The 47231-nt window shown below is 62.5% G+C and carries 44 protein-coding genes and 1 pseudogene (1 of these 45 only partly in view); 32 read left to right on the top strand and 13 right to left on the bottom strand.

The window, feature by feature from the left end; all coding sequences use genetic code 11:
- Positions 1 to 342 carry the beginning of a CoA transferase gene (locus IVA87_RS33095; RefSeq protein ID WP_247302226.1) on the bottom strand. The gene continues 858 nt to the left of window position 1, outside the view, so only the first 342 of its 1200 coding nucleotides appear in the window; the start codon lies at positions 340 to 342; its stop codon lies beyond the left edge, outside the window.
- 73 nt (positions 343 to 415) lie between these two features.
- On the bottom strand, positions 416 to 1048 hold the full coding sequence (locus IVA87_RS33100; protein WP_247302227.1) for a 2-hydroxychromene-2-carboxylate isomerase: 633 nt from the start codon (positions 1046 to 1048) through the stop codon (positions 416 to 418).
- Positions 1049 to 1282: 234 nt separating this feature from the next.
- On the opposite strand from IVA87_RS33100, the gene IVA87_RS33105 reads away from it, so the two are divergent.
- Complete coding sequence (locus tag IVA87_RS33105) at positions 1283 to 1795, top strand: helix-turn-helix domain-containing protein (RefSeq protein ID WP_247302229.1); 513 nt, start codon at positions 1283 to 1285, stop codon at positions 1793 to 1795.
- A gap of 170 nt (positions 1796 to 1965) precedes the next feature.
- On the opposite strand, the gene IVA87_RS33110 is transcribed toward IVA87_RS33105, so the two are convergent.
- Together IVA87_RS33110 and IVA87_RS33115 are read right to left on the bottom strand one after the other, a co-directional pair.
- Complete coding sequence (locus tag IVA87_RS33110) at positions 1966 to 3804, bottom strand: AMP-binding protein (protein ID WP_247337290.1); 1839 nt, start codon at positions 3802 to 3804, stop codon at positions 1966 to 1968.
- A 98-nt stretch (positions 3805 to 3902) separates the two neighbouring features.
- Complete coding sequence (locus tag IVA87_RS33115; RefSeq protein WP_247302233.1) at positions 3903 to 5102, bottom strand: ABC transporter substrate-binding protein; 1200 nt, start codon at positions 5100 to 5102, stop codon at positions 3903 to 3905.
- A gap of 565 nt (positions 5103 to 5667) precedes the next feature.
- Between IVA87_RS33115 and IVA87_RS35215 the strand changes: the two genes are divergently transcribed.
- The 12 genes from IVA87_RS35215 (at position 5668) to IVA87_RS33170 (ending at position 17707) form a co-directional block, all read left to right on the top strand.
- The gene (locus IVA87_RS35215; RefSeq protein WP_256466521.1) at positions 5668 to 5790 is read left to right on the top strand and encodes a hypothetical protein; all 123 of its coding nucleotides are present in this window, start codon (positions 5668 to 5670) and stop codon (positions 5788 to 5790) included.
- Positions 5791 to 5890: 100 nt separating this feature from the next.
- Positions 5891 to 6889 (top strand): cytochrome c oxidase subunit II, encoded by a 999-nt coding sequence (gene coxB, locus IVA87_RS33120; protein WP_247337292.1) that lies wholly within the window; start codon positions 5891 to 5893, stop codon positions 6887 to 6889.
- Positions 6886 to 8799 carry a cytochrome c oxidase subunit I gene (ctaD, locus tag IVA87_RS33125; protein ID WP_247302236.1) on the top strand — a complete coding sequence of 638 codons (1914 nt, stop codon included), beginning with the start codon at positions 6886 to 6888 and terminating at the stop codon, positions 8797 to 8799. The genes coxB and ctaD overlap by 4 nt, the downstream gene beginning before the upstream one ends.
- Positions 8796 to 9395 carry a cytochrome c oxidase subunit 3 gene (locus IVA87_RS33130; protein ID WP_247280435.1) on the top strand — a complete coding sequence of 200 codons (600 nt, stop codon included), beginning with the start codon at positions 8796 to 8798 and terminating at the stop codon, positions 9393 to 9395. Before ctaD ends, IVA87_RS33130 begins: the two co-directional genes overlap by 4 nt.
- Entirely contained in the window at positions 9392 to 9745 is a 354-nt protein-coding gene (locus tag IVA87_RS33135; protein ID WP_247337294.1) for a hypothetical protein, read from the top strand. The genes IVA87_RS33130 and IVA87_RS33135 overlap by 4 nt, the downstream gene beginning before the upstream one ends.
- On the top strand, positions 9733 to 10656 hold the full coding sequence (locus IVA87_RS33140; RefSeq protein WP_247302240.1) for a cytochrome c oxidase assembly protein: 924 nt from the start codon (positions 9733 to 9735) through the stop codon (positions 10654 to 10656). The genes IVA87_RS33135 and IVA87_RS33140 overlap by 13 nt, the downstream gene beginning before the upstream one ends.
- A 58-nt stretch (positions 10657 to 10714) precedes the next feature.
- Positions 10715 to 11506 carry a heme-binding protein gene (locus IVA87_RS33145; protein ID WP_247302242.1) on the top strand — a complete coding sequence of 264 codons (792 nt, stop codon included), beginning with the start codon at positions 10715 to 10717 and terminating at the stop codon, positions 11504 to 11506.
- A gap of 104 nt (positions 11507 to 11610) precedes the next feature.
- Complete coding sequence (locus IVA87_RS33150; RefSeq protein WP_256466522.1) at positions 11611 to 13446, top strand: methanol/ethanol family PQQ-dependent dehydrogenase; 1836 nt, start codon at positions 11611 to 11613, stop codon at positions 13444 to 13446.
- On the top strand, positions 13430 to 14269 hold the full coding sequence (locus IVA87_RS33155) for a substrate-binding domain-containing protein (protein WP_247302244.1): 840 nt from the start codon (positions 13430 to 13432) through the stop codon (positions 14267 to 14269). The genes IVA87_RS33150 and IVA87_RS33155 overlap by 17 nt, the downstream gene beginning before the upstream one ends.
- The gene (locus tag IVA87_RS33160) at positions 14269 to 14904 is read left to right on the top strand and encodes a cytochrome c (RefSeq protein ID WP_247302246.1); all 636 of its coding nucleotides are present in this window, start codon (positions 14269 to 14271) and stop codon (positions 14902 to 14904) included. Before IVA87_RS33155 ends, IVA87_RS33160 begins: the two co-directional genes overlap by 1 nt.
- 20 nt (positions 14905 to 14924) lie before the next feature.
- Positions 14925 to 15302, top strand: a complete 378-nt coding sequence (locus tag IVA87_RS33165; RefSeq protein WP_247302248.1) for a c-type cytochrome — start codon at positions 14925 to 14927, stop codon at positions 15300 to 15302.
- A gap of 5 nt (positions 15303 to 15307) precedes the next feature.
- Positions 15308 to 17707, top strand: a complete 2400-nt coding sequence (locus IVA87_RS33170; protein ID WP_247337296.1) for a membrane-bound PQQ-dependent dehydrogenase, glucose/quinate/shikimate family — start codon at positions 15308 to 15310, stop codon at positions 17705 to 17707.
- Positions 17708 to 17717: 10 nt separating this feature from the next.
- Here IVA87_RS33170 and IVA87_RS33175 read toward each other — a convergent pair whose 3' ends face one another.
- Positions 17718 to 19517, bottom strand: a complete 1800-nt coding sequence (locus IVA87_RS33175; RefSeq protein WP_247337298.1) for an SDR family oxidoreductase — start codon at positions 19515 to 19517, stop codon at positions 17718 to 17720.
- Positions 19518 to 20023: 506 nt separating this feature from the next.
- Between IVA87_RS33175 and IVA87_RS33180 the strand changes: the two genes are divergently transcribed.
- Positions 20024 to 20809 (top strand): Crp/Fnr family transcriptional regulator, encoded by a 786-nt coding sequence (locus tag IVA87_RS33180; RefSeq protein WP_247302253.1) that lies wholly within the window; start codon positions 20024 to 20026, stop codon positions 20807 to 20809.
- Here the strand turns inward: IVA87_RS33180 and IVA87_RS33185 are convergent.
- Together IVA87_RS33185 and IVA87_RS33190 are read right to left on the bottom strand one after the other, a co-directional pair.
- The gene (locus tag IVA87_RS33185) at positions 20749 to 21702 is read right to left on the bottom strand and encodes a hypothetical protein (protein WP_247302255.1); all 954 of its coding nucleotides are present in this window, start codon (positions 21700 to 21702) and stop codon (positions 20749 to 20751) included. The two genes, IVA87_RS33180 and IVA87_RS33185, sit on opposite strands and share 61 nt — an antisense overlap.
- A 38-nt stretch (positions 21703 to 21740) precedes the next feature.
- Entirely contained in the window at positions 21741 to 22028 is a 288-nt protein-coding gene (locus tag IVA87_RS33190; RefSeq protein ID WP_247337300.1) for a hypothetical protein, read from the bottom strand.
- Between the two features lie 329 nt (positions 22029 to 22357).
- Between IVA87_RS33190 and IVA87_RS33195 the strand changes: the two genes are divergently transcribed.
- The 16 genes from IVA87_RS33195 (at position 22358) to IVA87_RS33270 (ending at position 39515) form a co-directional block, all read left to right on the top strand.
- Positions 22358 to 23458, top strand: a complete 1101-nt coding sequence (locus IVA87_RS33195) for an inositol-3-phosphate synthase (RefSeq protein ID WP_247302259.1) — start codon at positions 22358 to 22360, stop codon at positions 23456 to 23458.
- Positions 23458 to 24054, top strand: a complete 597-nt coding sequence (locus tag IVA87_RS33200; RefSeq protein ID WP_247302260.1) for a histidine phosphatase family protein — start codon at positions 23458 to 23460, stop codon at positions 24052 to 24054. Before IVA87_RS33195 ends, IVA87_RS33200 begins: the two co-directional genes overlap by 1 nt.
- Entirely contained in the window at positions 24051 to 25154 is a 1104-nt protein-coding gene (locus tag IVA87_RS33205; protein WP_247337302.1) for a glycosyltransferase, read from the top strand. The genes IVA87_RS33200 and IVA87_RS33205 overlap by 4 nt, the downstream gene beginning before the upstream one ends.
- 2 nt (positions 25155 to 25156) lie before the next feature.
- Positions 25157 to 25966, top strand: coding sequence for a sugar phosphate nucleotidyltransferase (locus IVA87_RS33210; protein ID WP_247302264.1), 810 nt, complete (start codon positions 25157 to 25159; stop codon positions 25964 to 25966).
- Complete coding sequence (locus tag IVA87_RS33215) at positions 25963 to 26730, top strand: TIGR04290 family methyltransferase (RefSeq protein WP_247302273.1); 768 nt, start codon at positions 25963 to 25965, stop codon at positions 26728 to 26730. The genes IVA87_RS33210 and IVA87_RS33215 overlap by 4 nt, the downstream gene beginning before the upstream one ends.
- Positions 26727 to 27680, top strand: coding sequence for a beta-xylosidase (locus IVA87_RS33220; protein ID WP_247302275.1), 954 nt, complete (start codon positions 26727 to 26729; stop codon positions 27678 to 27680). The genes IVA87_RS33215 and IVA87_RS33220 overlap by 4 nt, the downstream gene beginning before the upstream one ends.
- On the top strand, positions 27668 to 28873 hold the full coding sequence (locus tag IVA87_RS33225; RefSeq protein ID WP_247302277.1) for a phosphopentomutase: 1206 nt from the start codon (positions 27668 to 27670) through the stop codon (positions 28871 to 28873). Before IVA87_RS33220 ends, IVA87_RS33225 begins: the two co-directional genes overlap by 13 nt.
- Before the next feature lie 214 nt (positions 28874 to 29087).
- Complete coding sequence (locus tag IVA87_RS33230; protein WP_247302279.1) at positions 29088 to 30200, top strand: NAD-dependent epimerase/dehydratase family protein; 1113 nt, start codon at positions 29088 to 29090, stop codon at positions 30198 to 30200.
- On the top strand, positions 30200 to 31264 hold the full coding sequence (locus IVA87_RS33235; protein WP_247302281.1) for an NAD-dependent epimerase/dehydratase family protein: 1065 nt from the start codon (positions 30200 to 30202) through the stop codon (positions 31262 to 31264). The genes IVA87_RS33230 and IVA87_RS33235 overlap by 1 nt, the downstream gene beginning before the upstream one ends.
- Entirely contained in the window at positions 31261 to 32547 is a 1287-nt protein-coding gene (locus IVA87_RS33240; protein WP_247337304.1) for a TIGR04295 family B12-binding domain-containing radical SAM protein, read from the top strand. Before IVA87_RS33235 ends, IVA87_RS33240 begins: the two co-directional genes overlap by 4 nt.
- Positions 32548 to 32573: 26 nt before the next feature.
- Positions 32574 to 33656 (top strand): glycosyltransferase family 4 protein, encoded by a 1083-nt coding sequence (locus IVA87_RS33245; RefSeq protein ID WP_247302285.1) that lies wholly within the window; start codon positions 32574 to 32576, stop codon positions 33654 to 33656.
- Entirely contained in the window at positions 33653 to 34783 is a 1131-nt protein-coding gene (locus tag IVA87_RS33250) for a glycosyltransferase (RefSeq protein WP_247337306.1), read from the top strand. Before IVA87_RS33245 ends, IVA87_RS33250 begins: the two co-directional genes overlap by 4 nt.
- Positions 34780 to 35868, top strand: coding sequence for a glycosyltransferase (locus IVA87_RS33255; protein WP_247337308.1), 1089 nt, complete (start codon positions 34780 to 34782; stop codon positions 35866 to 35868). Before IVA87_RS33250 ends, IVA87_RS33255 begins: the two co-directional genes overlap by 4 nt.
- The gene (locus IVA87_RS33260; RefSeq protein WP_247337310.1) at positions 35865 to 36989 is read left to right on the top strand and encodes a glycosyltransferase; all 1125 of its coding nucleotides are present in this window, start codon (positions 35865 to 35867) and stop codon (positions 36987 to 36989) included. The genes IVA87_RS33255 and IVA87_RS33260 overlap by 4 nt, the downstream gene beginning before the upstream one ends.
- A gap of 11 nt (positions 36990 to 37000) precedes the next feature.
- Entirely contained in the window at positions 37001 to 38056 is a 1056-nt protein-coding gene (locus IVA87_RS33265; RefSeq protein WP_247337312.1) for a UDP-glucuronic acid decarboxylase family protein, read from the top strand.
- Positions 38057 to 38723: 667 nt separating this feature from the next.
- The gene (locus IVA87_RS33270; protein WP_247337313.1) at positions 38724 to 39515 is read left to right on the top strand and encodes a Crp/Fnr family transcriptional regulator; all 792 of its coding nucleotides are present in this window, start codon (positions 38724 to 38726) and stop codon (positions 39513 to 39515) included.
- A gap of 488 nt (positions 39516 to 40003) precedes the next feature.
- On the opposite strand, the pseudogene IVA87_RS33275 reads toward IVA87_RS33270, so the two are convergent.
- Positions 40004 to 40270, bottom strand: a pseudogene (locus IVA87_RS33275) (hypothetical protein); the annotation flags it as partial.
- A 257-nt stretch (positions 40271 to 40527) separates the two neighbouring features.
- Here IVA87_RS33275 and IVA87_RS33280 point away from each other — a divergent pair.
- Complete coding sequence (locus tag IVA87_RS33280; RefSeq protein ID WP_247280407.1) at positions 40528 to 40779, top strand: hypothetical protein; 252 nt, start codon at positions 40528 to 40530, stop codon at positions 40777 to 40779.
- A 35-nt stretch (positions 40780 to 40814) separates the two neighbouring features.
- On the opposite strand, the gene IVA87_RS33285 is transcribed toward IVA87_RS33280, so the two are convergent.
- Positions 40815 to 41507 carry a response regulator transcription factor gene (locus tag IVA87_RS33285; protein ID WP_247280406.1) on the bottom strand — a complete coding sequence of 231 codons (693 nt, stop codon included), beginning with the start codon at positions 41505 to 41507 and terminating at the stop codon, positions 40815 to 40817.
- Positions 41508 to 42458: 951 nt separating this feature from the next.
- On the opposite strand from IVA87_RS33285, the gene IVA87_RS33290 reads away from it, so the two are divergent.
- Entirely contained in the window at positions 42459 to 42803 is a 345-nt protein-coding gene (locus IVA87_RS33290; RefSeq protein WP_247280405.1) for an H-NS histone family protein, read from the top strand.
- Between the two features lie 201 nt (positions 42804 to 43004).
- Here the strand turns inward: IVA87_RS33290 and IVA87_RS33295 are convergent, their stop codons facing one another.
- The 4 genes from IVA87_RS33295 to istA form a co-directional block, all read right to left on the bottom strand.
- Complete coding sequence (locus IVA87_RS33295) at positions 43005 to 43340, bottom strand: hypothetical protein (RefSeq protein WP_247337316.1); 336 nt, start codon at positions 43338 to 43340, stop codon at positions 43005 to 43007.
- A gap of 851 nt (positions 43341 to 44191) precedes the next feature.
- Entirely contained in the window at positions 44192 to 44854 is a 663-nt protein-coding gene (locus IVA87_RS33300; protein ID WP_346275310.1) for a transglutaminase-like cysteine peptidase, read from the bottom strand.
- A gap of 770 nt (positions 44855 to 45624) precedes the next feature.
- Complete coding sequence (istB, locus tag IVA87_RS33305) at positions 45625 to 46422, bottom strand: IS21-like element helper ATPase IstB (protein ID WP_247302307.1); 798 nt, start codon at positions 46420 to 46422, stop codon at positions 45625 to 45627.
- On the bottom strand, positions 46422 to 47231 hold an 810-nt coding region (istA, locus tag IVA87_RS33310; protein WP_247337320.1), incomplete at its 5' end, for an IS21 family transposase. The genes istB and istA, both read right to left, overlap by 1 nt.

Here is a 47231-nt window from a genome sequence, read left to right on the forward strand (position 1 = left end):
GCGCAATTCCTCGACCCCCAGACCAAGGCGTTCCATGGTACCTGGTCGGAAATTCTGCACCAGGATATCGGACTGCGCGATCAGCTTGGCGAGCACCTCGCGCCCGGACGCGCTCTTGACGTCGATCGACAGCGAACGCTTGCCGCGGTTTGACGAGATGAACAGTGCGGAGAACTCGCCCTCCTTGTCGATGGTGGCACGGCTGCGGCGGGTGATGTCGCCGCCGATTGGCTCGATCTTCAGCACGTCGGCGCCCTGGTCCGCCAGAAACATGGTCGCGAACGGACCCGACACCACGCCGGTCAAATCGAGCACTCGAACGCCGTGAAGTGGGCCGGGCATGGGCATTCTCCCTGAATTTGCGTTTGCTTTGGGTCCGAGTGGCTTTCGCCACTCAACCTGGACAGTCGGCCCGTCAGGCCGTCTTGGAAACAGGTTGTCTGGTCTGCTCAAGGATCGACTCCTCGACATCGCGGATCTGGTCCTTGCCGAAGAACATCTCCTTGCCAACGAAGAATGTCGGTGAACCAAATGCACCGCGGCTGACGGCGTCATTGGTCAGATCGATCAGCCTCTTCTTGACGTCATCCTGCTGCGCGCGCGCAATCAGCCGGTCGATGTCGATCCCCGAGGACACGAACGCGCTCCGGAAGATTTCCGGATCATCCATCTTCTTGGGCTCTTCCCACATATGACGATAGGCGGCACGGAAGTAGGGCTCGAACATACCCTCGAGCTGGGCGGCGACGGCGCCACGCATCAGCATCAGCGTGTTGACCGGGAAGAATGGATTCTGACGAAACTTCGTGATGTTGTGGCGGCGGATGAACCGCTGGGTCTCCAACGCCTGGTATTCCGGCTTGTTTTTGATCCCGCGAAGCGAGTCGAACGGCGACATGTTGCCCGTCGCCTTGTAGATGCCGCCGAGCAGAACCGGGACATACGCGAACTTCACGCCGGTGCGCTGCTCGATGCCGGGAATGGCAACTTCCGCCAAATAGGCGTTCGGGCTGCCGAAATCGAACTGGAATTCAACCTTCAGGGTCATCTGGGCCTTCTCCCGGGAGCGAATGGCGGTCACCGGCGATCCGCTCGCCAGCTCGAGGTTCGGCCAAGCATATAGTTCTGAAATAGAACTGTCAAACATACCTGCAATCTGCTGGTTTCGCCTATTAAGGAGGGGTATTGTTTGGAATTCAGTACCTATCTAGAATGCGAGGGCCGGCGGCCGGCCTCCGTGACGATTCGAGACGGCCCATGCCGGGACGATTGGAGTGGCTGAATGAAGTGGAAAGAGCTCGAGGAAGAGCCCTGTTCGATGGCCCGAACCATCGGCGTGATCGGCGATCGCTGGACTCTTCTGATCCTGCGCGAATGCTTCCTGCGCACGCGCCGCTTCGAGGGATTTCAATCGGCGCTCGGGATCACGCGGCACTTGCTCGCCGAACGCCTGAAGAAGCTGGTTCGGCAGGGCATCCTGCGCCGCATTCCCTACCAGGACTCCCCCAAGCGCCACGAATATATCCTGACCCAGAAGGGCCTCGACCTCTATCCGATCATGATGGCGATCGTGCATTGGGGCGATACCCACATGGTCGACGAGCGCGGCCGGCCCTTGCTGCACCAGCACCGCAAGTGCGGAAAGGACTTTGATCCGGTCATGGTGTGCTCTGAATGCGGCGAGCCGCTCTCGGCCAAGGAGGTCCATACTCACCCTGGGCCGGGTGCGCGCAGCACTCCGGCGACGGCGGTGCCGGAGGTCCGAAAGACAAAGGCGCGCTCGCGCGCCGCTTGAGGCCTGCGCATCGAGGCCTCGTGCCAGAGATGCCAATACGAGGAGGAAAGCGGCGTCGGCGCCGATTGAACCTGCTGCCACACACTATGTCCTGATCTGGCGGCCCGCCGACGGCGGGCGTCTCGTTGAATGTCGCAGCGAAGCCGTCTTCCAAATGCGATTGCCCTGCCCTACACCCGCGCCACATCCCGGCATGGTTCGTTCATATAGAGACGTTCAACCTGCTCGGCGCGAGCTTTGAGCACCGCGCGCTGGTTGACATAGGCCTTGTCGGTGATTTCTCCTGCTGCCATTGACGGCGGATCCTTCAGCAGGGAGAAGGCGCAGACTCGTTCGCTGCTTCCGACCGCCTCGTTGTATTCCTGAAAGCGGTCCTTCAGAAACTGAACCACGACAGGATCGCAGGTCAAATCAACGGCTGCAGTCTTGGATATCCGGCCTGCCTCGGTCGGGTTCAGCCAGCACAGCAGCGCGCACGTCTCGCGATTTTCGCCGGCAACAACGATGTCCAGCAAGACGCCACGTGTGGCGGCCAGGATTGCCGCACGCATGTTTCCGATTGAGACCCAGGTGCCATTCGCAAGCTTGAAGTTCTCGGAAATTCTCCCGGTAAAGCGAAGGCCCCGCTCCGGCCTCTGCGGATCCAGAAACGAGACGGTATCGCCAATGCGATAAAATCCTTCCTCGTCGAAGGCCTTTGCCGTCAGATCGGGCCGTTCGAGATAGCCGGGCGTAACGTTGGGGCCCTTGACCCTGGCCTCGTAGGTATCGGAGACCGGAATGAGCTTGAGCTGCAGCCCCGGCGCGGGAAGACCGATCTCTCCGGGCTGATCCGTTGCCCAATGTGTCGAACTGATCGTCGGCGCGGTTTCGGTTGTGCCGTAACCCGACATGACCGGAATTCGCCGGCCGGTGGCGGCAAATGTCAGGCGATAGAGTTTCTCGAGAGTGTCCTGAGAAATTGCGGCGCCGGCATAGCTCAATCGGTCCATCCGCTTGAACACGCTGGCGCCAAGGTCGAGGTCGTTCTCGATTGCATCACACAGGAGGTTATACCCGGCAGGCACGTTGAACATGGCGGTTGGCGAGATCTCCCTGAGATTGGCGACCGTCTTGTGAAAGAGATGCGGCAGCGGCCGGCCATCATCGATATAGAGCGTCCCGCCATTTCTGAGGATGCCGTGAAGGATGACATTGCTACCCATCGTATGGTGCCAGGGCAGCCACTCCACCTGGACCGGCGCATCGGGCGGAGACACCAGCAGACTCCCCATTTGCAGGGAGCTTGCCATCATGCGGTGGGTGTTGAGCACGCCCTTGGGGAAGCCGGTCGAACCGGACGTGAAGAGAATTTTCGCGACGGCGTCACAAGGCACCTCGCGCGATGCGCGTTCGAATCCTTCGCGCCCGGTTCGCGCCGCCAGAGCCTGAAAAGGCACTGTGTCCGGCGCACCATCGACGCTGATCCAGGTCGCGGCTGCCAATTCGGGAATGGCGCGGCCGGCGGAAAAGTCGCGTCCGCTTTGAACGAACACGAAGCTCGGACGCAGCACTTCCGCGATGTCCTTGAGACGTGCGAGGCCCCCCGGCATCAAGGTGTAGTTCGGCGAGATCGGCGCCAGGATGACCCCGATCGACATCGCCGCAAACGAGATCACCGCGTTCTCGATGGAGTTTCCGGAAAGCACCGCCAGCTTGTCGGCCGGCCTTGCGCCCATATCGATCAGGCCTTGGCCGACCGCCTGAACCTGCGACCATGCCTCACCATAGGTGATCTCGTCCCATCCTCCCTTCGTATTGCGTTGCGCAAGGAAAACCCGATCCGGAACGGCATTGGCCCAGCGCGGCAGAAAATCGGTGATGCGCCAGTCGCACGGCGTCCATTCAAGAGGCGAGCTCAAGATGAGCGTGCCGTCGGGGCGACGCTCGATCGAAACCTCGCGCGGGGCAAACGTCAGTGCCGTCCTCGACATCGAAAATGATCTCCCGAATTGCTGAAAGGCGACCACATGCCGTGCATTCCCGTAACGCCCAGCGGCGGCCTACCGGCGCATTGCAAGCTTGGGACGCAGCTCATGCGGCATCCGTCACTCTGGCTGGGGCGAGTTCATTCGGACCTGGCGTCGAGCACCTCGCCGAAGGCTTCCCAGGTTGATCCGGTCCATCGTTGCAAGCGCATCTGCGTCCAGATCATGTTCTCGGATTCGCTGGTGTTCACCTTGATCCCGGGCAGCGCGGTTGGGACGATGAAATCCTTGAGGTTCTTGGCCTGCGCCAGAATGTTCTTGCGGGATAGATCATTGCCGCATTGCTTCAGGATCTGCTCGAGCAGGATGCCTTGCTGATAGCCGGTCAGATAGCTGCCGTTGGTGATATCGACGCCGGCCAGGTACTTGTCGAGAAACGCCCGATAGGTCTGCATGGCGGGATCGTCTTTCCATGTCGGATCCACGACGTCCTTGTTGATCGTCCCGACGATCACGCCGACTGATTTGTCGAGGCCAGCCGGCACGAGCGTGCCCCCGACCGAACCGGACGGAAAGTTGATGATCACCGTCGCCTTCCAGCCGATCACAGAAGCCTGCCGGATCGCCTGCGCGGCGAATTTCGGCGTTCCCGCGATCATCAGGGCGTCGGCACCGGAGCTTTTCAGGTTTGTGATCTGCGAGTCGACGGTCGGCTCGGTGATCTCATAGGACGCGCTGACGACCTTTCGATCGTAGTCCTTGCCGAGAAAGGTCTTGAAGGCATTGACGTAATCTTTGCCGAGATCGTCGTTCTGATAGAGGATCGCATATTTGGCGTTCGGCAGCGTCCTGGTCAGATATTTCGCGTAGATTTTTCCTTCGGTGTCGTAGCTGACAAGACCTGTCGTGGTCAGCGGGTAGCTGGCGACGTCCGTGAACTTGGACGAGCCGCTGATGATCGCGATGCTCGGCACGCCTTTCGCTCTCAGGTATTTTGCCGTGGCCGAAAGGCCGGGCGTGCCGAGCTGGCCGAACATGAACGCCACCTCATCGCTCTCGACGAGCTTGCGGACGTGCTCTACCGCTTTCGGAGGGCTGTAGGCGTCGTCATAAGCGATGTAGTTGATCTTGCGGCCGTTGATGCCGCCGCGGTCATTCACCGATTGAATGTAGGCGATAAGACCCTTGCCGACGAGACCGATCGATGACGCCGGTCCGCTGAACGGAAACACCCCGCCGATCTTGATCTCGGTCGCAGTAACGCCGACCTCGTCGGCCGCAAACGCCGGACCATTCAAAAGCAAAGCCAGGGCCGCAACGGCCTTCCATTTCGTCAACATTGTTCGTCCTCCCAAACCCGCACCTTCCTGGTACGTGGTCCTGTCTATTTGCGCGGCTGCACGCCCGGCCTCACGCGTAGGGCTGAGCTGGTCCGGCGCGGCAATCCGTAGATGGGCGGCCGTTACGATCGGGCCATCTTGTCGGCCCATCCTACAGTTCTATTTCAGAACTGGTCAAGCGATTAGATGACGGCACGCGGAAAGTCCCGTGACGCGCCCGGGAGGTGCCGAACTCGACCTGCGGATACCCGTTCAAATGCCACCATTGCACAGATAGCGACAGCTCTGATCACCGGGGAGCAAGCCTCGGCGCAGAGCCGGTGAAGAATAGTAAATTCCAATACTGAACTCTCTTGCCGATACTTTGCCCAAGACTTAGGAACCACGACAGCACGCTCGCATTTCCCGCATGTCTGACGGAGCACTCAAATGGGCAATAGCGGCCTCGGCGTGCTTTTGACATTTGCGCCGCAACGAGCGCGCAACGGGAGCGAAGCCGCGCAGCGCCGCACGATCCACAAGAGCTGATGGCAAGGTGATTGAACCGCAAAGTCGAGGATGATCAATGCTTGAAGACCTTCGCGCGATTGCCCAGCCAGGGGCGATGATAGCCGTCCTGATCGTCCTGCTGCTGATGGCCGTGGGCGACGCGGCAATCTTCATCGCGACCAGAGGATGGCCGTTCTGAGACGCTGTGATCCAGCCATTTCGCGGAGATAGGAACCTTCATACGAGTGACCGGTTCGCCCTCCAACAGGGGAGCGCGGCGAACATCGATGCCTGTCCGGATGCGAACGGCTCTGGTGCTATTTGCGACGTTGCCGCTGGCCGCTTGCGCCGGCCGGCAGTCCGTGCTCGACCCGCAGGGACTTCAGTCCAGCCAGATCCTTCATACCATCTTCATCTTCCTGACCGTTGCGGCCGCCGTCTGGATCGCCGTCGTGGTCGTGCTTGGCGTCAGCATGCTGCGCCGAAAGCGCCCGGCCGACCAACCACTCGCGCTGCACCAGGGGTTTGAGCGGACGTCCGGTCGCGTCGTCTTTGTCCTGGGGCTCGCAACCCTCGTCATCGTGCTCGGACTCTCCATTGTGAGTTATGCCGGTCAGCGCACGATCTTTGCCAAGGACGAGAACGCCCTTACGCTCAAGATCATTGGCCACCAATGGTGGTGGGAAGTCCGCTATGAAGCTGACAGTCCGCATCGGAGCTTCGTGACCGCGAACGAGATCCGCATCCCGACCGGCCAACCGGTGAAGGTCGAGCTGGAATCCGCCGATGTGATCCACAGCTTCTGGGTGCCGAGCCTGACCGGGAAAATGGACCTCATCACCGGGCAAAAGAACGAGCTGCAATTCACGGCGAAGAATGCCGGCGTCTATCGCGGGCAATGCGCCGAATTCTGCGGCCTTCAGCATGCGCATATGGCCTTCGCCGTGCTCGCGCTGCCGCCGGATGAATTCGGCCGCTGGCGCGACCATGAGAACCAGAGCGCGAACAGCCCTACGGATCAGCTCGGCAAGCAGGGCGAGGCTCTTTTCCGAGCCCGCGGATGTGCCTTGTGCCACAACATCAGCGGCACGCTGGCCGGCGGGCAGCTCGGCCCGGATCTCACGCATATCGGCAGCAGAACGACGATCGCGGCGGGAACGCTGCCGAATACGCCGGCGACGCTCGCGGCCTGGATCGCCGATCCCCAGCACATCAAGCCCGGCACTCTCATGCCAAAGATGCCGCTGCAGTCGGGCGAGCTCATCGCGATCCTACACTATCTGGAGCAGCTCAAGTGAGCATCGCCGCTGAACCACGTGAGATACGGGATGACGTCCTGAATGGCCTTCAGCTGTCCACGCAGCTGGAGCGGGTGTGGCGTACGCCGTCCGGATGGACGGGTGCGCTCACGTCGGTGGACCACAAGGTCGTCGGCCGCCGGTATATCGTCACCGCTTTCGCTTTCCTGCTTCTCGGCGGCATTCTCGCGATCCTGATGCGCGTTCAGCTTGCCGGACCGGAGAAGACGTTCCTGTCGGCCGACAAGTACAATCAGATCTTCACCATGCACGGCTCGACGATGATGTTCCTGTTCGCCGTCCCGGTCATGGAGGCGTTCGCCGTCTATCTCGTGCCGCTGATGGTCGGCACGCGGAACATCGCCTTTCCGCGCCTCAATGCCTTCAGCTATTGGATGTTTCTGTTCGGCGGGTGCTTTCTCTGGATTTCCTTTGCGCTCAATGTCGGCCCGGACGTCGGCTGGTTTGCCTATGTCCCGCTCTCCTCGCTGCAATACACGCCGACGAAGCGCCCGGACGTGTGGGCGCAGATGATCACGTTCACCGAAGTCGCTGCGCTTGCAGTCGCCGTGGAGATCATTGTCACCGTTTTCAAGCTCCGTGCGCCCGGGATGACCCTTGACCGCATTCCGCTATTCGTGTGGGCCATGCTGGTAACGGCCTTCCTGGTGATGTTCGCGATGCCGTCGGTCATGGTCGCATCGACGTCGCTGATCCTCGATCGGCTCGTCAACACCCGCTTCTATGATTCATCCTCCGGTGGGCATCCGCTGCTCTGGCAGCATCTGTTCTGGTTCTTCGGCCATCCGGAGGTCTACATCATCTTCATTCCAGGCACCGGCATGGTTTCGGCAATCCTGGCGACCTTCGCGCGCAGGCCGGTGGTCGGCTATCCCGTCGTCATTCTCTCCCTGATCGCGACTGGCTTCCTGTCGTTTGGCCTGTGGGTCCACCACATGTTCGTCACGGGCCTGCCTCAGCTCGGCGCCGGCCTATTCACGGCGTCCAGTATGCTCATCGCGGTGCCGAGCGGGCTGCAGATCTTCTGCTGGCTGGCAACGCTCTGGGACGGACGGCCGGTCTACCGCACGCCGCTCCTGTTCGTGATCGGTTTCATCGTCATCTTCGTGCTCGGCGGCCTGTCCGGCGTGATGGTCGCCTCGGTCCCGATCGACACCCAGGTGCACGACACTTACTTCGTCGTTGCGCACTTTCACTATGTCCTGATCGGCGGCGCGGTGTTCCCGCTCATCGGTGCCGTCTATTACTGGTTTCCGAAGATCACAGGCAGGATGCTCAGCGAGAGCCTCGGTCGCTGGAATTTCTGGCTGGCCTTCATCGGCTTCAACGTCGCGTTCTTCCCGATGCACATTCTCGGGCTGATCGGAATGCCGCGTCGGGTCTATACCTACACGGCCGACATGGACTGGGCGCACTTGAACCTGTTGTCCAGCGGCGGCGCGCTCGTTTTCGCGCTCAGCTTCGCGCTGCTTCTGGTCAATGTGATCTACAGCCTGCGCAAGGGTGAGCTCGCGGGCGACAATCCTTGGCACGCTTCAACATTGGAATGGGCGACGTCCTCGCCACCGCCGCCGCAGAATTTCGACCGCATTCCCGTCGTCAAACACCGCGATCCGCTGTGGGCCGATAGCATGAGCCTGCCTGTCGTCGCGGGTCTGAGCGCGGAGCGGCGCGAAGTCCTGCTGACCTCACTGGCAGAGGCCGATCCGCAAATCCGCGAAGCATCGCCCGAACCCAGCATCTGGCCACTGCTCACAGCCATCGCAACCACAGTGTTCTTCATCGGTTCGATCTTCACGCCATGGGCAGTGCTCTGGGGCACGCCGCCGATGGCCGTCGCCTTGATCGGCTGGTTCTGGCCGACCGGCAGCAGGGAGGACGAGGAGTGAGACAGACCATCGTCCGTAATGTCGCCGAACTGCCGACTTACGGGTACGGCCCACGCAGTGGACCATGGTGGGGCGCCATGGGCTTCATGGCGCTCGAAGGCATGGGCTTTGCCATCGCGATCGGCGCCTATCTTTATCTCTACGCCGTCAATCCGAACTGGCCGATCGGCGCGGCGCCGCCCGATCTTTGGCCAGGTACGGCCGAGGTCGCGGTCTATCTGCTCAGCATCATCCCGAACGAGATCACCAATCGGGCCGCGCACCGGCAGGATCTTGCGAAAGTGCGGGTCGGTCTCATCGTGATGGCCGTGATCGGCACCGCCCTTCTTGTTCTGCGCGGCTTCGAGTTCGCCCATCTCAATACGCGCTGGGACAATTCCGCCTACGGATCGATCGTGTGGCTCATTCTCGGATTGCACACGACCCATCTCGCCACCGATGTTGGCGACACGATCGTTCTGGCCGTCCTGATGTTCACGAGGCACGCAAAGCCGCGCCGCTTCAGCGATGTAACCGACAACGTCTTCTACTGGAACTTTGTCGTGCTTGCTTGGCTGCCTCTGTACGTGCTGCTGGATTGGGTGCCGCGCCTATGACCGAAGCTGACGGACATTCCAGATTGCTGTATTGGGCCGGCGTTGCGCTTGGGCCCGTTGCATGGGGTATTAGTTTGCAAGGTGTCTACGTGTTCGCGCACTTCTCGTGCGAGAAGACGAGGCTGAGCGGAGCAATCCTGAGCGCTGTTCTGGCCATCGTCGCTCTTGCAGGCACCATCATATCGGCACGCGCGGTTCGACGCGGTGCCAGCGCTGAATGGTCCGATGCGCAAGGTGGCGGTCCCAGGACGTTCATGGCGTGGCTCGGCGTCGGCTCCGGCGTGCTGTTCGCGCTGGTCATCGCGAACCAGTTCGCCGCGTCGCTCATGATCAGCCCATGTCTGCGCTGAGCTTTGCGGCGTTGTTGCTTGCGCTGCTCGCGCAGCCGGCCGCCGCGCACGGACTATCCGATGTCGATTCGGGATCACTCTGGAGCTTCGACCCATGGCTCATGGCCCCGCTCTATGCCACGGGCATTGGCTTCTATGTTGGAACGCAGCGCCTCTGGCGGCACGCGGGAGGCGGCCGCGGCGTCAGCTTCCGGCAGGTCGCCGCGTTCTGGACCGGCTGGCTCGTGCTCGCGCTTGCGGTGACCTCGCCGCTACACTGGCTGGGCGAGCGGCTGTTCACCGCGCACATGGTTGAGCATGGCTTGCTCATGCTCGTCGCGGCGCCACTGATGGCGTTTGCCCGGATCAACGGCCCGCTGATGTGGAGCCTACCGGCCTCGTTCCGGCCATCGGTGGGCCGAATTCTCAATCTGCCGATACTGGTTTGGCCTTGGACTTTTGTGAGCCACCCCATCAGCGCGACCATCTTCCAAGGCGCGGCGCTCTGGATCTGGCATGCACCACCGCTCTACGCGCGGGCGCTCGAGAGCGCCGGGATCCATCGCCTCCAACATGTCAGCTTCTTTGTGACCGCGCTGTTGTTCTGGTGGGTGCTGCTGCATGGCCGCGGACGGGGCCGCAGCACCCGAACTCGCGACGGCATCGCCGTCGCCTGCCTGTTCATCACCATCCTGCATTCCGGTGTGCTCGGGGCCCTGCTGACCGTATCGCCGCGGCTCTGGATCCCGGCCCAGGGCGCCCTCGCCGGGGAATTCGGCCTCTCGCCACTTGAAGACCAGCAGCTCGCAGGCATCCTGATGTGGGTGCCCATGGGAATACTCTACACAGCCGCCGCATTGTTCTTTGCTCACCGGTGGCTGACCACGAACGCTGGCCACTCGCACCTGCCGCTCATGCGCGGTCCTGCATAGGAACCGCAACTTCTCTTCGGACGTTCGCCTGCTGAGTGCGACACTCCACGGAGGCCACATGGGCAAACGATCTGTCATGGCGGCAACGGCTGTCCTGTCCACGGCATTCTTGGCGCCTGCAATCTTGAACGCGCAGGACCAACCCCGGCCGGCTATGTCGTGTCCGGTCGACCATGACCAGCTCGCCGATATCCTCAAAAAGAGTGTGAAGCCCGGCGGCGGGCCGGGCAATGGAGGCTTCGACAACAACGAATGGGCTGCTGTCGTCAACCGACAGGGTCTTGTCTGCGCGGTCGCCTACAGTGGCAGCAAGGTCGATGATCAGTGGCTGGGCAGCCGGGCAATCGCAGCCGAAAAGGCGAATACGGCGAATGCGTTCAGCCTGAAGGACAAGGCGATGGCCACGGCCAACCTCTACGCGGGCGCGCAACCTGGCGGAATTCTGTTCGGCGCAGGTCTCAGCAACCCACCGTCGCCAGAGGTTCTGTACTCGGGCTCGCCCGACGAATTCGGCACGGCGCGCGATCCAATGGTCGGAAAACCCGTGGGCGGCGTGATCGTCTTTGGCGGTGGTCTGGCGCTCTATGACGGCAACGGGATCGCCGGTGCGCTTGGTATCAGCGGCGACAGTTCCTGCGCCGATCACAATGTTGCCTGGCGCGTCCGCCGCCTGCTTGGACTTGACCGCGTGCCGGCCGGAGTCAGTCCCAATATGAAGGACGCGATCATCTATGACATCGGCCCGGACGGCAAAAGCCCGTCAGGATTTGGCCACCCCAAGTGCAACGGCAAGGAGGATCAGATCGCGGTCGATCTCGGCGCAGGCGTATCGGGCAACGTCGTGAGATAGCTGCGAATCCCTCCTTTTGGAACCAAGGGGAAGCGCAACGTTTGTACGTTCGCACCGGCCTGCAACGCGGCATGGCCTCGTCACCGCCATGGAGTGCTTTACACATGTTAGTGCGTGGTTTCGCGCGGTTGCTGAGCGTCCTTTGCGCATTCGGCGCGTTGCTGTCGTCGGGATCGGCACAAACCGATCTCGCCAGCCGCATGAAGGATCCGGGCCAATGGCCCATGGCCGCGCGCGATTACGCCAACACGCGCTACAGCGAGCTCGACCAGATCAATGCGACCAACGCCTCGCGCCTCCAGCTTGCGTGGACCTTCTCGGTTGGCGCCGATCGCGGCCAGGAAGCGGCGCCGCTCGTGGTGGACGGCACCATGTACGTGGTCGGCCCTTATGCAGGCCCCTACCCCAACCGTGTGTTCGCACTCGATGCCACGACAGGTGAGTTGAAGTGGTCCTACGCGCCGAAGCCGGAGCCGGCAGCCGCGGGCGTTGCCTGTTGCGATGTCGTCAATCGCGGGCTCGCCTTCGACAACGGCAAGGTCTTCCTCAATACACTCGATAACCACACCGTCGCGATCGATGCGAAGACCGGCAAGGAGCTCTGGCACACCAAGCTCGGCGAGATCAACAAGGGCGAGACCATCACGATGGCACCCATCGTGGTGAAGGGAAAGATTCTCGTCGGCAACAGCGGCGGCGAAATGGGCGTTCGTGGCTGGGTCACGGCGCTAGATGAGAACACCGGCGCCATCGCCTGGCGCGCCTATTCGACGGGCCCCGACAAGGAGGTGCTGATCGGGGACGATTTCAAGCCGTTCTATGACAATCTCAAAGGCACGGATCTCGGCGTGAAGAGCTGGCCGGCCGATCGCTGGCAGGTCGGCGGCGGTACAGTCTGGGGCTGGATCTCCTACGATCCTGATCTGAACCTGATCTACTACGGTACTGCCAATCCCAGTCCCTGGAATGCCAACCAGCGCAGCGGCGACAATCTCTGGAGTACCACGATCTTTGCGCGCGACCCGGACACCGGTCGCGCCAAATGGGCCTACCAGATCAACCCGCACGATCTGTTCGATCACGATGAAGTCAACGAGAACGTGCTTCTCGATCTCGATCTTAGCGGCCAGACCCGCAAGGTGCTGATCCATCCCGGCCGCAACGGCTACATGTACGTCATGGATCGCGCGACCGGCGAAGTGATCTCGGCCGACGCCTATGAGTTCGTCAATAGCTACAAGGGCGTCGATCTGAAGACCGGCAAGATCATCCCAAACGAGGAGAAGACGCCGCTGGTTGGCAAGACCGTCGAGAATATCTGCCCGAGCGCGCCCGGCGCCAAAGATTGGCAACCGTCGGCCTGGTCACCGCGGACCAAGCTGCTGTACGTGCCGCATCAGCACCTTTGCATGGACTTCAAGGCCTCGCAGGTCGGATATATCGCCGGCACGCCCTATGTCGGCGCGGACGTTGATATGTATGCCGGCCCTGGCGGGTATCGCGGCGAGTTCATGGCGTGGGACCCGGTCGCGCGCAAGAAGATCTGGGAGATCCACGAGAAGCTTCCGGTCTGGAGTGGCGCGCTGGTGACGGCCGGCGACGTGGCGTTCTACGGCACCATGGATCGCCTTTTCAAGGCGGTAAACGCCAGGGATGGGCGTGTGCTCTGGCAATTCCGTGCCGGCTCCGGGTTCATCGGCCAGCCGGTTTCCTATCGCGGCTCCGACGGACAGCAATACATCGCGATCCTCTCGGGCGTCGGCGGTTGGCCGGGGGTGGTTGCCAATGCTGAGGTCGATCCGCGCGTGCGCAATGCCGCACTGGGCTTTGCGGGCGCGACGCAGGATTTGCCGTTTTACACCGCCGGCGGGAGCGAGTTGCTGGTGTTCAAGCTTGGAGACGCAAAGGGTGAGGACACCAGCCATGCGCCCTCGAAGTAATTGTCCGGGCATCGCCCTCGGCATCCTGATCGGGCTCGCGAGCACCGGAGCGGCGGCATCGGATGGCGAACTCCGCGTCTGTGCCGATCCGAACAATCTGCCATTCTCGAACAGCGCGGAAGCGGGATTCGAGAACAGGCTCGCAGCCATGGTTGGCGAGCATTTCGGCCAACAGGTCGCCTACACTTGGTGGGCGCAGCGGCGCGGCTTCGTCCGCAACACGCTCAATGCCGGCAAATGCGACGTCGTGATGGGCGTACCGGTCGGCTATGATCTCGTGGAGTCGACAAAGCCGTATTATCGCTCGAGCTACGTGTTCGTGGCTCGGCAGGATAAGCAGCTCGATCTTTCGTCGCTGCTCGACCCGCGCTTACATCACCTCGTGATCGGCGTGCATCTGATCGGCGACGACGGCAACAATCCACCGCCTGCGCAGGCGCTCGGCGAACAGGGCATCGTCGACAATGTCCGCGGCTATTCTATCTACGGCGACTATCGCCAGGCTGATCCGCCCGCGCGCCTGATCGAGGCAGTCGAGAGCGGCGAGATCGATGTTGCTGCCGCCTGGGGGCCGCTGGGCGGCTATTTCGCGCAGCGCTCTCCCGTCCCGCTGACGGTCACGCCAATTCGGGATTACGAGCGCTTTGGCCCCCAGCAGTTCCAGTTCTCCATTGCCATGGGCGTACGCAAAGACGACCACGCGCTGCGCGACCGGCTGAATGCCTTCATCGACGAGCATCGATCCGAGATCATGTCGCTGCTGCGCAGTTTCGGCGTGCCGCTGGTCGAAAAGCCGGTCACGGCATCCGGAGGGCATGAGTGATGTCTGCTCCAGCATTACGCATGAGCTTCCTATCGTTGCTCCTCGCGATCGTGTCGAACGGCGCCGGAATCGCCCAGCAGACTCTGCCGCAGTCACAGGAAGCGCAGATGCCGATGCCGGCACCGCGCCCGAATTTCGGCGGCAGCGTCGGCAACGGTAGGCCCGGCGTCTTCATGCAGGTCCCGGTCAGCCACCTCTTCCCCGGCGCGCAGCCGGACCGACCCCAGATCAAGAATCCCGTGCAAGGCGATCCCAATGCAGAGCAGCGCGGGATGACCTATTTCGTCAACTTCAATTGCGTCGGCTGCCACGCGCCGAACGGCGGCGGCGGCATGGGGCCGGCGTTGAGTAACAGCATCTTCACCTATGGCTCGCAGCCCGAGAGCATCTATCTGTCGATCTACCAGGGACGGCCCAATGGAATGCCGGCCTGGGGCGGCGTGCTGCCCGACAGCGTGATATGGGACCTCGTCACTTATATCGGCAAGATCAGCAACGAGCCGAACCGGCAATGGGGCCGGACCTTCTCGGCAAATCCGCTATCCCCGGAAGTGGAGCAAGTCCCGAGCGAGCAGGTCTCGACGACCGATCCGTGGTCCGCCACCAAAACCTTCAATTCCGGCCGAAAACCCTGATCGGGAAAGCGGAGCAGCCGATGGGGACTCCAACGACACGATCGCTCATTGCCTCCCTGCTGGCCCTGACGGCGGTGGCCTGCGACAAAGGCACGGCTGCCGGCCCGGACAATTTCATCGGCGATGCACGCCGCGGTATCGACCTCGTCAAGCAGTACCATTGCGGCAGCTGTCACGACATACCCGGCATCGCCGGTGCCGACGGCAACGTCGGCCCACCTCTGCACCGGATCGGCACGCGGACCTACATCGCCGGCTACATGCAGAATTCGCCCGACAACATGGCGGACTGGATCGAAGATCCGCAGCGGGCGTTGCCGGGCAACGCCATGCCAAGAATGGGCATCCCGCAGAAGGACGCGCGCGATATCGCGGCGTTTCTCTATACGCTGAAGTAGGAAATATGACCCCCATCCATCGCCCGGCAAACTTGTTCCGTGACGCGCCATTGCTGGCCGTCACCATTGTGATTGTCGCCATCATGGGATTGGCCCTCGCCGGCGGCGGCGCCTGGCTCGCTGTGCTTGGCGGCTCCTTTTACTATCTCGTCGCCGGGGCCATGCTTTTGCTCACCGCGTGGCTGCTTACGCGCCGTCGTGCCGAGGCGCTCTGGGTGTATGCCGCGCTGCTGCTTGGCACGATGGCGTGGGCAATTTGGGAGGCCGGCCTCGATTTCTGGTCCCTGGCGCCGCGCGGCGACGTGCTTGCGCCGCTGGGCGTCTGGCTGCTGTTGCCCTTCATTACGCGTCGTTTGGCACCTCGCTTGCGTGCCGCGCGATGGGCGCTCGGCGTCGTACTGATGGCGGCGGCCGCCGTCCTCGCCCTCTCCCTCACGCGCGATCGCCACGATCTTGCCGGCACGGTGCCGGAGAGCGAAACGACGGGCGCCATTGCCTCCTCCGAAGCAGCCCCGCCCGCCGCCGGCGAAAACTGGACCGCCTATGGCGGCACCGGCTGGGGGACGCGCTATTCCTCGCTCAGCCAGATCACCAAAACCGATGTGAAGGACCTCAAGCTCGCCTGGGAATTCCGCACCGGCGACCACAAGGGACCCGATGATCCCGATGAGATCACCAACCAGGCGACGCCGCTCAAGATTGGCGATCTCCTCTACACCTGCTCGCCACACCAGATCGTGTTCGCGCTCGACGCTGCGACCGGCAAGTTGCGCTGGAAGTTTGACCCTCAGATCCAGCACAACAAGGCCTTCCAGCACATGACCTGCCGCGGCGTGTCGTATCACGCGACAAAGCCTGGCGCGGTCACAACCGACGGCGCGCCGGCCCCAAGCGATTGTCCGCAGCGCATTTTCGTGCCGACGAATGACGGCCGGATGTTTTCGCTGGATGCCCAGAGCGGCACGCCCTGCGCCAGCTTTGGCAACCAAGGTCAGATCGACCTCAAGGAGGGAAGCGAGGTCCAGACGCTCGGCTTCTACGAGGGTACCTCGCCGCCCGTGGTGACCGAGAAGGTTCTGATCGTCGGTGGCGCCGTCATCGACAATTATTCCGACCGCGTGCCTTCAGGCGTGATCCGCGGTTTCGACATCTATTCCGGGCGACTGATATGGGCGTTCGATGCCGGCCATCCCGATCCGAACGAGATGCCCTCCGCCTCGCATCATTTCACGGCCGGTTCACCCAATTCGTGGAGCATCTCGGCGGTCGATGAAAATCTCGGGCTCGTCTACGTCCCGCTGGGCTCAAGCTCTCCGGACATCTGGGGCGGCGGCCGTTCGTCGGACAAGGAGCGTTACGATTCAGCGCTGATCGCGCTCGATATCGCCACCGGAAAACTACGCTGGTCGTTCCAGAACGTGCACCATGATCTCTGGGATATGGACATGCCTTCGCAGCCGAGCCTGGTCGATCTGCGTTCGAATGGCGGCACCACGCCGGCGATCTACATTCCGGCAAAGACGGGCGACATTTTCGTGCTCGACCGCCGCGACGGGCATCAGCTGGTGCCCGCGCCGGAGAAGCCCGTGCCGCAGGGCGCCGCACCCGGCGACCGGCTATGGCCCACTCAGCCCTTCTCGGAATTGAGCTTCCGCCCGCCCGGCATGCTGACGGACGCGCAGATGTGGGGCAGCACGATGTTCGACCAGCTCGCCTGCCGTATCAAGTTCAAGCGTCTCCGTTACGAAGGGCCGTTCACGCCGCCTTCGGAGCAAGGTACGCTGGTGTTCCCGGGTGATTTCGGCATGTTCGAGTGGGGCGGAATTGCCGTCGATCCAAAGCGGCAGATCGCGATTGCAAACCCTCAATCGATTCCGTTCATTTCCCGCCTGGTGCCGCGTGGAAAAGACAATCCGGCCGCGCCGAACGCTGCGCATCCACCCGGCACCGAACTCGGCGTTCAACCGATGTACGGCGCTCCCTACGGCGTCGAACTCGGCATCTTCCTGTCGCCGCTCGGCATCCCCTGCCTCGCCCCGCCCTGGGGGAATATCGCGGCCATTGCCCTCAAGACGCACAAGGTGGTGTGGCAACATCGTATCGGCACGATCCGCGATCAGGCCCCTGTCCCGTTTCCGTTCAAGCTGGGCGTTCCCATGCTGGGCGGGCCGATCGTGACCGCGGGAGGCGTCATCTTCATCACGGGGACAATGGATGACTATATCAGGGCATTCGACGTCAGTGATGGCAAGCAGCTCTGGCAGGACCGTCTTCCCGCTGGCGGCCAATCAACGCCAATGACTTATGAGACCGGCGGCAAGCAATACGTGGTGACGGTCGATGGCGGCCACGGCTCGTTCGGCACCAGGCTCGGGGACTACGTGCGGGCCTACGCGTTGCCATGATGTCCGTCGGTCAAGACGGCCTTGCTGCGGTACGTCCCGTCGACGTCCGGCGACGCCTGGTCCTGATCTGCGGCCGACGCGGCCGGACGGCTATCGCGGCCACGAAAGCCACACACGCAGCCATTCCCACAACTGCAAGCCCCTTGCTGATGACCCCAGCCGGTGGAAGCTGCTTCCGCCCCAGCCACCCCCCGTCTACCGACGTGCCGAGCGGCGAGGCTTCGATGATACTTCCCTCGCTGATCGGTGCGCGTCCGGCGCGCGACAGGAGGAATCGGAATGCGCCACCTAACAGATTTTCGGTCAATTTCGGCGCGATGGCGTAGGCGATCTGGCCACCGCGCGCGGGCCAGCCGACGGCCACTTCATCGCGCGGCGCGCGAACGAGGTTCAAAAAGGTCTGAGCGACATCTTCTGACTGGTACAGCAGCGGCCCCGGATCGAGCCTCTTCCCGGACATGTTGGCGCCGTGGACGAAGCCCGGCGTATCTACCATCGCCGGGAACACGCCGCAGACATGGATGTTCGGATGCGCGTCGAGCTCCTGGCGCAGGCTCGCCGTGAACCCGCGCAGGCCGAACTTGCTCGCGGTGTAGGCGGCCGCAAACGGCGTCGGCATCCAACCTCCCAGCGAGATGTTGTTGATCAGGATGCCTCGGTTCTGGCGGAGAAAGATCGGGAGCACCGCGAAGGCGCCGTGCATCATTCCCAGGAGATTGACTTCGATGGTTCGGCGGTGAAGCGCGAAGTCGGCGTCCTGATAGGCGCCGAATACACCGGTGCCGGCGTTATTGATCCAGACGTCGATTCCGCCGAATACATCGTCGACCTGCGCTGCCAATCGCTGCACCGCTTCCGCATCGCTGACATCGGTCTGGACCGCCAAGGCACGGCCTCCCAGCGCCTCGCACTCTGCCGCGAGGCTTGCCAGGACCTCACTGCGACGAGCGGCAAGCGCCACGCTCGCCCCTTGCTGCGCAAACGCCAGCGCCGCCGCTCGGCCAATTCCGCTGGATGCTCCCGTAATGACGACCCGTGTGCCCGCCATTGGCCGCCGCGAAGATCCGGAGGCATCCATTGGGACAAGCCAGCGCAACGACCGCCGGAGGCGCACGGCCGCGTCCGCTTTGAACCAGTCACCATGCGCGAAGATGACCCGCTCGGGCGCCAGGCGCACGAGCCGTTCGGCCGCGGCCTGTACCGAATGGCCGCCGAGGCGCAACAAGAGCCGGAGATAAATCGGCGCCTTGCCGTCAGGCTTGGCGATGCCGAGCAGGTTTGCGGCGGCCTGATTTGACGCGGAAAGATCATGGGAATCAAGGTTCTGCACGAGATCCGTCAGGATCAGCGTGCGGCTCCGCTTGTCGAATATCTCCACCTCGGAGAACATCGGGGCATGCACCGAGATGGTCTGAAGCTCGGCGGCCCACTCTCCGGGGGTGGTGTCGCCAAGTTCGCGGTCAACGCGAAGCCCGGCCTCTCGCACCTGCTTCCGCGCAGACAGTCCTCGCGCAGTAAAGGTCAACGTTTGCGACAGATGTCTTTGCCAGGCAGGCAGAAACATCCAGTGCGCCACGTTCGGCGCGACCAGATATTTGATTGATCCCAACCGCTCCAGCTCATTGCGCAGAGCAGGCGAATATCGCACCGGCGAGTGCAGCACGAGGTCACCATTCGACAGCCGAATGACCGTCATGCGAACAGGCAGACGCAGACCGGCCGCGCTGATTGGCACATCGTCCGCGATCCAGATGTCATCTGTCTCCCTCGTGAGGGCGGCGGTCGATGAGGCGGCGTCAAATCTGTGCATGAGCGTCTTCCGGTCGGGACCTTGCTCAAATCCCTGACATGACGCTCGTTCCTCGCCAGGGCGGCCCGGCGCAAAAGCTTCGATGACTCAAAGATGTACAGGAGCGAATCCGTTCAGGCGAGCCGCGCAGGTGCCGGCGTCGCGAGTTCGCCACGACCCCGATTCCCGCCCGTTACCGCCGCATGGCTGAGGCTTCGGACAAGGCCCTGGAACCGGCCTTCCGGAGGACCGCCAAGAGAGGCCTATCTCTTGTCCCCATCGTGTCGGTGTCGAACAGGGGGACCGCCTCCCGCGGAAAAGCCTCACGCTACACGATAGTGCCGGCGAAACGAAGTGCGGACGACTGCCGCTTTCCCTAATTTCATTTCACAGGAACATTGAAGACTGGCGAACGTCGACTCGCACCCCTCGATCATACCCTGATCGAGGGAGCGTATCACAGGTTAATGCCTGCCCTTTGCCATTTGGGTCAGAGTTGCGGTAGGCGGCGGGCGATCGGATGACCGATGCAGACGGGATTTGCCTTTTCCAAGCTTGCCGATCACCTGGCGAGTATTGGCGACGTGACCGCCGACGACCTTGATCTGCTGGCAGAAATGCCGAGCACGATCGCGCACTTCAGTTCACATCAGGCTATCCTGCGCCACGGCGACGACAGCCAACAATGCTGCCTGCTGCTCCAGGGCTACCTGTCCTGGCAGGACGCCCAGGCCGCAGACGGGCAGATCACATCGATCTCGGTTCCCGGCGACATCGCTGACCTCCAGACCCTCTATCAGCCCCGCATCAATGGCAACCTCATTGCGCTCGGACCTGCCGTGGTCGCGCTGGTGCCGCATCGCTTCTTTCGCGAACTATCGGCGCGCTCGCCCGCGATGTCGCGTACCCTACTGCTGATGCTGCTTGGCGACCACGCCAGACAGCGCAACTGGGCCGTAAACCTCGGCAGCCGGGACGCCTTGACGCGTGTAGCGCACCTGCTCTGCGAGATCACGACACGCCTGCAGAATGTCGGGCTCGCAAAGGACTTCAGATTGGCTTCGCCGTTCACCCAATCCGACCTCGCGGCGGCCTGCAGCATCTCCCCAGTCCATGTCAACCGCACCATCCGGGAGTTGCGCCGCTGCAACCTGTTGCACTGGCACGGCAAGACCTTGATGATCTCCGACTGGCCCGGACTGGTCCGGCTGGCAGGCTTCGATCCCACCTATCTAGGCATCCGGCCAACTGATCAAGGCCGACGGCCAGTGCAACTGGAATTGACCAAAGGCGCCGTCGCGTCGGCGAGATGATATTGCGTAACCTTCTGCTCACACCTCACGCGCTCCTGTAAGGCTTCGCGCACTTCCAGAATGACAGCCCCCCAATCGCCGGCCGTCTTTTGACGAAACAGCCGCAGGCTCGGATACCAGAACGTGCGGCATCCGGATGAAGGCCAGCGCCAGTCGCAATCGGCGTGCAGCAGCACCCAGGCTTCGCATCCGAGTGCTCCCGCGAGGTGTGCGACCATGGTGTCGACGCAAATGACGAGATCGAGCTGGCAGAGAAGACGACCGAGAGCCGCGATATCGGGCGTGCTGATGTCGCGAGCGCCGATCTGCGCGAGTTCGTCGGTCCCCGCCTCTCTCTGGAGCGAATGAAGCGCTACGCCAGGAACGGCGAGACGTCGCAACAATGCGGGGAGAATAGCGCGCCGCTTATCCCATTGGCCCACCTCCCAGACCAAGCCGACGGGCAGACCTTCGCAGTCGAGCGACACAGGCATGCTTCTCGGCGGCAGCGTCAAATATGGCGCGCTCATCCCGATCTGCTCTCTCCCGACCTTGAGCGCGTGCGGCACCTCCATGATCTCGATGTCGACCTCAAAGTCAGCTTCAGGCGTGCCCGAATGGAGCGCAAGCGCGCAATCGACGCCTGCCGTGCGCTCGACCAGCGGCAACAGTTCGGGCTGACACCAGACCGTGACACTGCGCGCTACGCCGCGAAGGGGCTGCATGAAACGCAGGAACTGGATCGTGTCGCCGAGCCCGTGATAGCACCGCACGAGCAGGTGCTTGTTCGCAAGCGACTCCCCTCGCCAGATCCGCTGGAGATGACGCGGACCGGTATGCTTGGGCGGGTACCCGGACGTCGCGAGATCGTGGTCATTGATGGCCCAGGCACGCGCAAAGTCGCCTGCTCGCATGGCCTCCACCCAGCCGTTCGTCACGTCCCGAGATCCGGCTAGCGACGGACGAATTTGTGGAAGCGGCTCAGCTCTCCGTCCTTGGTCCGGTCCTGGTGCAGGAAGGCAATGCCGGCCTCGTCGAACTTCTCGAAGAACTCATCCCACCCGATGCGGTCGAGCCCCTCATCCAGCGGATCGAAATCGATGCGCAGGATGCCGGCGTGTCCATCCTCTTCGGTCGCCTTGACGGTCGCCGGCCGCCCACCGCGCTCTTCGATCCATTTGCGGATCGCGGCGTGATCGGTGGTCTGCTGGGCTTCGTTGTTCTGCGTCTTGGACGTCATGTGGCACCTCGCTTGTGCAGGCCCGGCAATGACACGGCCATCGCCGAAGCCATTTGCGATGAAACGCGGGCCGGCAGGATTTGTTCTTCACGGCGCGCCGGGGCCGACGCCGGACAACCAGCATCATCTTCTTCATCTTCATCCAGGATGATGTTCGTTCCGTTGATCCGGCTGCGGATCTTATCCCAAGTTAAGCGCGCTGCATTTTTGTTGCCCTGAATCGATGCGCACGCCGGCTCGGCGGCTCCAGCACAGGAACGAACATACCTTCCGACACGTTCGCCGATCTACTTACGCTGATGCCATCGTCTTCCCGGAGGTCTTAGTCCATGCATTCCCGTCTTCAGGACAGGCGCCGCGTGCGCGTCGGCATCGTCGGCGTCGGCAATTGCGCAAGCTCCTTCGTCCAGGGGCTCACCTATTACCGAAACGCCAAATCGAACGAGCCTGTGCCCGGCCTGATGAACGTCGATCTCGGCGGGTATCACATCAGCGACCTCCAGATCGCGTCAGCTTTCGACGTCAACGCCGGCAAGGTCGGACGCGATGTCGCCGACGCCATCTTTGCCAAGCCGAACAACACGCATCGGTTCTCCGATGTCGAACAGACCGGAGTGATCGTTCAGCGCGGCCCGGTCATGGATGGCATCGGGCACTATCTCGAAGATGATGTTCCGGTCGCCGACGTCCCGGAGGCCGATGTTTCGGAGGTCCTGGCAATGTCACGGACCGACGTGCTGGTGTCGTACCTGCCCGTCGGCTCGCAACGCGCAAGTGAATGGTACGCAGCGCGCGCCATCGAAGCCGGCTGCGGCTACGTTAATTGCATCCCCGTTTTCATCGCTTCCAATCCGGACTGGCGGCAGCGGTTCGAGAATGCAGGCCTTCCGATCATCGGCGACGACATCAAGAGCCAGGTCGGCGCAACCATCCTGCACCGCGTGCTCGCCAATTTGTTTCGCGATCGCGGCGTGCGGCTGGACCGCACCTACCAGCTCAACGTCGGCGGCAATACCGACTTCAAGAACATGCTCGAACGAGAGCGGCTGACCTCGAAGAAGATCTCCAAGACTCAGGCGGTCACCAGCCAGTTCGACGTTCCGATCGATCCCGACAACATCCATGTCGGGCCGAGCGATCACGTGCCCTGGCTGACCGATCGCAAGCTCGCTTTCATCCGCCTCGAAGGCACGACATTCGGCGGCGTGCCGCTGAGCGCCGAAGTCAAGCTCGAAGTGTGGGACTCCCCGAACTCCGCGGGCGTCGTGATCGACGCGGTCCGCTGCGCAAAACTTGCCATGGATCGCGGTCAGGGCGGCGCCCTGACCGGTCCCTCCAGCTATTTCATGAAATCGCCGCCGCAGCAGTTCACCGACGAGGAGGCCGGACGGCGAACGCGCGCCTTCATCGAGGACAAGGTGTATACTTGATGGCGAGGATCATTCATCTCGTGCGTCACGGTCACCATGCTTTGCTCGGCCGCACGCTATGCGGCCGGATGAATGGCGTCACGCTCGACGACATCGGCTGCGAGGAAATGGCGCGCTGTGCAATCACGATCAGCCCGTGGCCAGCCTTGATCCAGTCGAGCCCGCAGCGGCGCTGCATGCAATCAGCCTCCATTCTGGCGGCGCACTTCGGACTGCCGATCGAGATCGTTCCCGCTCTCGACGAACTCGACTATGGCGAATGGAGCGGCCGGTCGTTCGAGGAGCTCCGTCAGGACCCGCAATGGTCGCGCTGGAACAGGCGGCGCGGGACTAGCCGCCCACCCGGGGGCGAGAGCATGCGCTCGCTCCAGAATCGCGTCGTTGGCCATCTGGAGCAGTTGCGCAACGATCATTCTGCGGGCACCGTCATTGCTGTCAGTCATGCCGAGCCGATCCGTGCGGCGCTCTTGCATTACGCGCGCATGCGGCTTGACGACTTTCTCTCGATCGAAATCGACCCATCCAGCATCTCCACTCTCAGCGTGGACAGCCGCGGGTTCAGGATTACCGGGATCAATCAGCGGGTGCCGGCGTGAAGATCGTCATTTTCGGGCTGACCATCTCCTCCTCCTGGGGCAACGGCCACGCGACCCTGTGGCGCGGCCTCTGCAAGCATCTGGCACACCTCGGCCACACTGTCGTCTTCTACGAGCGCGATGTGCCCTATTACGCCGGCGCCCGCGACTTCAATGAGTTGCCGGGCGGCCAGCTGCGGTTGTTTTCGGACTGGGACGAGACCCGCTCCTTCGCTCGCCGCGATGTCGGGGATGCCGATGTCGCGATCGTCACGTCTTATTGTCCCGACGCGATCGCGGCGACCGACCTGATCATGTCGGAAAGACGCGCCGTTCCCGTCTTCTATGATCTGGATACCCCGATCACGCTGGCGCGGCTCATGGAGGGTGGATCCGTTCCGTATATCAGCCCGCGGGGCCTACGGGATTTCGCGCTCGTCCTCAGCTTCACCGGCGGGCCCCGCGTTGCCCACGAATTCCGCGACCGGCTCGGCGCCCGCGACATTCGCCCCCTATACGGCCACGTCGATGTCGATATTCATCGCCCGGTGCCGCCCCGACCGCACTACCGCGCAGATCTCTCTTATCTCGGCACCTATTCCGAAGACCGCCAGCGCGGACTTGAGGCGCTTTTCGTCGAACCGGCACGCGCGCGGCAGGACCTGCGCTTCCTGATCGGCGGGGCGCAGTATCCTGACGACTTCCCATGGTCGCCCAACATCTACTTCGTGCGGCATCTGCCGCCATCGGAGCATGCGCCTTTCTTTGCATCCTCCCGCTTGACCCTCAACGTCACACGCAAAGCCATGGCGGAGATGGGCTGGTGCCCCTCCGGCCGTCTGTTCGAGGCGGCTGCCTGTGGCGTCCCGCTCCTGAGCGACGACTGGCCGGGTATCGAAGAGTTCTTCGCGCCTGGCAGGGAGATCCTGATCGCCCGCGACGCGCAGGACACATTGACGGCATTGGCGATGCCGAGCGCCGAGCTCCAATCTATCGCTAGATGCGCCTATGAACGGACAATGGATCAGCACACATCCGACAAACGCGCACGCGAGCTGGTGTCGCTGCTCGAGCAGCCGGCGTCCAGCGGCACGCATCGCCAGCAATCCGAGGAGGCCTGACCATGTGGGGCATCGTTCCGGCCGCGGGCCGCGGCAGCCGCATCCAACCGCTGGCGTTCTCCAAGGAGCTGCTGCCCGTCGGCAGCCGGCGCGACGACGGCACGGAGCGCCCCTGCGCGGTCTCCGAATATCTCCTGGAGCGCCTCATCCTTGGCGGCGCGGACAAGATCTGCTTCGTCATTTCGCCGGGCAAATCCGACATTCTGGAATATTTCGGCGATCACTACGGCAGCGCTCAGCTCGCCTATGTGGTCCAGCCCGACGCATCCGGCCTGTGCGACGCCGTCTTCCGGGCCGGCACCGTGGTCGGCCATGACGAGCACGTCGTCGTCGGCCTGCCCGATACCGTGTGGTTTCCAAAGGCCGCCTTGCAGGCTCTGCCCGATGCCGACCTCTCCTTCCTGCTCTTCCCGGTCGAGCGCCCGGAATTCTTCGACGCCGTTGTGGTCGAGGGAGACAACGTGCGGGAGATCCAGGTCAAGCAGCCGACCCCAACCTCGCGGTGGATCTGGGGCGCTTTCAGGATGTCGGCCACCGGCTTCCGCGAATTGCATGCGCTCTGGAACGCGCGAGATCGGCGAGACGAATATTTTGGGACTTTGGTGAATGCGTACCTCCAGGCAGGTGGCGTCGGCATCGGGGTCAAGGCCGGGGAGTCCTATGTCGATGTCGGAACCGTCGACGGCTATCGCAAGGCTATGGCTCTTCTCGCGGACAGCGCCGGCGCTGACGGCCGGTCGAGGTCGCGGGTCGGCACCTCGTCGGATGGAGCTCGACCGATCCCCGCGATGGACAACGGAGCGACTGCATGACGAGAGCGCTACTTACGCGCGAGGAAATTCGCAGGCGCGTCGATGCGCTCGGGCCGTGGTTTCACAATCTCGACCTGAATGGCGTGCCGACCGCCCCCGCCCACTTCCTCGGCGACTATCCCAACGTGAAATGGCGGCGCTTTTCCGGAATCATTCCGGACCGCCTCGAAGGCAAGACCGTGCTCGATATCGGCTGCAACGCCGGCTTTTACGCCATGGAGATGAAGCAGCGGGGTGCCGAGCGCGTGCTTGGACTAGATACCGACGAGGAGTATCTGGCGCAGGCGCGCTTCGCCGCCGAAGTGAAAGGCCTCAGGATCGAATTCCGCAAGATGTCGGCCTATGATGTCGGGCACCTCCGCGAGAAGTTCGATCTGGTGATCTTCATGGGCGTGCTCTACCACCTGCGCCATCCGCTTCTGGCGCTGGATCTCATCCACGAGCACGTCGCCAAGGACCTCCTCCTGTTCCAATCGATGCAGCGCGGCGACAGTCACGTCGACGCGATCGAGAAGAACTACGATTTCTGGACCACCGATCAGTTCGATTCCGCCGGCTATCCCAAACTGCACTTCATCGAGCACAAATACGCCGACGACCCCACCAATTGGTGGGTCCCGAACCGGGCCTGCGTCGAGGCCATGCTGCGCAGCGCGGGCTTTGCCATCACTGCGCATCCCGAAGAGGAGGTCTATCTCTGCGAGCGAACGGAGCGCCCCCAGTCCGATGGACCCGTTTATCCTTGCCGGAGCACAAGCCCATGATCGAGGCTGCCAAGATCTGGAACGAGCCGAACAACAAGTCGCATTGGAATCTCCTGATCGATCCGGATTGGGCGATGTTCGCGAACTTGGCCATTGCTGCCGGCAAATCGATCCGCAGTGCGCGGCCCGCATTGCCAATCGTGCTCGGCGGCATCTCGCCGATTGATCCGTCCTTCATGCGCAACATGCAGAGCCGCAGCGTGCTCGACAATTTCGATGCAGTCGCCGTGCATGGCTTTCCGCTCGACTGGAACCTGTGGCAGATCGGCGAGTGGCCGGCCAAGATCGAGGAGATCAAGTCGGTCACCGCCCTGCCCGTCTGGGTGACGGAGGTCGGCGTCTCCTCGTTCGGCGCCGAAGAGGTGCAAGCCTGGGGCCTGTCGCGCACAGCCGAACTCCTGATCGGCCGTGCCCCGCGCATCCATTGGTACAGCCTCTACGACCTTCCCTCCGCCTGGGAAGCAACGACACGGCACAAGGAAGCCGAAGGCTCCTCCTATTACAGGCATTTCCACATGGGCCTGCTGCGCGAGGACGGCACGCCAAAGGCGGCGGCCGATCAGTTTGGCATGTATGCGCCTGCAATGGGTCTGTGCCAGTGGTTCCACTTCGAGGATCATCGCCTCAACGACGCCGTGCACTGGATGCGCCGTCTCGGCGTGACCCATCTCAGGACAGGTCTTTCGTGGGCCGACAGCTTCCGGCCTAATGCGCTCGCATGGTTCGACCGCCAGATGGAGGCGCTGGCGGAATTTCAGGTCACGGTGACGTTCTGCTTCACGCCCGAGCATCGGGGCATCGAGCCGCATCACACCAGCCCGCCACTCGACGTCAATGAGTTTGCGGATTTCTGCGCATTGATGGTCGATCGCTACTGCACGAAGACCGGTGCTGCATCCTCCGCAACGTCCGCCGATCCCCCTATCAGAGAACCGACATGCGTGCCCTGATCCTGGTGATGGACTCCGTCGGCATCGGCGGCGCGCCGGATGCCGCTCGCTATGGCGACGATGGCGCCGACACTGTCGGCCACATCGCCGAAGCCTGCATGGCCGGTCGCGCCGACAGCGCCGCCCGCGAGGGTCCGCTCCGGCTTCCCAATCTCGTCGCGCTCGGCCTCGGCCAGGCCTGCCGCCTCGCCGCGGGGCGCGTGCCGCCGGGGCTGGACGGTCGGGTCGAGCACCGGAAATTTGGGTGCGCAAGCGAGATCTCGAAAGGCAAGGACACCCCGTCAGGCCATTGGGAGATCTCCGGAGTGCCCGTACCGTTCGAATGGGGCTATTTCCCCCGAACGGTGCCCTGCTTCCCCGCGGATCTGACTAAGGCCTTCTGCGAGCAAGCCGGATTGCCCGGCATTCTCGGGGATTGTCACGCCTCCGGCACGGAGATCATCGCCGAGTTCGGCGAGCGCCACATGCGAACGGGAATGCCGATCTGCTACACCTCAGCCGACAGCGTGTTCCAGATCGCAGCGCATGAGGAGACCTTCGGGCTCGAACGTCTGTATGAGATTTGCGCGATCGCAAGGCGGCTGATCGATCCCCTCAACATCGGCCGCGTCATTGCCCGGCCATTCGTCGGCACAAGTGCGAGCGACTTCAAGCGCACCGTACACCGGCGCGACTATTCGGTGCCGCCGCCCGGGCGAACCATCTTAGATCTCGCTGAAAGCGCCGGCCGTGACATCGTGACGATCGGCAAGATCGACGACATCTTCGCTCATCGAGCAACGGGGCGAAACATGCGCGGCGACGGCAATGACGGGTTGTTCGACGCCTCGCTCAAGGGGCTGGCCGGCCTTGCGGATGGAGGAATGCTGTTCGCCAACTTCATCGATTTCGACACCCTCTACGGCCATCGCCGCGACGTCGCGGGCTATGCCGCGGCACTCGAATTCTTCGATGACCGTCTTCCCGAGCTACTGTCGCGTCTGCGGAGCGACGATCTTCTGATCATCACCGCCGACCATGGCTGCGATCCGACCTGGAGCGGCACCGACCACACCCGCGAACAGGTGCCTATCCTGGCCTGGACGACGCAATCATCTGCTCCGATCGGCCGGCGTGCCGGCTTTTCCGATATCGGCGCGACCGCGGCAAGGCACCTGGACCTGCCGGAACCGCTGCACGGCGTGCACTTCTAGCCGCCGGCAGAGCTGCGGATTCACCTAGGTTATTGATCCAGGTTAGAGAAATATTCGTTTGTACAATTTCGAGGAACGAACATTCCTTGCATCGCTTCTGACTCCAAACGTGACTGGCGTGCAGGTCGTCCGACCAGACAGTAAGGCGCGCTTCAGCTCCCATCATCGGTCGATTTCCCAGAGGGATCGATCTTACGGCGGCACGGAGTGGTGCATGACGCGGGTATTAATCACTGGAGGCGCGGGATTCATCGGCTCGCATGCAACCGACATGCTGCTCGCTGCCGGTTATGAGGTCCGGCTGCTCGACAATCTTTCGCCGCAGGTCCACGGCGGCAATCGCCAGCGCCCGTCCTATCTCGCCGATGAGGCCGAGCTCGTCGTTGGCGACGTCACCGACAGCGTTGCGGTCGAACATGCCTTGCGCGGGGCCGACATGGTCCTGCATCTCGCTTCCGCCGTCGGCGTCGGCCAGAGCATGTACGACATCGAGCCTTTTGTGCGGACCAACGAGCTCGGCACAGCGGTGCTGCTCCAGGCGGTGTCGAGGCGCCCGGTCGAACGGCTGGTGGTCGCCTCCTCCATGAGCATCTACGGCGAAGGCCTCTATCGCAGGCCCGATCAAAGCGTCGTCGCCTGCGACGAACGGCCGATCGAGCAGCTGCGCAGAGGGGAATGGGAGTTGCGCGACAGCGCGGGTCACCCACTCGTCCCCGTGGCGACGCCGGAGAACAAGCTGCCGTCACTGAGCTCGGTCTACGCATTGAACAAGTTTGCGCAGGAGCGCATGTGCCTGATTACAGGCAAGGCTTACGGCATCCCGACCCTGGCGCTGCGCTTCTTCAACGTGTTCGGTCCCCGCCAGGCTCTGTCAAATCCCTATACCGGCGTACTCGCGATTTTCGCCGCGCGGCTCCTCAACGGTCGGCCGCCGCTTGTTTTCGAGGACGGCGAGCAACGACGCGACTTTGTTCACGTGCACGACGTCGCCCGCGCCTGTCGCATCGCCCTGGAAGTGGAGCAGACGCAGGACGTCTTCAACGTGGGCTCGGGCCAAAGCCGGACCATTCTGTCCGTCGCCGAGGACCTCGCCGAGGTCATGGGCCGGAGCGACATCGCGCCCGAGATCACGCGGAAATACCGCGCCGGCGACATCAGGCACTGCTTCGCAGATATCGGCAAATCGCGCGACCTTCTCGGCTTCGAGCCGCATGTGGCTTTCAGGGACGGCCTGGAGGAGCTCGCGGAATATCTCGCAGACCAGATCGCCGACGACCAGGCCGAGCGGGCGACCCAGGAGCTGCTGCAACGAGGATTGGTTGCGTGATGAATGAGCGAGACAACAGGCCGGTTCTGATCACAGGCGGCTGCGGCTTCATCGGTTGCAATCTTGCCGACCGGCTGGCGGAGCGCGGCGAGCGCGTACTGGTGCTGGACAATCTGGCCCGCGCCGGCGTGCGCGAGAACGCGCAATGGCTGAAATCCAGGCATCGCGACCTCATCACCATCGCGGTGGCCGACATTCGTGAGCCGATCCCGGTGATCGATGCCGTACGTGAGGCCCGCGCGGTGCTGCATTTGGCGGCTCAGGTCGCCGTCACGGGCAGCGTGAGCGATCCCGCCGCCGATTTCGAGATCAACGCGCGCGGGACCCTGAACGTGCTTGAAGCGGTTCGGCTGCACAACAGCACCGCTCCGGTCGTGTTCGCCTCCACCAACAAGGTCTATGGCCGCCTGATCGAGGACAGCGAGATCGCACTCACCGGCCGCCGTTATACGCCCACCAGCGACTTGCTGGCCGAAGGCATCTCCGAGAACGCTGCGCTCGATTTCTACAGCCCCTATGGCTGTTCCAAAGGGACGGCGGATCAGTACGTCCACGATTATGCGCGGGTTTACGGGCTACAGACCGTGGTGCTGCGCATGAGCTGCATCTATGGGCCGCGCCAGTTCGGCACCGAGGACCAGGGCTGGATCGCACATTTCCTGCTGAGCGCGATCCGCGGCAAACCACTGACGATCTACGGCGACGGTTATCAGGTCCGCGACGCGCTGCATGTGTCGGATGCAGCTTCTGCCTGGCTCGCGGTACTCGACCGGATCTCGCTGGCGCGTGGACGCGTGTTCAATCTCGGCGGCGGACCAGCCAATGCGATCAGCCTCCGGGAATTGATCGACCACATTGCCGAACTGACGGGCCATCAGGTCACATACCGCTTTGCCGATTGGCGTCCGGGCGATCAGCCTTGGTACGTCACCGACACCCGGGCGCTGTCTACCGCCCTCGGATGGGCACCGCAGGTCTCGGTCGCCGACGGCCTTCGCTCGCTTCACGCCTGGCTGGACAGCCGCTTCGGAACAACTCGGGGCAACCGCGAGGCTCTCGCATGACACGCGTCGCCCTGATCAATCCGAAATGGGATTTTGGCGGCAGCATCTATTTCGGCTGCCGGTCCCCCCACCTTCCGCTCGAGCTCGGCATCGCCGAGCATTATTTGAAAGCGGCCGGGCACCGGACGCTGCTGCGCGATGCGCACATGTTCGATCTGACATTGCGGGACGTCGAGGCTGAGCTGCGCGCCTTCAAGCCTGACCTGATTGTCATCACGACGGCACCGACCTACCTGTTCTGGCGCTGCGCACCGCCGGAGCTGCGGGTTCCGCAGGAGCTTGCACTGGCGGTACGGGATCTTGCACCGGTCTTGGTCGCCGTCGGCCCGCACGGCTCGACCACGCCGCGAGCGGCCCTGAGGAAGCTCGCGGTCGATATCATCGTCATGGGTGAATGCGAAGCATCTTTGCTGCGGCTGGCCAACGGGGAGCGGGACTTCCCCGGCCTGTGCTTGGCGGACGGCGCCTCGGTCCGGGTCAATGGCGGCCCGCAGGCGGTCGACTTCAAGGATCAGCCAGCGCTCGACTGGCCGGACGAGATGATCCGGCGGCATCGTCACCACCATCATCGCTTCGAGGCCGAACCGATGGGCCCCGGCGCGGAGGTCGAGGCGTCGCGCGGATGCCCCTATAATTGCACGTTCTGCGCCAAGGAGAATTTCCGCAACGCCTACCGCAAACGGCCGCCCTCGATCATTCTCGACGAAATTGATCGACTGCGCGGCCAAGGCGTCGAATATGTCTACTTCATCGACGAAATCTTCCTTCCGAATCCAGAACTTCTGGAAGGGCTGAGTACGCGCGGCCTCAAATTCGGTGTCCAGACCCGCATTGATCTCTGGAAGCCGGACATGCTCGCTTTGCTGGGTCGCGCTGGCTGCGTCTCGATCGAGGCTGGCATCGAAAGTCTCACCGTCGAGGGCCGCGCGGCACTCGCCAAGAACTGCAAGATGACCACCGACCAGCTCGCTGACCGCCTGGTCGAAGCCCGACGCTACGTCCCCTTCGTGCAGGCCAATCTGATCGAGGTCCCCGAGGACGACGATCCCGTAGTGCAGCGCTGGCGCCGCAAGATGCAGGATGCCGGCATCTGGGCGAACGACCCGGTCCCGCTCTATCCCTACCCCGGCTCGCCGGACTACCGAAAGCTGTGGGGCGAGGCTGACGATTTCGCCTGGGAGCGCGCGCATCGGCACTATCTCGGGATGTTCGACCAGTTCAGTGACGTGCAGAACGATCGGCCGGTCCCGCTCGACGCCCTCGAACATCCGGTTGCGCCATGAGCCGCGGTTCGGACATCGGAATCCTGATGACGACCGACACTGTCGGTGGCGTGTGGACCTATTCCTGCGCTCTCGCCTCGAGCCTTGCCGCCGCGGGCGCCCACGTGACGCTGGCGACGATGGGTCCATCCGCGCGCGCCGACCAGCGCGAGATGCTGCACGGCTCGGAGGTCCGCCTCATCGAAACCGACCTCGCTTTGGAATGGCAGGACCCGGAAGGGCGTGACCTCCTCAATGCCAGGCGTGTCCTTCTAGGGCTCGAAGCACGGTTCAGGCCGGACATCGTCCACCTCAACAGTTTCCGCGAGGCAACCCTGTCGTGGCGTGCGCCAACCGTTCTCGTGGCGCACTCCTGCGTCAACTCATGGGCGCTGGCCTGTCGGGATACGGCCTGGCTCGGCGAGCCCCGTTGGGCGCGTTATACGGAACGGGTGGCGGCGGCGCTCAACAGCACGCAGGCTTGGGTCTGCCCGAGCCGGTCGTTCCACGATGAGATCGTGGAGATCTATCGGCCACGGTCTCCCGGCACCGTGATCTGGAACGGGATTGTTGCTGGAGACCTCTCAACTCGAAAGCAGGAGCTGATCTTCGGGGCCGGCCGGCTGTGGGATCACGCCAAGAACATCGGAGTGTTGGCTGCGGCTGCACCGGATCTGGATTGGCCGGTTCAGGTCGCAGGACCCGCTGAAGCAGATCCGTCCGTGGGCGTCACTTGGCTTGGGCAATTGCCGCACAGCGCCTTGCGCGGACATCTCCAGTGCGCGGCGATCTTTGCAAGCCCAGCACTTTATGAGCCGTTCGGCCTCTCCGTTTTGGAGGCAGCCGCCGCCGGCTGCGCCCTCGTGCTGTCGGACATCCCGACGTTCCGGGAATTGTGGGGCGGAGCCGCGCTGTTTTTCGATCCCTGCGATAGTCAGGCGTTGCACCGAGCTCTCGCAGAACTTTGTGCGGACGATCTCGGAAGAGAACGGCTGCAACGCGCCGCCTACGAGCGTTCCCTGACCTATTCGCTGTCGCGCACGACCGGCGCTTATCTGAAGCTCTACAAAGGGCTGCTCGCTGCCAACCGCACGACACCTCAAGCCGGCCAGATCGAGGTGCGGGCATGAAATGCGTCCTGTTCTACCACGCATTCACCTCCTGCTGGAACAATGGCAACGCTCATTTCCTGCGCGGCTACGCCCGCGAGCTGCATGCGCTTGGTCACGAGGTCGTCGTTTTCGAGCCGATCGACGGCTGGAGTCGGTTGAATGCCATCCGCGAGAGCGGCAGCGAGGTCCTGCAAGACATCGGACAGCTCTTCCCAGGTATTTCCATTCGTCGCTATGATGCCTCGCTCGATTTCGACGAAGCGCTCGATGGCGCCGATCTCGTCGTCGTGCATGAATGGAACTCGCCCGATGTGATCGAGCAGATCGGGCACAGGCGCGCGCACGGCGCTCCCTTCACATTGTTGTTCCACGATACCCATCATCGTGCGATTACGGCGCCGGACGAACTTGCACAGTTTGACCTCGACGCATTCGACGGCGTGCTCGCCTTCGGCGAGGTGCTTCGCCAGATCTACGTGAAGCTCGGCTGGGCCGACCGGGCCTATACCTGGCACGAAGCCGCCGACGTCGCCTTGTACCACCCGCTGCCGAATGTCGAACCTACCGACGATCTGGTCTGGATCGGCAATTGGGGCGACGGCGAACGCAGCACTGAGCTCAACGAATTCCTGGTCGAGCCTGTTGCCGAACTGAATTTGCGCGCGAGCGTCTATGGCGTGCGTTACTCGGATGCCGCCCTCCAGACCATCCGGGCCACAGGTATCCGCCACGGCGGCTGGCTGCCTGCGCATTGGGCTCCGGTGGCATTCGCCGGCGCGCGCGCGACCATTCACGTCCCGCGCGGGCCCTATGTACGGTCGCTTCCGGGCATCCCTACCATCCGTGTGTTCGAGGCCCTCGCCTGCGGCATTCCTCTGCTCTCGGCGCCCTGGTCCGATGCGGAAAGCCTGTTTCCGGACGGCGCTTATCTCCAGGTGGCCAACGGCGCGGAGATGAAGCGCGCGCTCCGCGCCGTTCTCGACGATCGGGAGCTGTCTTCGGAGATGGTGGAGACCGGCCTTCGGACAATTCAGGAGCGCCATACCTGCTGTCATCGCGCACAACAGCTTGTGGGCATCGTGGAGGCCATTCGTGCCTCCGATAGCTCGTCACAGCCGCTGCATTACATCGGAGCCTCCGCATGAAGATCTGCTTCTTCGGATCCAGCCTTGTCTCGTCCTACTGGAACGGCGCCGCCACCTATTATCGCGGCATGCTCAAGCAGATTGCGGCGCTCGGACACGACGTCACCTTCTTCGAGCCTGACGCCTTCGAGCGGCAGGCCCACCGCGACATCGACGACCCCGACTGGGCCAGGATCGTCGTCTACCCCGCGACCGCCGACGGCTGGCGCGGCTCGCTCGATGCGGCCGCGCGATCGGCCGACATGCTGATCAAGGCCAGTGGCGTCGGCGTCTTCGATCAGGAGCTGGAGACCGCCGTTGCTGCCTTACCCTCCCGAACCATGCGCATTTACTGGGATGTCGATGCTCCCGCCACGCTCGAAGCGATGACAAACGATCCGGAGCATCATCTGCGCCGTGCAATTCCATCCTACGATATGGTCTTGACCTACGGGGGCGGCGATGGCGTCGTATCGGCCTACCGCGCTATTGGTGCGCGAGACTGCGTTCCGATCTACAACGCCCTCGACCCCGAAACGCATTTTCCATCGCCGCCCAAGCCGGACTTCACCTGCGATCTCAGCCTGCTGGCAAATCGCCTGCCTGATCGCGAGCAGCGCGTCGAGCACTTCTTCCTCGACATCGCGCGCCAGTTGCCGGACAAGACGTTCGTTCTCGGCGGCTCCGGCTGGGAGACCAAGGATACGTCCCGCAACCTCCGAAAGGTCGGGCATGTCGGCACCGGCGAGCACAACGCATTCTTCGGCTCCGGTCTTGCCACGCTCAATGTCAATCGCGACAGCATGGCGCGCTACGGATTCTCGCCGCCGACGCGGATATTCGAGGCGATCGGCGCAGGCGCCTGCTTGATCACCGATCAATGGGTCGGCATCGACCATTTCCTCGAGCCGGATCGCGAAGTGCTGGTAGCCGCGAATGGAGCCGAGATTGCCGGCCATCTCGGCGCCCTCAGCCCTGATCGGGCCGCCGCGATCGCCAGCCGTGCCCGCGCGCACATTCTCAGCCAACACACCTACCGGCACCGCGCCCGCCAATTCAACGATCTCTTCGTCGGAAGCAGCTCGCACATCGAGGCAGCAGAATGAACCTTAGCATCGTCGTCGTCGGTCTTTCGGTCACGTCATCATGGGGCAATGGTCACGCCACGACCTATCGCGCCCTGATCGAGGCCCTCGCGCGACGAGGCCACCATGTCACCTTCCTGGAGCGCGACGTCGCCTGGTATCGCGAGCATCGCGACCTCACCAAGCCGTCGTCGTGGACTGTCGAGCTCTATCAGTCGCTGAAGGATATCCCTCGCCGCTTCGGAAAGCTGATCCGGGACGCCGACCTCGTCATCATCGGCTCCTATGTGCCCGACGGTATCGCCATCTCCGAATGGATCATGAGCCAGGCGCGAGGGATCACCGCCTTCTATGACATCGACACGCCGGTGACGCTGGCGAGAATCGACAGGGGCCTCGACTATCTCTCCGCTGCGATGATCCCGCGTTTTGACCTCTATCTATCATTCGCCGGTGGCCCGGTGCCCGACATGATCGAGGCGCGTTACGGCAGCCCGATGGCACGGGTTCTCTATTGCAGCGCCGACGCGGACGCCTACGTGCCGCAACAGGCCCAGACGAAATGGGCGCTTGGCTATCTCGGGACTTATAGCGAGGACCGGCAGCCCGTCCTTGAACAATTGCTGTTGTCCCCGGCGCGGATGCTGCCGTCCGAACAATTCGCCGTCGCGGGCGCGCAATATCCTGAACATATCGCCTGGCCCGACAATGTCATGCGGATCGAGCACCTCGCGCCAAAGCAGCACCCGATGTTTTACGCGGAGCAGCGGTTCGCCCTGAATGCGACCCGCGCCGACATGCGCGCGTTGGGCTTCTCGCCGAGCGTTCGGCTGTTCGAAGCTGCCGCCTGCGGCACGCCCGTGATTTCCGACCGATGGCCGGGGATCGAGACCATCTTCGAGCCGTCGCGGGAAATCTTGCTGGCCTCAACGGCGCGCGACGTCATCGAGATCCTGCGCGACATGCCCGAGGAACGTCGACGCACTATCGCCGAGAGCGCGCGCCGCCGCGTTCTGACCGATCACACCTCCGACCATCGAGCCCGCCAGTTGGAGGTCTACTGCGCCGAAGCAACCGCGCGCCGCCGCCGTAAATCGGCGCGGCTACCGGCTGGCCGACCGGTTCAAGTCGCCGAACTCTGAGGGAGCTTGCCATGACACTCCAGACCCGAATTCCCACGCTCCGTCGCTCGCCGACAGTGCTCATCGCCGGCGGCGCCGGCTTCATCGGCTCTCATCTCTGCGATTCGCTTCTGCAACGCGGCAACAGGGTGATCTGCCTCGACAACCTGTTCACGGGCACAATCGACAATATCAGGCCGCTGCTGAACCATCCGAACTTTCGCTTCATCGAGCATGATGTGCGCGAGGAGATCGAGATCGACGACGAGATCGACCGGGTCTACAGTCTCGCCTGCCCCGCCTCACCCCGGCATTACCAGAAGGATCCGGTCGGCACGATGAAGACATGCGTGCTCGGCACCATCAATTTGCTCGAGCTCGCCCGCCGCAAGGGCGCCCGCGTCCTGCAGGCCTCGACGAGCGAAGTATACGGCGATCCGGAGGTGCATCCACAGCCGGAATGCTATCTTGGCAACGTCAACCCGATCGGGCCGCGGGCCTGCTACGACGAGGGCAAACGCGCCGCCGAGACGCTGATGTTCGACTACCACCGCACGCACGGAACCGAGATTAAGGTCGCGCGCATCTTCAACACCTATGGCCCGCGCATGCTGGAGAACGATGGCCGTGTCGTCTCCAATTTCATCGTGCAGGCGCTGCGCGGCGAGCCGATCACGATCTATGGCGGCGGCACGCAGACAAGGAGTTTCTGCTTCGTCGACGATCTGGTGCGGGGCCTTCAGCTGCTGATGGAAAGCCCGGCCTCGGTAACCGGCCCCTGCAACCTCGGCAATCCGCACGAGGTCACGATCGAGGCCATAGCCCGGGAGGTCCTGACGTACACGGAGTCGGCCTCCCCACTCCGCTTCGTGGCGCTGCCGAAGGACGATCCGAAGCGTCGCAAGCCGGTCATCGACACCGCCGCGCAACTTCTGGGATGGCGTCCGCGCGTAGCGCTGAAGGACGGTCTTCAGGCGACGATCGCCTATTTCGCGTTGCGCGTCGCGGATGAGTCACCGACGCTGGTGCCGGCTCTTGCACGGCGAAAGAGAGGTCCGACGCGCGGCATGCTCAAGATTGCGGATTAAGATCAACGCGCTTCTCGTTGGATCGGATCCCAGTTGAGAAGCGGACATCCGCTCAGCCGATCAAAGTCAATTATCCACGCGGCTCAGCCGAGCTGGGAGGCGAAGCCATGGAATGGTGGGCGCACCAGGGCTCGAATCTGGGACCCGCTGATTAAGAGATAGCAACCGGTTGAAGACCATCAATGACTTGCCGATCGCGTCCCGGGGATCGTCTGGCAGAATATGGGCATCGCCGCGCATTCATGGCCGTCTTTCCACCAGTGTTGGTCCGATCGGTCAGAAAACTTTCCTGAAGCAGTTCGATACTGTCACTGAGTGATTCAGAGCGCGTTTGCAGGCGTCTTGCGCTTCTCTAATCGTGGTCGAAGAGCTCGTTCGGAGAGCGTTCCCTGGCGAGGACACTCTTCTGCCCTCGCGCAGCCTGCTCGCGACAAAGTTTGATGCGATCGGTTGTGATGTCCGCGGCGGCCTTGCCGAGCGCCAGCTGAAGCCAGAGGCATAGGATCTCCGCTACAGCGTGCGGCTGTGGGTCCTGCGCATGCTCACCATCCATCATAGGAACCATATCTGTGGCGGCCGGTTGGCTTGCCGTTGAGCTGTCACTCTGCAGAGCAGCTCGACAAACCGGCATGAGTCCTAGGCCGAGCATCCGTCGGGGACCAATCCCATGATGGACCACGCGACCAGAGTTGGTAATCGGTTGTTAGCAGCGTTGCCGCCAGCAGATTTTGCTTTGCTTGCGCCTCATTTGCGGAAAGTCGAGATCGAGCGCGATTCCGTGCTGGCCCGATCGGGCGACCGGGTCGAACATCTCCTCTTCCCCCTGAGCGGCGCGATCGCCGCTATCATGGCGCTGCCGAACGGCCAGACAGTTGCCACAGCGATCATCGGCCACGAGGGGGCTGTGGGCCTGACGTCAGCGCTCGGCGCATCCAATTCGCCCGCGACGGCAGTCGTTCGCATACCAGGGTTCGCGCTGCAGATCTCGGCGGTGCAATTTCTGGCAGCGCAACATCGCAGCCCTCCAATCACATCCATGGTGCAGGTCTTCACGAGATCGTTGTTGACGCAGCTTCAGCACGTGGCCGCCTGCAATGCACTGCATTCCGTCGAAGCCCGCCTGGCGCGCTGGCTGCTTCACATTCACGACCGGGCGAATGGAGGCGATCTCCTCCCGCTGACCCAGGAAACATTATCGGAATTGCTGGGCGTCCGCCGCACCACCGTCACACATGTCGTAAGCACAATGCGCGCCTCAAGAGCTCTGAAATCCAATCGGCGCGGCCAGCTCGAGATTGATCGGCCGCGGCTCGAAGCCGTGGCATGCGAGTGCTACAAGGTCATGAGCCGCAAAATCGATCGGATAGTTTCGCAGGGCGCGGTCGGACTCGTTCATGGGGCGCCAGCGCGGCGGGCCTCCCATTCGCCCGGTAGCCGAGTAGCCGGGACAGGCTCGTAGAGCCGGTTCACTTTCGCGAACCAGTCGCGTGTAGCTTCGCAATTCGGCAAAAGTGCGCGGGTCTGTCGTTACAAACGCCCACTCCTGCGCGGAAGCGAGCTCAGAAAATTGGCAGCTTAGGGGCCGCGCCCTCGACCGAAGCCGACCATAGATTGCTCAGGTGCGCTTTCGGCCACACTTTCCAGCATGCCGGAGCAAAGGCCCGGGCATTGCTGGCCGTACGGCGACCCATAGCGCTCATGCATGGGCTAAGAAGACTCCTACCGGCTGGATTCGATTGCGCTCGAGATCCGAGCATCAGCCCTGGGGCAATCGGCCTTGCGCTTTTCCTTGTTCTCTTCGTCGGCGCAATCGACCCCGCCATCCGCGCTTGGAGTTCCAGAGCTACCGCCGGTCGCGAACGGCCCTTTGCCATCGGCTCCGCCACCACCGGACCCGCCGCTACCGCCGCCACCGCCGGTTGTCCCTCCGGCACGAGATGATCGAGCAGGGCCACCGCCAGCTGCTCCACCGCCCCCAGATGACCCTCCGCTCGAGTTCCCCGGCGCCGCCGCGGACGACCGATCGTTGTCGAAGAACGACTGGCCCCTGTCGTTCTGCCTCTCCGCGTGCAGGCCGCCTGACCTTGCAATGGCTTTTGAGGTCAGGGAAGTGGACAGAAGCAGGGTCATGACGGGGGGCGTCACGGCTGCAAATCTTCCGCAGGTTTTCAAAAACGCCCGCCGGTCGTCATCTTCATTACCATCCCGGGTCACGACGCGCTCTCCTCGATTTAAAATTTTAAATACCTTATTATATATTAAATACGCTTTCAACCAGGGAATGTTCCTTGCCCGGCGGGAGTTACTGAACGTGCGTCGCTCCGACAGAACGGCTCCAAATTCCGTGTTTTCCTCTCGGCGCGCCCGCGCATTGCGGCTTGCTGCGCGAATTGAGTTGCGCCTCAGCATTTAATATAGTTAATTTGTGTTTAACTGGCCGAGCGCGAGTTCGGCTGCAATGGATCATTGCGATGCCACTGCAATTCCACCGGTCCGTCCGGGACATGGAGATCTGGAGCGCGAGCAGCCACGGCTTCTCGTTCGTGATCAGTTTTGAAAGCCCTGGAGGTTCGGGCTTTCACGGACGCTCCGGCTACTTGGCGAGTTGGCGTCCGCTCCACAAGAACCAAGCCGCAATCAAGATTGGCGGCTCGCCCTTTGGAACATTAGCCGAGGCCGAAGGGGCTTGCCGCAATATGATTGAGCATCTGGCGCCACCATAGCGCGCCCCCGCGCACGAGCACGGCAGACGTCCTCGTCACTTCACGCTGGCCGGATCCTGACGCAACAGATCCGGGGGATCCGGCTCACGTGGCGCTGTATGCAGCTCGTTTCGCGAAATCGCCAATGCCGCGAGAACTGTACGATTGCTGACATCCAGCTTCTGGAAGATGTGATGAAGGTGGACTTTGATCGTACCGTCGGCAATATTCAAGCGACGCCCAATCTCCTTATTCGATAGCCCCTCCGACACGAGCCGCATGATCTGGCGCTCACGGCCCGTCAGTTGTGTCAGCGGCCTCTTCTCACCAGCACGGGGCTCCTGGTTGCCGTTCCCGGTGCTCGACAAGCCTGCTGCTACGCCTTGGGCAGCCTTCCGCAGGGTTGCGACCAGCATCTCCGGATTCGCGTCCTTCGGGAGGATGATGCAGGCGCCGTCCAAGGCCAGCCTCTGTAGCTCACTGTCGCCCGCGATACCCGCGAAGAAGATTATCGGGACACCTGGGCCTACCGTGTTTGCAAGAGCGAGGATCTGCTGTCGGCTGACATCGGGCAGTGCAGCATCGACAAGCGTGATGTCCGGCACAAGAAATCGGATTGCCTCAAGACAGCTTGCACCATCGCTGCACGACGCAACGATCGTAAAATCACGCTGCGTCGCAAGAACGCTCCTGATTCCCTGTAAGACGATCGGGTGTCGATCCGCGATGACAACTCTGATGCGGCGCATGCTTCCCTTGCCTGTTGCTAACAACCCCCGTGCAGCCGTTTAATCCGGCATCTCCTTTGAGATGCGCGAGGCATGACCCATCAGCTCGGCCATAAAGTCGCACGGCTTAGGTTTGAGACAGCACGAAGCAGCAACGCTCGATGGCCGCGCTAGCGTAACTCGCTCAGAGAATGCGTGCAGCACCGTAAGAATGCGGTGCTCCACGGAAAGTTAAAAACCGCGAATTCCTCGACGAAAGCGCCATTCTTTCCACAACGATTGGTAGATTCGATCTACAAGTTCTCTCGAAGAGTGTCATCGGCGCACCCGATCGGTTGCGTTGTCATTATGGTCAACATCCATCGAACTTCGCTAGGGCCGGTTATTACGAACGATATATAGGGTCATTCACGATTCAAATCTAACATTCGACGAAGTTTCACTGAAGCGAGGCCATTCGAAAAGCCTCGCTTTCCGGAGGGAGGGCAAAAAAGTATTACTATTCATCAAAGCGAGGATTGGCAATCAAAGACAAAATATGGCTGCGTTTGATCGCAGCCCGTGTAGCACCGATGAAAACCCGGTCCCCAAATTGGAGCTGATTTCGTCAATTCAGCAACTTCAATGAGCGGTCGCGCGGTCATCGTTGGCATGAGTAGGTGGTCACATGTATTCTTCCGCTATTTTGCGTCAAACACATCAGGCCCTAATCGTTCAATTCACCGAATTGCAGAACCTACGTAGTCGCGTGTTGAAGGCCGAGCAGCGATTGCTTGCGCCCAGGCGACGAGCCCACGGGCGGAGGGCGCCAGGGAAGCGACCGCTCGGTCGGAGGCACGGTCCCAATCGGTAGCACCAGGTACCGCGTTGCACACAGGCGCCGCCGCGCGCCCGGATCGCGCTTGCCCGACCCCGGCTTGACCTGATAATCCCCCTCCTGTTTCGGTTCGGAAGTAGTTGGGGACAGCTTCCATGGAGAAGGACGACTGGGCAAACATGACCACAGCCGAGCTGTGGCGGCTTTACGATGAGGTCACGACCGTCCTCAGTCGCAGGATGACTGCGGAAAAAGCCAAGCTCGAACAGCGGCTTCGTAAGATTGAGGGGACCGCCGGTCCGACTCAGACCCAGGAACGTTCGCGCCGCCCCTACCCGCCGGTGCTGCCGAAATACCGGAACCCGAAGAATCCGTCCGAAACTTGGTCTGGTCGCGGTAAGCAGCCCCGATGGCTGAAAGCGCAGCTTCGAGCCGGCAAGAAGCTAAACGATCTCCTGATCGATCGCTCGTCCGCGCAAAGGCGCCGCCGGACCGGCTGAGGCGCGCCGCCGCGCTATCGTCGCGCGCCGACGACCCCGCGCGGTTTCACGGCGGTTTGTGTGGCGACGCTCGCGTTGAAGCCGATCTAGCCCGCGCTGAGGGTCGGAGAACAAGTAGCGATGGTGTTTTGCGGATCCTCCGTACAACGTCTCGATCAAATAGACAGTCGGTCGCGGCAACATCAAACACCGCGAATTCCTTCAAGCGCCCGGCGAGATGACAATCGCCGAATTGCATCCTTCCTGGACCAAACGATGCGGCCAGCGCCCAGGCGGCGATATTTTCATTATCGATGATCCGCAAAAGCCGGACGCCATCAACCTGTGGTTCTCCAACACGCTCAGGTCGCGGTTAGACGACAGGGCGTCATCACCGTCGTCATGCAACGCGTTCACCTCAACGATCTCAGCGGCTACCTGCTCGAGACCGGCAAGGCTGGGACGTTGTTGGATCTGGCGGCGATCGCCGAGGAAGACGAGGAAATTGAGATCGGCCGCGGCAAGGTTCACCGTCGGCGGGCCGGAGAGACCCTTCATCCCACCACCTTAAACTTCTCGGCCATGCGCGGCGGTTTGAAGAAGCCCGGAACGTAGGGCCCCTACGCAGCTTAGGACGCGCAGCTCGGCCGTACCGGCGCGGGTCTCCTGGTTTCGGCCGCCTGCGACTGAAGAACTCGCTTCAGGAGGCGGCGCCCCGCAGCCGCCAATCAGATCAAAGTCAAAAAAGCTGCCGCTCAGACTCATGGCCAACCGAGAATAGTCCTCCTCTTGAACCTTGGCAGGCCGGTGCGAAAAGCGTCCACCCGGTTTGAGCGCTGAGGCTGGACTCGCCTTCGCCCAGAATCGCGCAAGCACAGCAAGGCCGATCGCTCTTCCTTCGCGCTCAGGCCTTCCTGGTCTGCAAACAGCTTCCGTCCGACGCTAGCCGCGTCAAGTTCGCCCGCAAGGTCAGCGACGAATTCACCGTACGCATCGTCAAGATGAAGACCTGCACCGCAATGGTAACAAGACGCCTTGGTGGGCGGACCTCCAGATCTCACCGCGACCGGTCGCGAACGAGCTATGGGCTGGAAGCCGGAACGACGCCAGCGGGCAGGTCGACAGACGCGATCAAGCTCGCTGTTCGGAGCTTGGAACAAGAGCAACGTTGAGATGAATTTCCCCTTCAATATGACCCAAGTCCTCCCGGCAAACGCCATACCGGGAGACTTCGAGGAGCTTGCCGCCCCCGCTCCTCCTGCCCGAAGCCTCGACCGAGCTCACACTCAAACCGGCGCTCGATGGGACTGGCCGATCGAACGGCGGTTCGTAGTGGTCACTCGGCCGTGTGCCTGATCGGGCTCCTGGTCGGTCCCGACGAAAGGCTCCGCGCCTTTCGCGACAGGTTACTAGTCGTGGAAAGGAAATGGTGATTGCGTTGTGCTGGCTCGGCCGAATCTATACCTTTTGCGGTCGATCGTCGACCACAGCTGATTGCTGCTCGGCATTTGTACGCGAACCCAACGATAGGGGACCCGCGACCACAGCTTGATCTCTGAAGCAAGATTGTCGAGCACGAGATCGCCGCTCCGGGTGCGCACGAGCAGCACCAAATGATGCTCTCCAGAACTGACGATGACCTCGCTCAGGAGCAAGGCCCGCGCCGGCCAGCCACGCTGAAGGAGTTCGTGACGTTTGCTTACAGCGTAATCATTGCAGTCCCCGCGATCGGGATTGATGCTCCACGCCTCGCCGTCTAAGCCGAGATTGTTGGGCGCAGGCACAATGGACAAGTTGACCAGACCATTGACCTCTAAGAGATCCGCCCACCGTTCCTCCGTCAGCCGGACTGGACCGCCGCGGAAGCCCCGCCGCGAGCGGCACTCGCCCTCGTAGCGCAGGCAGAACATCGTGTACGTCAGAGGCGGAAGTGTGGGCCGTCCAAGTTCGATGCGCCCTAGTGCCGCTTGAGGAGGCGTAGGTATCGCCAGGCGTCCTGCCCCCGCCCATGGAGTACCTCCGGCCATCATGGCGATCGCTATAACCAAGACGGAGCCGGAGACTCGATACATCTGCCGATCCCTACTGAGGTTCGGATCCAGTCGCAGCCAGGCTATGGGCAGAACTGCGCGATTAATTCGCCAATTTAAATATATTTAATTTATATATAATTAGCAACGAAAATAATAACGCGATTATCGCGCCTCGGACTAAAACGCTCGGCCTGCCAGTGGACAAGCAGATTCAAATGCGCGTCGGTTGCTTCTCTCCGGGAGCGCTGCTGCTCTTACGCGGTTATGCCATCTGTCACCGACGCTTGTGTTCGCGTCGCGAGCGTCGCACTGTTATCGGGCGGACGGCGCCGAAGGAGCGCTGGCCCCAACTTCGTCCCCCCTCATAGGTCAGACGACAATCGTAGCGGTGACTTCGCCCGCCAAGCGAATGGCTGCAATGAGCAGATATGTTTTTTACAACAGGGAAGCGCCGCGCACTCGGTCCGCGGTTGTGCGCCGAATTTTGTGCGCAGGGCGGGGACGCGAGTCGAAATCGCAGCACCATCGCTTCTCGCAGGACACCGCCTGGCAGAAGCCTGCGATGGAGCCTTGGAATCGGGGTTCGATCCGGACGCTCGGATTGGACGTTCAGGACCGGCGATGTCGAGTGTTGGTCGCGTTGTTTGTCAAGGCAGCCGATTTGACCCCCACTGACCGATCTGTCAAGCGACGTCCGGATTTGACCCCGCAGCGACATGAGGAAGTGACCCCCTTGTTGTTTGCAGGACTGTAGCAAGCCGCTCGCGAAGCGCGCCCGTCATAGCGCTGTAGCGAGCGAGCGGCTTGCTTCACGACTTCTTCTCCGATTTGGCTTCTGGTGCAGCGGGCTTCTGCAGCAGTCCGCTGCGGCGCTTCTCCTTCAAGCGATAGCTGTCGCCGCGGATCGTGATGACGTGACTGTGGTGCAGCAGACGATCAAGGATCGCGGTGGCAACCACGGGGTCGCTGAAGACCGAGCCCCACTCGCCGACACTGCGGTTGCTGGTCAGCAGGATCGCGCCTCTCTCATAGCGACGGCTAACGAGCTGAAAGAAGAGATGCGCGGCATTGGGTTCAAAGGGCAGATACCCAAGCTCGTCGATGATCAAGAGCTTTGGCTTGGCAAATTGCGCGAGTCGCTCCTCGAGCCGCCCTTCGCCGTGACCTTTAGCAAGCTGCGCAACGACAGTCGTGGCTGCGACGAACTGAACGGAATGCCCAGCCAGGATCGCTTCGCGACCAAGAGCGACCGCAAGATGCGTCTTGCCAACGCCAGGTGGCCCAAGCAGCAACACGTTCTCGCCATTGGCAATCCAGCGGGCGCTCGCAAGCTCGCGTATCTGCTTGGGATCCAGCGAGGGCTGGGCCGAGAAGTCGAAGCCCGACAAATCGCGAACGAACGGGAAGCGAGCAAGTTTGAGCGTCATCTCGACGCGCCGCTCATCCTTGCGGGCGATCTCGCGCTCGCACAGCAGCACCAGGGTCTCGCGTAGGCTCAGCTCTTGCCGGCCGGCCTCATCCAACAGCCCATCCAGCTGGTCGCGGACAGCCGTCAGCTTTAGGCGCGTCAGCATATCACTAAGGCGGTCGGGGACAATGGCTCGCATCAGAAGCCCCCTCCCACAATCGCTTCGTACTCGCCGAGCGGCCGCAGCAGCGTCGGCGACGGCGGCGCGACAGGCGATAACGCGAGATCGCCAGCACGACTCGGTTTAAAGCCAGTCAGGCCCTCAAAGTGTTTAGGGTCGACGACGCGACGGCGACGGCCGACACAGATCGGATGAGCGGCCACCTCATGGATCCCGTGATGGATGCACACCACGCCATCGGCGATCGTCGCTCTCACCGTCTCGCCGATCAGCCGCCATGGCACAGAGTAGGCGTTGCCATCGATCTCGACCGCGCAGTCGGCCTGCACGCGACGGATCAGTTCACGTGCGGCCTGGAAGGGCGGCCTGCCGGCGATGGGCTTCAACGCATGCGCCTCAGCGCGCCTGAAGCGCTCAATCGGTACTTCGCCCGTCGTGCCATGCTGGCGTAGGTCGGCGATCTCCCGCGTCCAAGCCTCAAGGTGCGCCTCAAAGGCCTCCCAGCTCGGGAAGGTGCGGCCGGCGACCGCATTCCGCTTGACGTAGCCGACGCCATTCTCGGTCTTGCCCTTGGTGCGGGCTCGATATGGCGCGCAGGCCCGTGGCCGGAAGCCCCAGTGCTTGGCAAACGCGGTCAGCTTGTCATTAAACACGACGGTGCGCGTCGCGGCATCGTGTTCCACGACCAGCGCACGCGCATTGTCGAACAGCACCTCGTCGGGCACGCCGCCAAACTTCACGAAGGAGCTTTCCAAGCCATCGAACCAGCTCTCTTGCCGTTCGTTGCGGAATGCCCTGACATGGTGCCGGCGCGAGTAGCCCAACGT

Origin of the sequence: Bradyrhizobium sp. 147, assembly GCF_023073935.1 — a bacterium.
Classification (GTDB): Bacteria; Pseudomonadota; Alphaproteobacteria; order Rhizobiales; family Xanthobacteraceae; genus Bradyrhizobium.

Excerpts from the sequence above, each read along its gene's own strand:
- IVA87_RS33100 (WP_247302227.1), bottom strand. The coding sequence starts at position 1,048 with ATGACCCTGAAGGTTGAATTCCAGTTCGATTTCGGCAGCCCGAACGCC.
- IVA87_RS33105 (WP_247302229.1), top strand. The coding sequence starts at position 1,283 with ATGAAGTGGAAAGAGCTCGAGGAAGAGCCCTGTTCGATGGCCCGAACC.
- IVA87_RS33115 (WP_247302233.1), bottom strand. The coding sequence starts at position 5,102 with ATGTTGACGAAATGGAAGGCCGTTGCGGCCCTGGCTTTGCTTTTGAAT.
- IVA87_RS35215 (WP_256466521.1), top strand. The coding sequence starts at position 5,668 with ATGCTTGAAGACCTTCGCGCGATTGCCCAGCCAGGGGCGATGATAGCC.
- coxB (WP_247337292.1), top strand. The coding sequence starts at position 5,891 with ATGCGAACGGCTCTGGTGCTATTTGCGACGTTGCCGCTGGCCGCTTGC.
- IVA87_RS33135 (WP_247337294.1), top strand. The coding sequence starts at position 9,392 with ATGACCGAAGCTGACGGACATTCCAGATTGCTGTATTGGGCCGGCGTT.
- IVA87_RS33140 (WP_247302240.1), top strand. The coding sequence starts at position 9,733 with ATGTCTGCGCTGAGCTTTGCGGCGTTGTTGCTTGCGCTGCTCGCGCAG.
- IVA87_RS33145 (WP_247302242.1), top strand. The coding sequence starts at position 10,715 with ATGGGCAAACGATCTGTCATGGCGGCAACGGCTGTCCTGTCCACGGCA.
- IVA87_RS33150 (WP_256466522.1), top strand. The coding sequence starts at position 11,611 with ATGTTAGTGCGTGGTTTCGCGCGGTTGCTGAGCGTCCTTTGCGCATTC.
- IVA87_RS33155 (WP_247302244.1), top strand. The coding sequence starts at position 13,430 with ATGCGCCCTCGAAGTAATTGTCCGGGCATCGCCCTCGGCATCCTGATC.
- IVA87_RS33160 (WP_247302246.1), top strand. The coding sequence starts at position 14,269 with ATGTCTGCTCCAGCATTACGCATGAGCTTCCTATCGTTGCTCCTCGCG.
- IVA87_RS33165 (WP_247302248.1), top strand. The coding sequence starts at position 14,925 with ATGGGGACTCCAACGACACGATCGCTCATTGCCTCCCTGCTGGCCCTG.
- IVA87_RS33170 (WP_247337296.1), top strand. The coding sequence starts at position 15,308 with ATGACCCCCATCCATCGCCCGGCAAACTTGTTCCGTGACGCGCCATTG.
- IVA87_RS33175 (WP_247337298.1), bottom strand. The coding sequence starts at position 19,517 with ATGCACAGATTTGACGCCGCCTCATCGACCGCCGCCCTCACGAGGGAG.
- IVA87_RS33180 (WP_247302253.1), top strand. The coding sequence starts at position 20,024 with ATGCAGACGGGATTTGCCTTTTCCAAGCTTGCCGATCACCTGGCGAGT.
- IVA87_RS33185 (WP_247302255.1), bottom strand. The coding sequence starts at position 21,702 with ATGCGAGCAGGCGACTTTGCGCGTGCCTGGGCCATCAATGACCACGAT.
- IVA87_RS33190 (WP_247337300.1), bottom strand. The coding sequence starts at position 22,028 with ATGACGTCCAAGACGCAGAACAACGAAGCCCAGCAGACCACCGATCAC.
- IVA87_RS33195 (WP_247302259.1), top strand. The coding sequence starts at position 22,358 with ATGCATTCCCGTCTTCAGGACAGGCGCCGCGTGCGCGTCGGCATCGTC.
- IVA87_RS33200 (WP_247302260.1), top strand. The coding sequence starts at position 23,458 with ATGGCGAGGATCATTCATCTCGTGCGTCACGGTCACCATGCTTTGCTC.
- IVA87_RS33210 (WP_247302264.1), top strand. The coding sequence starts at position 25,157 with ATGTGGGGCATCGTTCCGGCCGCGGGCCGCGGCAGCCGCATCCAACCG.
- IVA87_RS33215 (WP_247302273.1), top strand. The coding sequence starts at position 25,963 with ATGACGAGAGCGCTACTTACGCGCGAGGAAATTCGCAGGCGCGTCGAT.
- IVA87_RS33220 (WP_247302275.1), top strand. The coding sequence starts at position 26,727 with ATGATCGAGGCTGCCAAGATCTGGAACGAGCCGAACAACAAGTCGCAT.
- IVA87_RS33225 (WP_247302277.1), top strand. The coding sequence starts at position 27,668 with ATGCGTGCCCTGATCCTGGTGATGGACTCCGTCGGCATCGGCGGCGCG.
- IVA87_RS33230 (WP_247302279.1), top strand. The coding sequence starts at position 29,088 with ATGACGCGGGTATTAATCACTGGAGGCGCGGGATTCATCGGCTCGCAT.
- IVA87_RS33235 (WP_247302281.1), top strand. The coding sequence starts at position 30,200 with ATGAATGAGCGAGACAACAGGCCGGTTCTGATCACAGGCGGCTGCGGC.
- IVA87_RS33240 (WP_247337304.1), top strand. The coding sequence starts at position 31,261 with ATGACACGCGTCGCCCTGATCAATCCGAAATGGGATTTTGGCGGCAGC.
- IVA87_RS33245 (WP_247302285.1), top strand. The coding sequence starts at position 32,574 with ATGACGACCGACACTGTCGGTGGCGTGTGGACCTATTCCTGCGCTCTC.
- IVA87_RS33250 (WP_247337306.1), top strand. The coding sequence starts at position 33,653 with ATGAAATGCGTCCTGTTCTACCACGCATTCACCTCCTGCTGGAACAAT.
- IVA87_RS33255 (WP_247337308.1), top strand. The coding sequence starts at position 34,780 with ATGAAGATCTGCTTCTTCGGATCCAGCCTTGTCTCGTCCTACTGGAAC.
- IVA87_RS33260 (WP_247337310.1), top strand. The coding sequence starts at position 35,865 with ATGAACCTTAGCATCGTCGTCGTCGGTCTTTCGGTCACGTCATCATGG.
- IVA87_RS33265 (WP_247337312.1), top strand. The coding sequence starts at position 37,001 with ATGACACTCCAGACCCGAATTCCCACGCTCCGTCGCTCGCCGACAGTG.
- IVA87_RS33270 (WP_247337313.1), top strand. The coding sequence starts at position 38,724 with ATGATGGACCACGCGACCAGAGTTGGTAATCGGTTGTTAGCAGCGTTG.
- IVA87_RS33280 (WP_247280407.1), top strand. The coding sequence starts at position 40,528 with ATGCCACTGCAATTCCACCGGTCCGTCCGGGACATGGAGATCTGGAGC.
- IVA87_RS33285 (WP_247280406.1), bottom strand. The coding sequence starts at position 41,507 with ATGCGCCGCATCAGAGTTGTCATCGCGGATCGACACCCGATCGTCTTA.
- IVA87_RS33290 (WP_247280405.1), top strand. The coding sequence starts at position 42,459 with ATGGAGAAGGACGACTGGGCAAACATGACCACAGCCGAGCTGTGGCGG.
- IVA87_RS33295 (WP_247337316.1), bottom strand. The coding sequence starts at position 43,340 with ATGAAGGGTCTCTCCGGCCCGCCGACGGTGAACCTTGCCGCGGCCGAT.
- IVA87_RS33300 (WP_346275310.1), bottom strand. The coding sequence starts at position 44,854 with ATGTATCGAGTCTCCGGCTCCGTCTTGGTTATAGCGATCGCCATGATG.
- istB (WP_247302307.1), bottom strand. The coding sequence starts at position 46,422 with ATGCGAGCCATTGTCCCCGACCGCCTTAGTGATATGCTGACGCGCCTA.